This is a genomic window from Streptomyces sp. NPDC032745 (assembly GCF_055579465.1).
In genome coordinates this window covers 323,332-379,876 of sequence record NZ_JBVING010000001.1, presented here as the reverse complement: position 1 = coordinate 379,876, position 56,545 = coordinate 323,332, and the positions used below count along the sequence as shown (strand labels likewise).

The window sequence follows — 56,545 nt, the reverse complement described above, 5'->3', positions numbered from 1 at the left end:
GGTCGCCGTCACGCTTGACGTGATGAGCGACGAGCAGCGCAAGGAGCTGGCGGCCACGCTGCGCGGCGGCACCGCCGAGCGCGAGGTCCCGTTCGCCAAGCCGGGCTCGCTGACCCGCGTCTACGCGGTCGCGTCCGGCAAGGGCGGCGTCGGCAAGTCGTCCGTGACCGTGAACCTGGCCGCGGCGATGGCCGCGGACGGCCTGAAGGTCGGCGTCGTGGACGCGGACATCTACGGCCACAGCGTGCCGCGCATGCTGGGCGTGGAGGGCCGTCCGACCCAGGTCGAGAACATGATCATGCCGCCGTCCGCGAACGGCGTGAAGGTCATCTCCATCGGTATGTTCACCCCGGGCAACGCGCCGGTGGTGTGGCGCGGTCCGATGCTGCACCGGGCCCTCCAGCAGTTCCTGGCGGACGTGTTCTGGGGCGACCTGGACGTACTGCTGCTGGACCTGCCGCCGGGTACGGGCGACATCGCGATCTCCGTGGCGCAGCTGGTGCCGAACGCGGAGATCCTGGTCGTGACCACCCCGCAGCAGGCCGCGGCCGAGGTCGCGGAGCGGGCCGGCTCGATCGCCGTGCAGACGCATCAGAAGATCGTCGGCGTGGTCGAGAACATGTCCGGGCTGCCGTGCCCGCACTGCGACGAGATGGTCGACGTGTTCGGCTCGGGCGGTGGCCAGAAGGTCGCCGACGGCCTCACCAAGACGGTCGGCGCGACCGTCCCGGTGCTCGGCTCCATCCCGATCGACGTACGGCTCCGCGAGGGCGGCGACGAGGGCAAGCCGGTCGTCCTGTCCGACCCGGACTCCCCGGCCGGTGCGGCGCTGCGCTCGATCGCGGGCAAGCTGGGCGGCCGGGCCCGCGGCCTGGCCGGCATGTCCCTGGGCATCACGCCGCGCAACAAGTTCTGACCTGCACGACGTGAAGGGCACCGCCGGTCGGCGGTGCCCTTTCCCGTATCCGGGCTACTCGTACGACGCGATGTCGCCGATCACCGAGAAGCCGAGCCCGTACGCGCTCATCCCCCGCCCGTACGCGCCGAGGTGCACGCCACCGCGGGTGGAACCGGCGAGCACCCAGCCGAACTCGGACTCGCGGTAGTGGAACGGCGTCGGCTCCCCGTCGACCGGGAGTGAAAGCGTCGACCAGTCCTCGCCGTCGAGGTCGTCGGCGAGCTCCCACGCGGCCTCGGTCTGCTGGTCGAGCCAGTCGTCGCGCAGGGTGTGGTCCATCTGGCCGGGCCAGCTGTACGCCAGCAGCCCGGAGCCGGCCAGCCAGGCCGCCGAGGAGACCGAGGTGGCCTCCAGGACGCCGGTGCCGTCGCTGCTGCGGCGCAGCGGGTTGCTCGCGACGGTGACGACCACCGCGAAGCGCTCCTTCTCGCCGGTGGCGAGCTCCCCGCGCGCGGAGGGCTCGTCGCCGTGGCCGGTGGAACCGTGCTCGACGGTGCCGTCGGCGCCGGTGCCCACCTGCATGAGCCAGCGGGGGCCGGTGAAGGCCCCGTCCAGCCCGTACCAGGGGAAATCGGCCCGCAGGTACCCGTCGGCCGTCCGGCGGGCCGTCGGGACGGGTGCGGCGGCCTCCTGGGGCTGCGCGGGGGCGGGCTGCGGGGCTGCGGCCGCCGGCTCAGCCGGTGCGGCTGGTTCTGCCGGTGCGGCAGCGGGAGCCTCGGCGGGCTGCACCCCTACCCGGCTACTGCTCGTCGTCTCCATCGATGCGGCCTCTCGTTCCGTGGGGTCCGGAACGCGCCCTCCCCCACGTCTCGTCGGGGGGACCCCCACCTGGGGCGTCCTGGGTCCGGACTCATGGAGGATAGCCACCGGACCCCGGATCACCGGGGAAGGCTCGAATCAGGGGGTGTCTTACCGGCCTCTAGGTGGCGTCGGCGTCGTACGGGGTGCGCTGGTCGGCGGCCGGGGCGGCGGGCTTCTTCAGCAGGTCCGGGCCGGTGGCGGCGGCCGGGGCGGGGGCCGTCTCCTTGCTGTTGACGGCGTCGGTGACGTCGTTCAGCTCTTTGCGGAGATCGAAGGTGCTGCGGATCTCCGCAAGGTCCTCGTTCTCGGTCAGCTGCTTGCGGATGAACGTCTTCGGGTTCAGGTCCTCGAACTCGAAGTCCTTGAACTCGGGACCGAGTTCCGACCGGATGTCCTGCTTCGCGCTGTCGGAGAACGCGCGGATCTTCCGGATGACCCCGGTGACGTCCTGGATCACCTTGGGCAGCTTGTCCGGGCCGAAGACGAGGATGGCCAGCACCACGATCGTGACCAGCTCGAGTGCGCCTATGTCGTTGAACACCTTGCCGCTCCTCGGCTCTCTTCACTTCGGGCCACGACACACGGTACCCGGCGTTGTCGGCGGGCCCATACATCGGTGCGCCATCAGCCTCGGATTCCCCGTATGGTCATGATCCGTTCGCCGAACCGAGGACCAGTTCCAGGGTGCGTTCCCGGCCGTCGCGCAGCACGGTCAGGGTGAGCGGGTCACCCGGGCGGTGGGCCCGGATCTTGATGACGAGCTCGTCGCCCCCGTGTACGCGGACGCCGTCCACCTTGGTGATCACGTCGCCGCCCTGGATCCCGGCGCGGGCGCCGGGGCCGTCGGCGGTGACGGCCGGCTTGCCGCCCCCGCCCTTGGCCGCGACGCGGGCCCCGTCGCCCGTGTACTCCATGTCGAGGGTGACGCCGATGACGGGGTGGGTGGCGTGGCCGGTGCGGATGAGCTCCTCGGCGACGCGCTTGCCCTGGTTGACCGGAATGGCGAAGCCGAGCCCGATGCTGCCGCTCTGCTTCGCGCGCTCGTCGCCGTCACCGCCGGCGTCGGCCCCCCGGATCGCGCTGTTGATGCCGATCACGCGGGCCTTGGCGTCGAGGAGGGGGCCGCCGGAGTTGCCGGGGTTGATGGGGGCGTCGGTCTGGAGGGCGTCGACGTAGCTGATGTCGCTGCCGTCACCCTTGTCGCCACCTGCGGTGATGGGCCGGCCGGTGGCGCTGATGATGCCGGCGGTGACGGTGTTGGAGAGGTCGAACGGCGCGCCGATGGCCACCACCGGGTCGCCGACCTTGACGTTCTCGGAGTTCCCGAGGGAGAGGGGCTGCAGGCCCCGTACGCCTTCGACCTTGACGACGGCCAGGTCGTAGCCGCTGTCCCGGCCGACCAGTTCGGCGTTGACGCTCTCGCCGGTGCTGAAGGTGACCGTTATGTCCTTGGCGTCGGAGACGACGTGGTTGTTGGTGAGGATGTGGCCCTGCTGGTCGAGTACGAACCCGGTTCCGGTGCCGCTGCCGCCGGTGCCGCGGACGTGCAGGGTCACGACGCCGGGCAGCGCGGTGGCGGCGATCCCGGCCACGCTGTCGGGGGCCCGGCCCTTGCTCTCCACGGCGGCCTGCGGGAGTTCGAGGCGGGTGCTGCTCTGCCGTTCGGCGAGGACGCCGAGCCAGCCGCCGATGCCGCCCGCGAGGAGGGCGGTGCCGAGGCCGAGGGCCACGGCGTGCCGCAGCCGGATGCCCCGCCCGCCCGGTACCTTCCCCTGATCGGCGACCTGGAGGGGCCGCTCGCCCCACGGGTCGTACCGCGGTCCCGGCACCGGCGCCTGTGGCGCGGGACCGGCCACCGGATCGGAGCCTGCGCCCGGTTCGGCCTCCGGCCCGGGCTCCGCCCCGGCCGCTGCCTCCGGGCCGGCGGGGCGGCTCCACCACGACGGAGCCGTGTCGGACTGCTGCTGGTCGGCCATGGGCGCTCCCCCTGGGGGTCCCCCCGGCGGAGCCTGGGGGAGGTACCTGTAGCACCGCCGGGCGGCGCATCTGCCGCAGATTCAACCAGGTCCCCCACCCCGCCGGGGGCCACACCCCCGGTTCCCGGGCCCCCGCCGCCCCTGGTGTCAGCGGGTCAGGGAGACCGGGCGGGGCGAGGCGGAGATCGAGGGGTGGACCGGTGGCAGCGGGCCCGTGGGGCGCGGGCCGGCCACGAACCCGGGGCTCGGCGCCCGGTCCCGGACCACCGCATCGGCCACCGACACCGCGGGACCGGGCCGCGTCGCCGGGGCCTCGCCCCGCACGTTCGGCTCGAGGGTGTCGACCGGCAGCGAACCGCCCAGCGCGATCGCGGCCAGCGAGACCGCCCCCGCCGCCACGAACGCGAAGCGGCGGCGCGGACGCCCCACCTCGTGGATGCGGAAGCCCTGCTGCGGTGCGGTCGGTGGCACGTACCCGAAGAGCTCCGCCCCCGGCGGACTCTGCGGACCCTGCGGACCGGACGGCCCGTCGAGGCCGTCGCCCGGCAGCCCCTGCAACCGGGCCAGCAGTCCGGCCGACAGCGGCGGTGGCGCGCTCTCCACGAAAAGGCTCTTCACACGGCGCTGCGCATCGGCCTCGGCCTTGCACTTGGCACACGTGGCCAGATGCGCCAGGACCCGCTCGCGCGCGTCATGGTTCAGCTCCCCGTCGACCAGCGCGGCGAGACGGTCGCCCAGGTGCTGTTCGGCAGGAGACGGACTGACTCCGCTCACTCGGCTCCGCCCTCTCCCCCGGCGCCCGGCGCGCCCACTGCCACTCCCGCCAGCGCACGCTGCTCGGCACGGGCCTCGGGAGACCGGTGCTTGAGCGCCTTGCGCAGATGCGAACGGCCCCGGTGGATACGGCTGCGCACGGTGCCGAGCTTCACGCCCAGCGTCGCGGCGATCTCCTCGTACGAGAGGCCCTCGATGTCGCACAGCACCACGGCCGCACGGAACTCGGGCGCAAGGGTGTCCAGCGCCTGCTGCACGTCCGCGTCGAAGTGGGTGTCGTGGAGGACCTGCTGCGGGGACGGCTCACGGCTCGGCAGCCGCTCGGCCGCATCGTCGCCGAGCGCGTCGAACCGGATCCGCTGCTTGCGGCGGACCATGTCCAGGAACAGGTTGGTGGTGATGCGGTGCAGCCAGCCCTCGAACGTGCCCGGCGTGTACGTGGACAGCGAGCGGAAGACGCGGACGAAGACCTCCTGCGTCAGGTCTTCGGCGTCGTGCTGGTTACCCGTCAGACGGTAGGCAAGGCGGTAGACCCGCGCACTGTGCGTGCTGACGATCTCCTCCCATGAGGGAGGGGTCCACGCCTGGGTGCCCGCATCGGCGGCAAAGGTCGCGGTGGTTGCGGTGGCAGCGGTGTGGAAGCGGTCAGCAATGTTGGTCACGGATTTCGGCTCACCCGCCGACCAGAAGAGGCGTCTGAATACGCCCCCACGATCCACAGGCGCAGCCGCACCTCCCCTATCGGCTCTGGTGGTGTCCAGTGGAGTCCCTACCATAGCCACCCCTCCCGTCAGCTCCGGATAAGCATTTTTGCAGTAACTTTGCACGTGCCTTCGACACGCCGGGCCGTCGATCTGCCCGGTGCCGTCCCCATCTATCCCGGCTGCGCCCCGCCCTTACGCCCCTTTTGCCTCGCTGGGTCTTTCCGCCGCTGCTTTCTTCAACGCCCGGTCCCATCTGCGGGTTCCCGACGTCAACGGATACAGTCACCGTTGCGCCAACTATGGGGACAGGAGAGGGTCATTACCGGCAACCGGCAGACGAGCTGGGCGTTCGCCGACGCGTTTGTCGCCGAGGACGACGCTCTGCGGTGGGCCCGCGACCGGGCCAGGGAAGCGGGCCTGCGCTCCGTCTCCCCGGGCACCGGGGCCGCGCTGCGCCTGCTCGCCGCCACCGCGGACGCCAAGGCGGTCGCCGAGATCGGCACCGGCACCGGCGTCTCCGGCATCCACCTCCTCCACGGCATGCGCCCCGACGGAGTGCTGACCACCGTGGATCCCGAGGCCGACCGGCAGGCCTTCGCCCGCCAGGCCTTCCGGGCCGCAGGCTTCGCGGGCAACCGCGCCCGGTTCATCCCCGGCCGCGCACTCGACGTGCTCCCCCGGCTCGCCGACGGCGGGTACGACCTCGTCTTCTGCGACGGGGACCCGTCCGAGTCCCTCGACTACCTCGCCGAATCGTTGCGCCTGCTGCGCCCCGGCGGGCTGGTGTGCTTCGAGGGGGTCTTCTCCGACGGCCGCACCGTCGACTCGGCGGCGCAGCAGACCGAGGTGATGCGGGTACGGGAGCTGCTGCGCAGCGTCCGGGAGAGCCCGGCACTGGAGGCGGCCCTGCTCCCGGTGGGCGACGGCCTGCTGTGCGCGGTCCGGCGCTGAGGGCCCGTACGGCTCGGCGGGACCCCGCTCAGCTCAGGAGCAGGAAGGTGAGGGCCGACGTACCGCCCAGCGCCGTGCCGGCGAGGAGTTGCGCCGGGGTGTGCGCCCGCAGGACCAGCCGGGACCAGGCGACGGCGGCGGCGATCAGGGCCGCCGGGAGCACCCGCGGTCCGAAGACGAGCAGCAGGATCATCACGGCGCCGCCCGCCACCGACATGTGAATCGATATCTGCCAGCCGGCCGTCACCAGCAAGGACGACACGAGACCCACGAGCATCGCGACGACGAGCGCGAACACCTCGCCGGGCGCGCCGAGGACGCGCAGCAGGGTGAGCCCGGCGACCACGGAGACCAGGCTCAGGGCCATCGGGACGAGCCGCTGCCTCCGCACCCGGATGTGCTGGTCGGTCAGCGTCCCCCGCCGGACGCCGAAGGCGATGATCCCGACCGGGACCACACCGCAGAACAGGGCGGCGAGCAGGCCCCAGCCGAGACCGGTCCACGACGCGCTGCCGTGCCATCCGATGAGCAGCAGCAGGGCGACGACCATGTGCGCCGGCGCCAGTCCGTCGGAGACCGCACGGGCGGCCTTCTGGCGGGGAGTGCAGTCGGCGAAGGCCGGCGGCGCGGGCGGGGAGAAGGTCACGGCTGGCTCCGCGAGGCGCAGGGGATCAGTCCGGGGGCGATGTCCCGGGACACGACACAACGCTGCCCCGGCCGCGGGGAGCGGACGGGGCAGCGCAGAGAATACGAGAATGCAGATGGTGCGCGGTGCTGCCGACTGGTTAGCCGACGACCTTCTTCAGGGCGTCACCCAGGGCGTCCGCCTCGTCCGGAGTCAGCTCGACGACAAGCCGACCGCCGCCCTCGAGCGGTACGCGCATGACGATGCCCCGCCCCTCCTTGGTGACCTCGAGCGGGCCGTCGCCCGTCCGCGGCTTCATGGCCGCCATGCTCGTTCCCCTTCCTGAAACCAGCTCATCGTCAGCCGACGGCCCCATTCAGGCGCCTGGAACCCGGCATCGAACACATTGCTTCTTGGCCATTATCCCGCATGTCAGGACCCGATGACCAACATCGGCAGGGAACGCTTGCGCAACGCGCTCGGCCAAAACCACTCATTTCGGGGACGTGCCTGCGATACTTCGCCGCCGCACCCGGCGTTCGCCCTCCGCTTTCTTTGACGCACATCACATGCCCCGGGACGGTCCGGTCCGCCATGCTGGCCCTTGCACCGGCCGGTACCGGCCGGTAGCCAAGCCCGCGACGAAGGGGGACCCCCTGCCATGGCCGACAGCGTGCTCTACGAAGTGACCGACGGACTCGCAAAAATCACGATCAACCGTCCCGACGCCATGAACGCGATGAACACCGAGGCCAAGGTGGCGCTGCGGGACGCGGTCCGGGCGGCGGCCGCGGACACGGCCGTCCGGGCGGTGCTGCTGACCGCGGCCGGAAACCGGGCGTTCTGCGTCGGCCAGGACCTCAAGGAGCACATCGGGAACCTGGCGGCGGACCGCAAGAACGGGTCCTCGCTGACCATGAGCACGGTCGCGGACCACTACAACCCGATCGTGCGCGCCCTGACCGAGATGCCGAAGCCGGTGGTGGCGGGCGTCAACGGCGTCGCGGCCGGAGCGGGCTTCGGCTTCGCGCTCGCGGCGGACTTCCGGGTCGTCGCCGACACGGCCTCCTTCAACACCTCCTTCGCGGGGGTGGCGCTCACCGCGGACTCGGGCGTCTCCTGGACCCTCCCCCGCCTGATCGGCGCCTCCCGGGCTTCCGACCTGCTGCTCTTCCCCCGCTCCGTGAAGGCGCAGGAGGCGTACGAGCTCGGCATCGTGAACCGCCTGGTCCCCTCGGACTCCCTGCACGCCGAGGCCGAGGCGGTGGCCCGCACCCTGGCGGCCGGCCCGACGGTCGCCTACGCGGCCCTGAAGGAGTCCCTGGCCTACGGAGCCGACCACTCGCTGGCGGAGGCCCTGTCCCACGAGGACACCCTGCAGGCCCGCGCCGGGGCCTCCGAGGACCACTCCATCGCCGTCGAGGCCTTCCTCGCCAAGCAGCCGCCGAAGTACCTGGGCCGCTGAGCCCGGCACCCCCGTTGCCGCCTGCCCCCGCCGCAGCTCAGCTCAGGCGGGGGTACGGGCGGTGCAGGCGGCCAAGTGGTCGTTGACCAGCCCGCAGGCCTGCATCAGGGCGTAGGCCGTCGTGGGGCCGACGAAGCGGATCCCGGCCTTCTTCAGGGCCTTCGACAGGGCCGTGGACTCGGGCGTCACCGCCGGGACCTCGGAGATCGTCGCGGGGGCCGGGCGGCCCGGCTCCGGCGCGTGCGACCAGATCAGGGCGTCCAGCTCGCCCGGCTCCCACCCCGCGAGGACCTTCGCGTTGGCGAGCGTGGCCTCGATCTTGGCCCGGTTGCGGATGATCCCCTCGTCGGCGAGCAGCCGCTCCGCGTCGGCCGGCCCGAATTCCGCGACCTCGGCGATCACGAACCCCGAGAAGGCCGTACGGAAGCCCTCCCGCCGCCGCAGGATCGTCAGCCAGGACAGCCCGGACTGGAAGGCCTCCAGGCACAGCCGCTCGTACAGGGCGTCGTCCCCGTGCACCGCGCGGCCCCACTCCGTGTCGTGGTACGCGATGTAGTCCTCGGTGGCCAGCGCCCAGGGGCAGCGCAGGCCCCCGTCCGGACCCACGACCGCCGTCACTGCTCCTCCTTGTGCAGGTCGACCGCGCCGCCCTGCGCCTGCGCACGGCTGTGCGCGGCCGCAGCCGTCAGCTCCGCGATCCGCGCGTCCCGCTCGGCGAGCTCCGCCGCGAGCCGCTCCAGTACGTCGTCCACCTCGGCCATCCGGTACCCGCGCGGCGCGACCGGAAGCCGCAGCGCGTCGATGTCGGCACGTACGACCGGGCGGCTCTCCGGCAGCGCGTCGGCCACGCGGTCCGGCTCCGCGTCGGGCAGCACGGCCTCGGAACCACCGCCCACCACGGCCAGGGTGACCGCCGCGACGACCACGACCAGCGCGATCAGCAAGAACCAGAACACGAGCAACTCCCTGAGAGACATCGGGCCACCGGCCACCAGGTTAAGGTCGCAGCGAGGCGCGAGGGCCGCCGGAGGAGGAAAGAACGGGATGCTGCGACTGGGCAGGCGCGAGTTCGACACCCACGAGCCGGTGATCATGGCCATCGTGAACCGGACTCCGGACTCCTTCTACGACCAGGGCGCGACGTTCCGCGACGAGCCCGCGCTGGACCGGGTCGAGCAGGCGGTCGCCGAGGGCGCCGCGATCATCGACATCGGCGGGGTCAAGGCGGGCCCGGGCGAGCACGTGGATGCGGCCGAGGAGGCCCGGCGCACGGTCGGCTTCGTGGCGGAGGTACGGCGGCGCCACCCGGACGTGGTGATCAGCGTCGACACCTGGCGGCACGAGGTCGGCGAGGCGGTCTGCGAAGCCGGGGCCGACCTCCTGAACGACGCCTGGGGCGGCGTGGACCCGAAGCTGGCGGAGGTCGCCGCCCGGCACGACGTCGGCCTGGTCTGCACCCACGCGGGCGGGGTCGAGCCGCGCACCCGGCCGCACCGCACGACGTACGACGACGTGGTGGCGGACATCCTGCGCGTCACGGTCGGCCTCGCCGAACGCGCCGCCGCACTCGGCGTCCGCCGGGACGCGATCATGATCGACCCGGGCCACGACTTCGGGAAGAACACCCGCCACTCGCTGGAGGCCACCCGCCGCCTGGGCGAGATGACGGACACCGGCTGGCCGGTGCTGGTCTCGCTGTCCAACAAGGACTTCGTCGGCGAGACCCTCGACAAGCCGGTCAAGGAACGCCTGTTGGGCACCCTGGCCACGACGGCCGTCTCGGCCTGGCTGGGCGCCCAGGTCTACCGCGTCCACGAGGTCGCGGAGACCAGGCAGATCCTGGACATGGTCCGCTCGATCCAGGGCCACCGGCCGCCCGCAGTAGCCCGCCGCGGACTGGCCTGAGCCGAACGGCCCGACGGCCGGAGGCCGGCGCAGCCGCTCGAAGCCGGTGAGGCGCCCCGGCGCCGAACCACGCGAGAGCTGCGTGAAAAAGCGGCGCGGCGTGAAAAAACGGCTCCTGGACATGGTCCGCTCGATCCAGGGCCACCGGCCCCCGGCGGTCGCCCGCCGGGGGCTCGCGTAGTGGCAGGGGCTACTTGCTGACTTCCTTGGTCACGAGCGCGATCGCCTCGTCCACGTCGTCCGTGACGTGGAAGAGGTAGAGGTCGCGCTCCGAGGCCTTGCCCTGCGCGATCACCGTGTTCTTGAGCCAGTCGACCAGGCCGGACCAGTACTCCGACCCGAACAGCACGATCGGGAACCGGGTGATCTTCTGGGTCTGGACCAGGGTCAGGGCCTCGAACAGCTCGTCCAGCGTGCCGAGTCCGCCCGGCAGCACCACGAAACCCTGGCTGTACTTCACGAACATCGTCTTGCGGACGAAGAAGTACCGGAAGTTCAGCCCGAGGTCCACGTGCTGGTTGAGCCCCTGCTCGAAGGGCAGCTCGATGCCCAGGCCCACGGAGACGCCGTTGGCCTCCCGGGCGCCCTTGTTGGCCGCCTCCATCGCGCCCGGGCCGCCGCCCGTGATCACCGCGAAGCCCGCCTCGACGAGCGCGCTGCCGATCTGCACGCCGGCCTCGTACTCCGGCGAGCCGGCGGGCGTACGGGCCGAGCCGAACACGCTGATCGCCGGCGGCAGCTCCGCCAGCGTGCCGAAGCCCTCGATGAACTCCGACTGGATGCGCAGGACCCGCCAGGGATCGGTGTGCACCCACTCGGAAGGCCCGGCCGAATCCAGCAGCCGCTGGTCCGTCGTACTGCCCGCCTGCACCTGGCTCCGCCTGCGCAGCACCGGCCCGAGCTGCTGCTCCTCGGGCCGACGACGAGCGTTGCCTTCGGGGTTGCCCATGATGTGCTCCCTCCTGCTGATCGTTGGATCAGGGTAGGCGCACAAAGGTGACGAGAAGCGGAATTCAGGTGGTCAGCCAGGCGCGGAGTCGTTCTTCGCAGTGGAGGATCGCCTTCGTCTCCACGCGCTCGTCCACCTTGTGGGCCAGCAGGGCGTCGCCCGGGCCGTAGTTCACCGCCGGGACGCCGAGCGCGCTGAAGCGGGACACGTCCGTCCAGCCGAACTTCGGCATGGCGCGGCCGCCGACCGCCTCCATGAAGGCCGCCGCCGCGGGGTGGGAGAGGCCCGGGAGGGCGCCGCCCGAGAAGTCGTCGATCACGAACTCGTCGACGCCGCAGTCCGCGAAGACCTCCCGGACGTGGGCGATCGCGTCGTCCATGCTGCGGTCGGGGGCGAAGCGGAAGTTCACGGTCACCGTGCACGCGTCGGGGATGACGTTGTTGGCGACGCCGCCCTCGATGCGGACCGCGTTGAGGCCCTCGTGGTACTCGAGGCCGTCGATGACGGGCTTGCGGGGCTCGTACGCCGCGAGTTTGGCGAGAATCGGGCTCGCCGCGTGGATGGCGTTGGAACCCATCCAGCTGCGCGCGGAATGGGCGCGCTCGCCGGAGGTGCGGAGCAGGACGCGCAGGGTGCCCTGGCAGCCGCCCTCGACCTCGGCGTTCGACGGCTCCAGCAGGACCGCGAAGTCGCCGGTCAGCCAGTCGGGGTGGGCCTCGGCGACCTTGCCCAGGCCGTTGAGGTCGGCGGCGACCTCCTCCTGGTCGTAGAACACGAAGGTGAGGTCGCGGTTGGGCTCGGGCACGGTCGCGGCGATGCGCAGCTGTACGGCGACGCCGGACTTCATGTCGGTCGTTCCGCAACCCCACAGGACGTCGTTCTCGTCCAGGCGGGACGGGACGTTGTCGGCGATCGGCACCGTGTCGAGGTGGCCGGCGAGCACGACGCGCTCGGCCCTGCCGAGGTTCGTACGGGCCACGACGTTGTTGCCGTACCGGTCGACCGTGAGGTGCGGCAGGGCACGCAGGGCGTGTTCCACCAGGTCGGCGAGGACCTTTTCGTCGCCGCTCACGGACGGGATGTCGACGAGCCGGGCGGTCAGCTCGGCGGCGTCCAGGGTGAGGTCGAGCTCGGATTCGGACATGGCTCTGACCCTAACGCCCCAGGCTGCGACGAACGTCCCACGTCCGGCCGGTGGACGCGTCACATGGCTCAAGTACGGTGGGCGGCGTGTCCAAGAGCGATCACCCCCGCCCTCGCCGCCGCCGGCCGCTGCTCAAAGTCGCCGGTGCGTTCGTGCTGCTCGCGCTGATCGGCTACTTCGCCGTGCAGTACGACTCGACGAACGGCGGTGGCGGCGCCCCGCACTGCACGGCCGGCATGCGGACGAATCCGACCGTCGTCGACATGACCCCCGAGCAGGCGGGCAACGCGGCGACGATAGCCGCGGTCGGCGTGGCCAGGGGTCTGCCCGACCGGGCCGTGACCATCGCGCTGGCGACCGCGATGCAGGAGTCCGGGCTGCGCAACCTGCCCCACGGCGACCGGGATTCGCTGGGCCTGTTCCAGCAGCGGCCCTCGATGGGCTGGGGCACCGAGCAGCAGATCATGGACCCGGTGTACTCGGCCGGGATCTTCTACGAGCGCCTCGTCGCGGTCAAGGGGTACTCGCGGCTCCCGCTGACGGAGGCCGCGCAGCAGGTGCAGCTCAGCGGCTTCCCCCAGGCGTACGCGAAGCACGAGCCGGACGCGACCGTCCTGACGGCCGCCTTCGCCGGTGACGGCGAGCTGACGTGCGGCGGGCCCGCGCCCACCGCACCGGGCGACCCGGAGAAGGTGCGGACGGAGCTCACCCGGATCTTCGCCAAGGACAAGCTGCACTCCGCTCCCGCGGAGCCGCGCCGGACGCCGGACGCGGGCCGGGAGGTCAAGGAGGCCGAGGTGACCTTCGTCGAGAAGCAGGACGGCGGCGCCTCCGCGGCGCGCGGCAGCAAGGCGATGGCCGGCTGGGCGGTGGCCAACTCGAAGGTCATGGGGATCGCGCGGGTCTCGTACGGCCGGGACGGCTGGGTGGCGGGCGAGGCCAAGGGCAAGTGGCAGCAGAAGGGCAGCCAGGGCGGGAAGTCGGGCGCCGGTGATCCCTATGGCGCCGAGCACGACGAGGTACGGATCTTCGTCGCCCGCTGAGCCGGTGCCGGCGCGCGGCCGCGGCCCGCTGACACGCCGGGCGCGCGGCGCGGTCGCGCGTACGAGACGTCCCCCGTACGGGGGTGACCCGGCGGGCGGTCCGATCCACCCCCGGGAGGACGGAAGCCCTGGTCGGCCCGCATTCGACGGACTTTTCACGGAACCCGATTAAACGATGCGTTACTGATCCTTTACCCGGTGGCTCCGCAACTCCACCCGCCCCCTGAGCGGTTGTACACGGCGTACTCAGCCGCTACCGCTTAGGAGCATCATGTCCCTCCCCCTGACCCGCCGGATCGCCCGTACCGCGCTGCTGCTCGCAGCCGGGGCAGCTCCCGTGGTCGGTGCGGCCGGCGCGGCCAGCGCCGCGGGCCTGGAGTCCGTGCCGCAGCTGGGCGCCCTCACCAGCCCGGACACCGCGGACGCCGCCGGTACCGCGGGCGACGTGGTCGGCACCGGTGAGGCCGCTGCCACCACCGCGACGGACACCGCCGCCAAGGCCGTACCCGGCGCCCCCGCCGAGGTCACCGAGACAGCGGGCGCCCTGCTCGGCGGGCTGCCCGCCAAGGGTCTGCCGACCGGGAACCTGCCGACCGGCGCCGTGCCGGCCGGCGAGCTCACCAGCGCGGTTCCCACCCAGGCGCTTCCCACCCAGGGGCTTCCGCTGGGCGGGCTCCCGCTGGGCGGCTGATCCGCCGCAAGCTGGAACGCCGAGGGGCCGGGAGCACGAACTCCCGGCCCCTCGGCCTGTGTGCAGAACCGGCCTGCGGGTTCGCTTCCCGGGGCTCCGCCCCGGACCCGCGCCTCAGACGCCGGCGGGGCCGGCTTCTGCGAGGCGCTTGACCGCCGCCTCGACGCGCTCGTCCGTGGCCGTGAAGGCGACGCGGACGAACTGCGCGCCCGCCGCGCCGTAGAAGTCGCCCGGCGCGACCAGGATGCCCAGCTCGGCGAGGTGGGCGACCGTCTCCCAGCAGGCCTCGTCCCGGGTCACCCACAGGTACAGGCTGGCCTCGCTGTGTTCGACCCGGAAGCCGTGGGCCTCCAGGGCCGCGCGCAACGCCTCGCGCCGCGCGGCGTAGCGCACGCGCTGCTCCTCGACGTGTGCGTCGTCGCCGAGCGCGGCGACCGTGGCCGCCTGCACCGGCGCCGGGGTCATCATGCCGCCGTGCTTGCGGATCTCCAGCAGTTCGCCGAGCACCTCGGAGTCACCGGCGATGAACGCGGCCCGGTAGCCCGCCAGGTTGGAGCGCTTGGAGAGGGAGTGGACGGCGACGATGCCCTCGTACGAGCCGCCGCAGACGTCGTCGTGCAGGACGGAGACGGGCTCGGCCTCCCAGCCGAGCTCCAGGTAGCACTCGTCGCTGAAGAGCAGGATCCCGTGTTCGCGCGCCCAGGCCACGATCCGGATCAGGTCTTCCTTCGGGATGACCTTCCCGGTGGGGTTGGACGGGGAGTTGAGCCAGAGCAGCTTCACGCCCGCCGGGTCGAGGTCCGTCGGGTCGTCGTAGACGACCGCCTCCGCGCCGCACAGCCGCGCGCCGACCTCGTACGTCGGGTAGGCGAGCCGGGGGTAGGCGACCTTGTCGCCGGCGCCCAGGCCCAGCTGGGTCGGCAGCCAGGCCACGAGCTCCTTGGAGCCGACGACCGGCAGGACGTTGCGGTGTCCGGCGGCGCTCGCGCCGAGGCGGCCCTGCAGCCAGCCGGTGATCGCGTCGCGCAGCGCGACGGTGCCCCACACCGTGGGGTAGCCCGGCGAGTCGGCGGCCGCGACGAGGGCGTCCTGGATCAGCTGCGGGACCGGGTCCACGGGCGTGCCGACGGACAGGTCGACGATGCCGTCCGGGTGGGCGGCCGCCGTCTTCTTGTACGGCTCCAGCTTGTCCCAGGGGAAGGCGGGAAGACGTGCGGATACTGCGGCCACGGTGTTCTCTGCTCTCTACTGGTGCTGGACGTACCGGACGTACGGGCAAACGACTCGGTCCCGCGCGGCACGGGGGCCGTACGGGACCGAAGCACGCGTTCTGCCGTGTGGGGCAGTGGCCGTCAGTGGCCTTCGCCCATGGGCGGCAGCGCGGCGATGAAGGGGTGATCGCGCTCGATCAGGCCCAGCTTGGAGGCACCACCGGGCGAACCGAGCTCGTCGAAGAACTCGACGTTCGCCTTGTAGTAGTCCTTCCACTCTTCCGGAGTGTCGTCCTCGTAGAAGATGGCCTCGACCGGGCAGACCGGCTCACACGCACCACAGTCGACGCACTCGTCCGGGTGGATGTACAAGGACCGCTGGCCCTCGTAGATGCAGTCGACGGGGCACTCTTCGATGCATGCCTTGTCCTTGACGTCGACACAAGGCTCCGCGATGACGTAGGTCACGCTCTCGTTCCTCCTCGGTAGGGCTTTCCATATCGCGCGGGAGCGCGGCGTCGTCGATGCCCACGCCTAGTATCTCCGTTCCCGGGCACGATCCGAACAGGAGGGGCGGACAGAGCTGTGGAAATCACTGCCGGTGGGCTGCTGGAGATTCGTATTACCCCGGCTGACGTGGGTAAACGTGTCTCTGTACGACGGGTGGAGAGTGGCTCGAGGGGGTCACCGTCGTTCACCGACACGGTCGGAGTTCTCACATCCTGGAACCAGGGTGTGCTGACGATCACACGAAAGAGCGGCGAGTCCGTCCACATCGCGGAATCGATGCTGGTGGCGGGCAAGATCGTGCCCCCGGCCCCGGCCCGGCGGCGAGGTCCCGCGGCCTCTTTCGAGGAGCTGGCGCGGACCGGGGCGCGGGCCTGGCAGCCGCTGGAGAGCGAGCCGCTGGGCGAGTGGACGCTGCGGGCGGCCGGCGGATTCACCCGGCGGGCCAACTCCGTGCTGCCGCTCGGCGACCCGGGGGTCCCGCTGGACGAAGCACTCGCGCGAGTGACGTCCTGGTACGCGGAACGTGAGCTTCCGGCGTATGTGCAGACGGCGACGGGGGCTGTGGGCACCCAGGAGCTGCTGGGCGCGGAGCTGGAGCGCCGGGGCTGGGTGAACGAGGTGTCGGCGGAGGTCCGGATCGCGGCGCTGGCGCCGATCGCGGACGTGGACACCACCGCCACCGGCTCGGAGGTACGGCTGACCCGTACCCCGGACGAGGAGTGGCTCGGGCGGTACGGGCGGGTCAAGGACCCGGAAGTGGCCCGGCGGGTGCTCACCGCGGGGCCGTCGGTGTGGTTCGCGACGCTGCCCGGACGGGCGATCGGGCGGCTGGTGGTGGACGGCCGGTGGGCCGGCTTCGCGGCGGTCGAGGTCGACCCGGCGCACCGGCGCGCGGGCCTGGGCACGGCGGTGATGGCGGTACTGGCCCGGCGGGCGCTGGAGGAGGGCGCGTCGGCGGCCTGGCTGCAGGTGGAGGCCGACAACGCGGGGGCACGGGCGCTGTACGACGGCCTGGGCTTCGCGACGCACCACGCGTACCACCACTTCCGGGCGGCGGGGTGAGCGCGGAATCCCGGGAGCGGTTCGCGCAGGAGGCCCGCTCGGAGCGTCCCGACCTGGCGCTGCTGTGCCTGCTGCTCGCCGCGGAGGCGGACCCGGAGCTGGACGAACGGGCCATGGACTGGGCGCAGATCGAGCTGGACCGGCTGGCGGGGATGCTGCCGTACGGACTGCGCGGCGGGAAGGCGTGGGCCTCGGCCGTGACGGAGCTGCTGGGCGGCCGGATGGGCTTCCACGGCACTCCCGCGGACTACGACCGGCTGTCGTCCTCGCTGCTGCACGAGGTGCTGCGGCGGCGCCGGGGCCTGCCGATCCTCCTGTCCGTCGTCTGGCTGGAGGTCGCGCGGCGGGCGGGTGCGCCGGTGTACGGGCTGGGGCTGCCGGGGCACTTCGTGGTGGGGTTCGGGGACCCGGACGAGGGTCTGGTGGTGGACCCGTTCGCCGGGGGCGCCTCACTGGGCGCCGGTCCGGCGGAGCTGGCCGCGGAGCCGCGTACGCCGGCCCGGACGCTGGACATCGTCCTGCGGATCCTGAACAACATCAGGGCGTGGGCCTCGGCCCGGCCCGAGCAGTCGGGGGTGGCGCTGTGGGCGCTGGACCTGTCGCTGCTGTTGCCGTCGCATCCGGCGTCGTTGCGGTACGAGCGGGCGAAGCTGCTGGTCGAGCGGGGGGAGTTCGCCTCCGGCGCGGCGGAGCTGGAGGCGTACGCGGTGGTCGTCGACGCGATCGATTCGGGGGCGGCGGGGCGCATTCGCGCCGAGGCGCTGTCCGCGCGGGCCCTGCTGAACTGACCCGGCGCTCCGCCCTGGACCCGGCGCCCCACGGGCCGGCGGGGCCGGGAAGGGCTACAGCCAGCCCTTTTCGCGGGCTGTGCGGACTGCTTCCGTCCGGTTACGGGAGGCGAGTTTCTGGATCGCCGTCGAGAGATAGTTGCGGACCGTGCCCTGGGACAGGTGGAGCCGGGCCGCCAGTTCGGCGTTCGTCGCGCCGTCCTCGGCGGCCCGCAGGACCTCCCGCTCCCGGTCGGTCAGCGGGTTCGCGCCCTCGGCCAGGGCCGCCGCCGCCAGGGTGGGGTCGATGACGCGCTCGCCCGCCAGGACCTTGCGCACCGCCTCCGCAAGCTGCGCGGCCGGGGCGTCCTTGACCAGGAACGCCGAGGCCCCCGCCTCCATCGCGCCGCGCAGGTAGCCGGGGCGGCCGAAGGTCGTCAGGACGACGATCTTGAGGTCCGGGACCGCGGTCCGCAGGGCCGCCGCCGCCTCGATGCCCGTCATGCCCGGCATCTCTATGTCGAGCAGCGCGACGTTCACGTCGTGCGCCCGGGCCGCCGTCACCACCTCGTCGCCGCGGGCGACCTGGGCCAGCACCTCGATGTCCGGCTCCAGTCCGAGGAGGGCCGCGAGGGCTTCCCGGACCATGGACTGGTCCTCCGCCAGGAGGATCCGGATGGGGCGTTCGCTCATGATCCCGATCCTAGGTCGTGTCGTCCCAGCGGGATGCGGGCCAGCAGGCGGAAGCCCTTCTTGCCGGTCTGGCCGGCCGACAGCGTGCCGCCCACCGCCTCGAGGCGTTCCGTCAGGCCCGTCAGGCCGTTGCCGGCGACCGACGGGCCGCCCGCGCCGTCGTCCGCGACCGACAGCTCGGCCACCGGTCCGGCCAGGGTCTGGAGGGTCTCCAGCCGGACCGTGCACCGCTGCGCCCCGCTGTGCCGGACCACGTTGGTCACGGCTTCCCGCAGCGACCAGGCCAGTGCCGACTCCACCTCCTCGGGGAGGTCCTCCACCGGCTCCGCCGGGAGGTCCGCCCGTACGCCCGCGGCGGTCAGCGCGGTCCGCGCGCCGGCCAGTTCGCCCGGCAGGGTCGGCCGCCGGTAGCCGCTCACGGCCTCCCGTACGTCGGCCAGCGCCTGTCGGCTGACCTGCTCGATGTCGGCCACCTGCTGGGCCGCCTGCTCGGGACTGCCGGGCAGCATCCGCCCCGCCAGCTCGCTCTTGAGCGTGATCAGGGACAACGAGTGGCCGAGGAGGTCGTGCAGGTCCCGGGCCATCCGCAGGCGTTCCTCGTTCGCCGCGAGCTGCGCCACCGTGGCCCGCGCCTCGCGCAGTTCCACCGTCGTGCGGATCATGGCGCGGATGCCGACCATCGCGAACCCGCCCATCAGGGCGGGGATCAGCAGCCCGGCCAGGTACTCGTCGCCGCCGGGCACCGCGAAGGCCGTCAGCGCGAGCAGGGCGGTGGCGCCGGGCACCGTGAACCGGGAGATCTCCCCCGGCAGCGCGGCGCCGGAGGCGATCGCCACGTACACGAAGAGGACGAGCCATTCGCGGCCCAGGGACAGCGACAGGATGGTGGCCTGCGCGGAGAGGACCGCCACCGAGAGCAGTACGCGCCGCACCTCGGTCTGCCGGGCGGTGCGGAAGACCAGGACCAGGTACCAGGCGACGAAGGCCACGAGGCCCAGGCCGCCGAGCAGCCGGGCCCCGAGGCTGTGTCCGCCGCTGACCAGGTCGGTGACGGGGGCGCTGAGGTAGAACAGCCAGATGCTGATCCACAGCGACTTCACGATCCTCTGCCGGCGGTTCTCGGGGCGCGCCCCGATCCGGGGCCCGCCCTTCGTTCCCAGCAGACCGGTCTCGGTCATCGGCTCCGCCGCGCCGGTTCCACCGGTCGTCCCCGTCGCACCCATCACGCTCGTCACACCCGTCATGCCTTCAGCGAGTCCTTGCGGTACAGCCAGGCGGCGGCACCGGTGAAGAGTACGAAGTACGCCGCGAGGATCGCCACGTCCTTCAGGTGAGGTGGGCCTCCGAGCTCGATGGCCTGGCCGAGGCCCGCGTACGCCCGGGTCGGCAGCCACTCGCAGATGTTCTGCAGCCACTGCGGGAAGTTGCCCGTCGGCATCCACAGGCCGCCGAGGATCGAGAGGCCGAAGTAGAACAGCATCGTGATCGGGCGGACGGTGTCCCCGCTCGCGAGGTAGCCGATCGCCACGCCGAGCGCGGCGAAGACCAGGCTGCCGGCCCAGATGGAACCGGTGAGGGCGAGCCACTGCCAGGCGTCGAACCGGACGCCCTTGACGCCCGCGGCGACCGCGAACACGACGAGGATGGCGGGCAGGGAGAGCACGCCGGCGCTGGCGGTCTTGCCCAGGACGTAGCCGCGGCCGGGCAGGGCGGTCAGCCGGAGCTGGCGGACCCAGCCCTTCTCGCGCTCCTTGGCGATGCGCTCGCTGTTGCCCATCAGGACGGCGGTCAGGGCGCCGAAGGACGCCATGGCGACCATGTAGAAGGCGGGCATGGTCAGTTCGGTGCCCATGACCTTCGTCGTGCCGTTCAGGGTGCCGCCGAGCATCAGGAACAGTGCGGCAGGGTAGAGGACGGTGAAGAACAGGTACTTCTTGTTGCGCAGGGCCCGGCTGATCTCGAGCTTTATGAGCTTGATCGTTCCAGTGGTCTGCATTACTCGGCCTCCTCGGCCTCGGTGAGGGCGATGAAGGCCTGTTCCAGGCCCAGCCCGGCGACTTCCAGGTTCCGGGGGTAGAGCCCCAGGGCGTAGACGGCGTGGACGGTGGCGTCGGCGTCGCGGGACTGGAGCCTGACCGTCTCACCGTGGCGCTCGTAGGCCGTCAGGTGGGGCAGGGCGCGCAGCGCCGCCTCGTCCACCGGGGCGTCCCCGGCGAGATCGAAGGCGATCCTGCGGGCGCCCGCCTTGGCCTTGATCTCGGCGGCGGTGCCGTCGGCGAGCAGCCGGCCCTTGTTGAGGACCAGGACGCGGTCGGCGATCGCGTCGGCCTCTTCCAGGTAGTGGGTGGCGAAGAGGACGGTGCGGCCCTGGGCGGCCTGCTCGCGCATCGTGGCCCAGAAGGCCTGGCGGGAGGTGACGTCCATGCCGGTGGTCGGCTCGTCGAGGACGATCAGGTCGTTGTGTCCCGCGGTGGCGAGGGCGAAGCGGACGCGTTGCTCCTGGCCGCCGGAGAGCTTGTTGACCATGCGGTCGGCGATCTCGGTGATCCCCGCGCGGCCGAGCACCTCCTCGACCGGGTGGCGGCGGGGGTGCAGGGCGCAGCCGAGGGCGACGATCTCCCGTACGGTCACGTCCTCCATCAGGCCGCCGCTCTGGAGCATCGCGCCGACCCGGCCGGCCGCGATGGCCTCGCGGGGGGTGGTGCCGAAGAGCCGGACGGTGCCGGAGTCGGCGGGGCGCAGGCCCAGCAGCAGGTCCAGGGTGGAGGACTTGCCGGCGCCGTTGGGGCCGAGCAGGGCGACGGTCTCACCGGGGTGGAGTTCCAGGGAGAGGCCGTCGACCGCGCGGACCGCGCCGTAGTTCTTGGTCACGTCGTGGAAGGCCACCACGGGGCCGGCGCCGGGTCCGGTGTCCTGTGCGGCGGCGGTGTGCGCCGGGGTCGTCATCGTCATGACTGAAGATTCCCCCGTACGGGGGTGCCCGCGGCAGTGTCTGCGGTCGTGACCGGTGGATGACAGATGTCATGCGACCGGCATGACGGCCCGGTCACCGGGCGCCCGGCCGCACCCGGTGACCGGGCCGGCGGCGGGCACGGCGGAGCCCCCGCCCGGGGCCGGACGGGGGCTCGTGTGCGGCCGGGATCTAGTTGGGGTTGGTGTTGATGGTGGCGGTCCGCTCGGCCGTGGTCTTGCCGCGCAGGGCCGTGCCGAGGGCGCCGGCGACGTCCTGCGGGGTGACCGCGGTCTTCTCGCCCGTACCGCGCGTGATCAGGACGCCGTCGAAGGTGTTCCCGTACGTCGCCTTGAGCGCTTCCAGGTCGTACTTCTCGACCAGGTGCCCGTCCACGACCTGCATGCTGAGGATCTTGGGCAGGGACTTGGCCCCGAAGGGGATGGACTTGGTGCCCGCCTTGACCGTGGCGGGGGCGGACATCGCGGGCTCCGCGAACTCCTTCATGACCCGGTCCAGTTCGGCCTGGTCGATGACGGGGTTCTTGGTAGCGACGGGGAGTTCGACGAGAGCCGGCTTCCCGGTGGCGACCATGTCGCGGAAGGCCTTCTTGACCAGCTCGGCGGAGGCGTCCGCGTCCAGGGTGGAGCCGGGCTTGCCGGGGACGGCGACGGCCTTGCCCGTGTCGAACTTGATGGTGCCCTCGGTGGCGGTGCCGGCGGTTCCGGCCAGCTCCTGGAGCGCGACCTGGAGCTTCTCCTCGTCGATCGGCATCACGGGCTCGGCGATGCGCTCGTTGCCGAGGAGCGAGCCGATGACCGTGACGGGGTTGTAGTCGCTGCCCGCCGCGTTGCGGACGGTGGTCTGGGCGTCCAGGCTCAGGCCGGCCTTCTCGGGCTTGAGCTCGACCGGCTTGCCGCCGACGGTGAGCGTGAGCGGGGCCGCGGCCCGGTTCCCGAAGGCCGTCTGGAGCTTGCCGACGGCCTCGTCGCGGCTGCCGCTGATGTCGACGCCGAGGACGGTGGTGCCCTTGGGGACGTCGGAGTGGTTGAGGAGCAGCCCGGCGCCGTAGGCCACGCCGAGCAGGGCGATGAGGCCGCTGCCGACGAGGACCAGCTTGGAGCGGCCCTTCTTGATCTTGGTCGGCGTCGCGCTGGCCGGCTTCGGGCGCGCCGGGGCGGCCGCTGCCGGAGCGGGAACCGGGGTCGGGGCCGGGACCGGCGGGAACGGCTCGTCCAGCTCCGGTCCGGGCCAGCGGGGGGCCTCTTCGCCGAGCGGGACGGTGCCGAGCGCGGGCCCGCCGGTGGGGCCCGCGGGGGCGCCGGGGCCCGCGGGGCCTGACGGGCCGCCGTACGCGGGGAACGGCTCGGTGGCGGGGCCGCCGTCGCCGTAGCCGGGGAGGCCCAGGGGCGTGCCGACGCCGGGGCCGCCGGGCCGCCGCGGCGCGAGGGGCGCGCCGGGGGCGGGACCGCCGGGTCCGTAGCCGGGGCCGGCCGGAGCGGGCGCCGGGGCGAAGCCGTGGGCGGGCGTGTCGAAGCCGGGGCCGGCCGGGCCGGACGTACGCGGGCCCGCGGGGCCGGGGGCGCCCGGGGCGAAGCCGGACACCGGGGCGCCCCCGGCGGACGGCCCCGGGGTACGGGTCGGCAGCACCGGGGCGGGGCCGGCCTGCGTGCGGTGGGGCAGCGAGGGCGCGGGGCCCGCCGCGGCCGGGGTACGGGTCGGCAGCGCCGGGGCTGCCGGAGCGGGCGCGGGCGCCGCAGGGGCCGACTTGCGGGGGGCGAACCAGTTGCTGGTCGGCTCCTCCGGCTCGGCGGCCGGCGCGGGCTCCGCCGCGGCCTGCTCGGCGGCGGGCTCGACCTCGGGCTCCGGCTCGGCGGCGGCGGCAGCCGCCACCGGCTTGCGTACGACCACCGGCGGGATCGGCCGCGAACCCGGGATGTTGATCCGGATCCGGGTCGTCAGGGTGGTCTCGGTCTTCGGCCCGTCGGTGTCGGGCGTGGACGGGTTCGAGGTCACAGGGTTCTCCTCCGAGGCAGTCGCCGCGCCGGGCCCGGACGGCACGGGCATGGACGGGTACTGGCCGGTTCCGTACGGCGGTGTACCCGAGGGGTAAGCGGCTCCACCGCGCCCCTGGGGCCCGGAGGACGAACTGTCGGTTTCACGACTCAAGGCAGGTTCTCCCGGTTGGCTCCGCCGCCCGTCATACCGTGCGCGGGCAGCTCGGCGGCCCGACCACCATACTGGCCGTCGCCCTCGCGCAACTGTCCTAGGGGAATCAGGGGTTCCCCTTCAGCCCCTCCAGGGCCCTTCCGAACAGCCCGGGAGCGCCGGCCCAACCCCCGTGAACGCGCACCTCGACGGAGTTCAACGGCACGTCACTTGCCGGACTGCGCGGCCGAAACCGGCCCCTCGAACGGACCGCGGAGCGTGGCACACATCACAGCCAGCACCGTCCCGCCCAAAAGGTAGGCGTACATGCCGATTCCGGACGAACTGAGCAGGAAGTCCCCCTCGGGGCGCGGGGCGCCGAGCAGTACGTACGCGAGGAACCAGCCGATCACGCCGGCGCCCACCCCGAGCCCGGTCCCGACGGCGATCCGGCCGCCGAGGAACAGCCCGAACAGCGCCAGCAGTCCCAGCAGCAGCCCGCCGGGGAACCACAGGTCCACGACGAGCCAGCCGGCGATGCCGGTCAGCACTCCCGCCGCCAACAGGCCGAGCAGGACGGCGATCCGCGCGGGCGTCAGGGTCCCGGTCATGCCTGCACCCCCGCGAACAGGTCGTGCTCGCGCTCGCCCGCCGGGGCGCCCGGCCGGCCCGCGACCAGTTCGTAGTACTCGCGGTCGAACAGCGGCTGCGCGAGGTCGTTGGAGAGGGCGAAGAAGGGTCCCTCCACGGCGACCTGGGTGGCGTGGGCGCGCATCGCGGCCGCCTTGGCCGCCACGAACGCCTCGTCGGCCCCGATCTCGGCGGTGATCCGCTCGTCGGCGACGACACCGGGCACGTCGTCCGGCGAAGCCACCCCCGGGAAGGGCGCCTTGGCTCCGGCAGCCTCCAGCCGGGCGAAGCCCTCCTCGACCACCGAGCGCGGGACCCGGTTCCAGTAGATCTTCCCGATCTCCCACGGGTCGCCGAGGTCCCGGCGGTACGTGGTCTCCGCGGCCAGCTCGGCGCCGCGCATGGCGACCCGGTGGGCCTGGATGTGGTCGGGGTGCCCGTAGCCGCCGTCGGGGTCGTAGGTGACGAGCACCTGCGGCCGGACCTCGCGGATGACCTCGACCAGGTGGGCGGCGGCCTCGTCCACGTCGGTGGACCAGAAGGAGCCGGGCCGGCGGTTCTGCTCGGCGCCCATCATCCCGGAGTCCCGGAAGCGGCCGGGACCGCCGAGGAACCGGTGGTCGGTGACGCCGAGTTCCGCCATCGCCGCGGCGAGCTCGCCGATGCGGTGGGCGCCCAGGGTGTCGTCGCGGTCGGGCGCCAGGTGGGCGAGCTCGGGCGGGATGACCTCGCCCTCCTCGCCGAGGGTGCAGGTCACGAGTGCGACGTGGGCACCCTCGGCCGCGTACTTGGCCATGGTGACGCCGTTGTTGATCGACTCGTCGTCCGGGTGCGCGTGCACGAGGAGAAGCCGACGGGCGGGAAGACCGTTCATGGGGCCAAGACTACGAGGACCTGCCTACAACTTGAGTCCACTGATCATGCTGGCCACGTTCGTGGTCAGCTGGCTGAGGGTCGGCGCGATGGTCGAACTCGCCAGATAGAACCCGAGGAGCACACAGACAACGGCGTGTCCCGCCTTCAGGCCCGACCGGCGGACCAGTAGGAAGACGACGATCGCCAGCAGCACCACGGCCGAGATCGAGAGTGCCACGGCGTTTCACCTCCACGTCGAGCGGACATCGGTACGCGTACTCGTACTCAGTGCTCGGCGGAGTCATACCCACCGTGCGCTACGGATCATAACTATCCGTACCAGCGCATCGATCGAATTCCGGCAGCACGAGGGGCGCACGCCGCGCATGCGCAGGGTCACGGGGGAGGCCGGCCGGGGAGCCTGTACGCCTCCCCGGCCGGCTGTCGGCACCCGCACGGCCGCACGGGACCCAGGCTGCACGCCTCAGATCTCGGGACAGAAACGGGCAAGTTGCCTACGTGTAAACCGCGTTGGCGGAAAAGCGGCCCTGACGGAGCGAATCCGCGCGGGGTGGCCGGTTTTCGCCTCTCGGGGCTGCGCCGGTCATTCCTTCGCCGGCGGGGCCGGCGCGGCGGGAGGCGGGGGAAGCTCGCCCATCGCCGGGACTACCTGTTTCTCCGCCGCGAAGTGGCAGGCCGACGGGTGGGCCGCCGGGCCGGACGGGAAGGCCTCCGGGACGGCCAGCAGCGGGACCTCGTCCGTGCAGCGCTGCTGCGCCTTCCAGCAGCGGGTACGGAACGGGCAGCCCGAGGGAGGGTTGGCCGGGGAGGGCACGTCGCCGGTCAGGATGATCCGCTCGCGGTGGGCGCGCGCCTGCGGGTCCGGGACGGGCACGGCCGACAGCAGGGCCTGGGTGTAGGGGTGGGTGGGGTGGTCGTAGATCTGGGTGTCGGTGCCGATCTCCACCACCCGGCCCAGGTACATCACCCCGACCCGGTCGGAGATGTGCCGCACGATCGAGAGGTCGTGCGCGATGAAGACGTACGACAGGTCGAACTCGTTCTGGAGGCGTGCGAGCAGGTTGATCACCTGGGCCTGGACCGAGACGTCGAGCGCCGAGACCGGCTCGTCCGCCACGATGACCTCCGGCTGCAGCGCGAGGCCGCGGGCGATGCCGATGCGCTGGCGCTGGCCGCCGGAGAACTGGTGCGGGTAGCGGTTGATGTACTCGGGGTTGAGCCCGACCACGTCGAGGAGCTCCTGGACCTTGCGGCGCCGGTCGCCCTTCGGAGCCACCTCGGGGTGGATGTCGTACGGCTCCCCGATGATGTCACCGACCGTCATGCGCGGGTTCAGCGAGGTGTACGGGTCCTGGAACACCATCTGGATGTTGCGGCGGACGGCCTTGAGGGCCTTGCCGGACAGCTTGGTGATGTCCTCGCCCTTGTACGAGATCGCACCGGCCGTCGGACGTTCCAGGTTGACCAGCATCTTGGCGACCGTGGACTTGCCGCAGCCGGACTCTCCGACGATGCCGAGGGTTTCGCCCCGGGCGAGGCCGAAGGAGACCCCGTCGACCGCTTTGACGGCGCCGACCTGCTTCTTGAAGAGGATGCCCCGGGTCAGCGGGTAGTGCTTGACGAGGTCCCTGACCTCCAGGATGGACTCAGCCACCGAGGCACTCCTTCCAGAAGAAGCACGCGCTCGCGCGGTCCGGACCGGCCTGTGCGAGCGGCGGGACGTCCGTGCGGCAGACCGCCTGCGCCATCGGGCAGCGCGGGTTGAAGGCGCAGCCGGGCGGAATGTTCAGCAGGTTCGGCGGCAGGCCCTTGATCGCGTACAGCTCCTGGCCCTTCTGGTCCAGGCGCGGGATCGAGTCGAGCAGACCGCGGGTGTACGGGTGCGCGGGCGCGGCGTAGATCTCGTGGACGGGGGCCGCCTCGACGATCCGGCCCGCGTACATGACGGCGATCTTGTCGGCCACGTCGGCGACCACACCGAGGTCGTGGGTGATGAGGATGAGGCCCATGTTGAGCTCGCGCTGGAGCTCGGCGAGCAGGTCCATCACCTGGGCCTGGACGGTGACGTCCAGTGCCGTCGTCGGCTCGTCCGCGATGATCAGCGAGGGCTCCAGGGCCAGCGCCATCGCGATCATGATGCGCTGGCGCATGCCGCCCGAGAACTGGTGCGGGTAGTCCCCCACCCGGTCCTTCGCCGCCGGGATCTTCACCCGGTCCATCAGCTCCACGGCCTTGGCCCTGGCGTTCTTGCGGGACATCCCGCGGTGGACCTCGTACATCTCGCCCAGCTGGGCGCCCACGCTGAGGACCGGGTTCAGGGAGGACAGGGCGTCCTGGAAGATCATCGCCATGTCGGCGCCGCGGATCTTCCGCCGCTCCTCCTCCTTCATCTTCAGCAGGTTCCTGCCCTTGAAGAGGATCTCGCCGCCCGCGATCCGGCCCGGCGGCACGTCCAGGATGCCCATCACGGCCTGCGCGGTCACCGACTTGCCCGAACCGGACTCGCCGAGCACGGCGAGCGTCTCGCCCTCGTCCACCGAGTAGTTGACGCCGTTGACGGCCTTGGCGACTCCGTCCCGCGTACGGAACTCCACGTGGAGGTCGCGGACTTCGAGCAGCATGGTGCCCACTCCTCAGCGCAGCTTGGGGTCGAGGGCGTCGCGGACCGCGTCGCCGAGCATGATGAACGCGAGCACGGTCAGGCTCAGCGCGCCCGCCGGCCAGAGGAGCATGTGCGGGGCGTTGCGGATCTGCGGGGCCGCGTTGGAGATGTCGATGCCCCAGGAGACGGTGGGCGGGCGCAGGCCGACGCCGAGGAAGGACAGGGTGGCCTCCAGGGCGATGTACGTGCCCAGGGCGATGGTGGCGACGACGATGACGGGGGCGATGGCGTTGGGCGCCACGTGCCGCAGCAGCATCCGGCCGTTGCCGGCGCCGAGGGCGCGGGCGGCCTGGACGTAGTCGTTCTGTTTGGCGGTGATGACGGAGCCGCGGCCGATGCGGGCGATCTGCGGCCAGCCGAGGAGCACGATGAAGCCGACGACCGGCCAGACGGTGGTGCTGGTGACCACGGACAGGAAGACCAGGCCGCCGAGGACGACGGGGATGCCGAAGAAGATGTCGGCGACCCGGGAGAGCAGCGAGTCGCCCCAGCCGCCGAAGAACCCGGCGAGCCCGCCGAGCACCGAGCCGAGCAGGGCGGCGCCGAGGGTGGCGCAGACCCCGACGGTGATGGAGGCGCGGGCCCCGTAGACGGTGCGGGTGTAGACGTCGCAGCCCTGGGTGTCGTAGCCGAAGGGGTGGCCGGGCGAGGAACCCTGCTGGGACTTGGACAGGTCGCACTGGAGCGGGTCGCCACTGGCGATGAGCTGCGGCCAGATCGCGATGATCACGAGGAACAGGATCATCAGCGAGGAGATGACGAAGACGGGGTTGCGGACCAGCTGGTGCCAGGCGTCGGACCACAGGGAGCGGGCCTTCTCGCCCGGACCGCTGGGCGCGTCGCCGAGCGCCTTCTCCAGGCTCTCGGCCTCGTCGAGCGCGAGATCCATGGGGCCGCCCTGGCCGGTGGGGGCGATGGCCTCCCCCTTTGCGGGTTCCAGTGGGTCGTAGGCGGGCTCGTTGCGCTCAGGCATAACGGATCCTCGGGTCCAGGACCGCGTAGAGCAGGTCGACGAGCAGGTTCGCCAGCAGGAAGACGATGACGAGGATGGTCACGAAGCCGACCACCGTCGGGGAGTTGTTGCGCAGGATGCCCTGGTAGAGCTGGTATCCGACGCCGTGGATGTTGAAGATCCGCTCGGTGACGATGGCGCCGCCCATCAGGGCGCCGATGTCGGTGCCGATGAAGGTGACGACGGGGATGAGCGAGTTGCGCAGCAGGTGGCGGGTGACGACCCGGCGGCGCGGCAGGCCCTTGGCGACGGCGGTGCGCACGTAGTCGGCCTTGACGTTCTCGGCGATGGAGGTGCGCGAGAGCCGGGTGACGTACGCGAGGGAGACCAGCGCGAGCACGATGCCGGGCAGGATCAGCTCGTTGAAGGGGGCGTCCGGGGAGACGGTGGGCCGGACCCAGCCCCATTTGACGCCGAAGAGGTACTGGAGCACATAGCCCGTCACGAACGTCGGCACGGAGATGACGACGAGGGTGAGCACCAGCACGGAGGTGTCGACGGACTTGCCGCGGCGCAGCCCGCTGATCACGCCGAGGGTGATGCCGATGACGATCTCGAAGAAGATCGCGACCATGGTCAGGCGCAGGGTGACGGGGAAGGCCGAGGCCATCAGCTCGGTGACCGGCTGGCCGTTGAAGGCCGTGCCGAAGTCTCCCTGGAAGATCTGGCCCATGTAGTGGAGGTACTGCTCCCACAGGGGGCGGTCGAGGTAGAGGTCCTTGCGGATGCGCGCGGCGGTGGCGGGGTCGGGCGCCTTGTCGCCGAAGAGGGCCGCGACCGGGTCACCGAGCGCGTACACCATGAAGAAGATCAGGAACGTGCTGCCGATGAACACCGGGATCATCTGGAGCAGCCGCCGGATCACATAACGTCCCATGGACTGCTCCAGGATCGATCCGACGGAGGGTCAGCTGACCTTGATCTCGTTGTAGACGGGGACGCTGAACTGGTTGAGCGCCACGTCCGTGAGCCGCTCGGCGTAGCCGGCGCTGCCGTTCTGGTACCAGAGCGGGATGGACGGCATCTGCGCGGCGAGGATCTTCTCGGAGTCCTGGAACTTCGCGATGGCCTTGGCCGCGTCGCTCTCCTGGTTGGCCTCGTCGACGAGCTTGTCGAAGTCCGGGTTGCTGAACTTCCCGTAGTTGGAGGAGGCGCCGGTGTAGTAGAGCGGCTGGAGGAAGTTCTGGATCAGCGGGTAGTCGGCCTGCCAGCCGGACCGGAAGGGGCCGGTCAGTTTGAAGGAGCTCTGCTGGTTGCGGAAGTCGGCGAAGGTGCCGATGGGGTTGACCGTGCAGACCGGGCCCTCGCCGATCGCGTTGTTGATGCTGTTGCAGACGGCGTCCATCCATTCGCGGTGCGAGCCGGTGTCCACGTTGGACGTCAGCGTGACCTTGCCGCCGGGGAGCCCGCCGGCGTCCTGGATGAGCTTCTTGGCGGCGGCCGGGTCGTACTTGCAGGCGTCGCCGCAGAGCGTGGCGTTGAAGCCGCCCTTCTCGCCGAGGGCCGGGGAGGTCCAGTCCTTGGCCGGGGTGCGGGTCTCGCGGAAGATCTGCTTGGTGATCTCGTCGCGGTTGATCGCCATGGAGATGCCGCGGCGGACGTTCTCCATGCCCTCCTTGCTCCACTGGGGGTCGTACAGCGGGAAGGTGAGGGTCTGGATGATGAGGGCGGGCTGGTTGATGTACCGGTCGCCGAGGTCGTTCTTGACGTTCTTCAGCTGCTGCGCGGGGACGTCGTCGACGAGGTCGAGGTTGCCGGAGATCAGGTCCGTGTAGGCGGTGTTGTTGTCGGTGTAGACCTTGAGGTCGACTCCGCCGTTCAGCGCCTTGTCCTCGCCCGGGTAGCCGGCCCAGGTGCGCAGTTTCATGCCGGTGCCCTTGGTGTACGAGTCCACCGTGTACGGGCCGTTGCCGATCGGCTTGTTCAGCCAGCCGGCGTGGTCGGTGAAGAAGGCCTTGGGCAGCGGGGAGAAGGCCTGGTAGCCGAGGGTCTCGGGCCACGTGGAGAACTTGTTCTTCAGGGCGACCGTGAAGGTCTTGGGGTCCTTGACCACCAGCCCCGACATGGTCTTGGCCTTGGGGTCGCCGGACGCCGGGTGGACGTCCTCGTAGCCGACGATGTCGGAGAAGAACGGCGAGTTGTTCTGCTTGTTGCGCACGTCCGCGCCGTAGTTCCAGGCGTCCACGAAGGACTGCGCGGTGACCGGCTCGTCGTTGCTGAACTTCCAGCCGTCCTTCAGCGTGATGGTGAAGTGCTGGCTGTCGGTGGTCTCGATCTTCTCGGCGAGCATGTTGATGGCCTCGCCGGTCTTCGGGTCGTACCGCTTGAGGCCCCGGAAGAGCATGTCGAGGACCTTGCCGCCCTGCACCTCGTTGGTGTTGGCCGGCTCCAACGGGTTCTGCGGGTCACCCCACGAGGAGCTGACGATCCCGGTGTCGCCGCCACCGCCACCGCCGCCGCCGCTTTCGTCGCCGCAGGCCGTCGCCGTGAGGGCGACGGCCACCGCACATGCGGCCCACTTGGCGTGGGTGGCTCCGCGCATCGAGTGCCTCCTATGGCTCCCAAGACTCACTTGGGGCCCATGTCACCCTATGTGGGGGCTCGAGCACTCTCGGTTCGGCCGATTGCACCCTCGCGTCTCCCGCCTGTCACCCCTGCGGGTGCAAAGGCAGCTCCCAGGTGTCGACGGCGTAGTGCAGGCCCATGCCGTGCGCCTCGTAGAGCGTGAGTGCACCGGTCTCGTTGTGGACGTCCACGCCGAGGCCGAGGGTGTCGCGGCCGCGGGCCGCGTAGGCGGCGAAGGCGTGGCGCAGCAGGAAGCCGCCGATGCCGCGGCCGCGCAGGTCCGCGCGTACGCCGATGTGGCTGAGCCAGCCCATGCCTGTGCGGTCGTCGCGGCTCAGCAGGACGCCCACGTCGCCCTCGCCGGGCAGGCTCGCGATCCAGACCAGCGACCAGTCGAGCCGGCGGGCGTCGAGGTGGTCCAGCCACGCCTCGTACGGGCGGTCCACATGACCGAAGTGGGCCGCGAAGGTCTCCTCCACCAGGGCGTGGGCCCGGCGGCGGTCGGCCTCGTCGGCGGCGCAGTCGCGCAGGGCGAGCCCCTCGGGCGGGGCGGGTGGCAGGTCGGCGGCCGGCGCGAGGGCGCGGGTCATCACCTGGTAGCGGCGCACGGTGCGGTAGCCGCGGCCGGGCAGCAGGTCGGCGTCGAGGGTGGGCTTCACGTTGACCTGGAGCCGCAGGACGGCCTCCCCGGCGCCGGCGGTGAGCTCGCGGGCCCGGATCTCCATCAGCTCCAGCAGCCGGACGGCGGCCTCGCGGTGGCCGGGCAGGACGTAGTGGTCGGAGTCGACCCTGCCGGGTCCGGAGTCGGTCCACACCAGGGCGTACGCGACGAGCCGGCCGCCCTCGAAGGCCAGCCAGGAGTCCTTCGCCAGGTCGACGTCGGGGTGGTGGAGATCGGCCTCGACGGCCTCGATGTCGGTCTCCGGTCTGCCGATCTCGAAGACGTCGACGGCGTTGAGCAGGGCGCAGATGTCGGACGCGTCCCCGGGCCCTGCGGGCCGGACGGTCAGCATGCGGCCCCCTCGGGGCGGGCGGGGCGCCGGACGCGGCGGTCGTGCGGGGTGTCGGTCATCCGGACACTGTCCGCCCGGCCGCGACCGAGCCGCAACTCCCTTTCGGTGCGCCGCCGTACGCAGCGGCGCACACGCAAGGGCGCCCGGGCCGGAGGAATCCGGTCCGGGCGCCCTGGACTGCGTACGGCGGTGCGGGATCAGACGGCCAGGATGGCCTTCTCCTCCGCGAAGTGGCACGCCGACTCGTGCGCGGCCGGGGTGTTCACACCCTGGAAGCGCGTCGGGATCGCCAGCAGCGGCTCCTCCGTGGCGCACCGGTCCTCGGCCTTCCAGCAGCGGGTGCGGAAGCGGCAGCCCGAGGGCGGGTTGGCCGGGGAGGGGACGTCACCGGTGAGGATGATCCGCTCGCGGCCCTCGCGGGCCTGCGGGTCGGGAACCGGGACGGCCGACAGCAGCGCCTGGGTGTAGGGGTGCGTCGGGTGGTCGTAGATCTGGGTGTCGGTGCCGATCTCGGCCATCTTGCCCAGGTACATGACGCCGACGCGGTCCGAGATGTGCCGGACGATCGACAGGTCGTGCGCGATGAAGACGTAGGACAGGTTGAACTCGTCCTGCAGCTTCTCCATCAGGTTGATGACCTGCGCCTGCACCGACACGTCGAGCGCGGAGACCGGCTCGTCGCAGATGATGATCTCCGGGTTGAGCGCGAGGCCGCGGGCGATGCCGATGCGCTGGCGCTGGCCGCCGGAGAACTGGTGCGGGTACCGGTTGATGTACTCGGGGTTGAGGCCCACGACGTCCAGGAGCTCCTGGACCTTGCGGCGCCGGTCGCCCTTCGGAGCCACCTCGGGGTGGATGTCGAAGGGCTCCCCGATGATGTCGCCGACCGTCATGCGCGGGTTCAGCGAGGTGTACGGGTCCTGGAACACCATCTGGATGTTGCGGCGGACGGCCTTGAGGGCCTTGCCGGACAGCCTGGTGATGTCCTGGCCCTTGTAGAAGACCTCGCCGGCGGTGGCCTTCTCGAGGCTCATCAGCAGCTTGGCGACGGTGGACTTGCCACAGCCGGACTCGCCGACGATGCCCAGGGTCTCGCCCTGGTACAGGTCGAAGGAGACCCCGTCGACCGCCTTGACCGCGCCGACCTGCTTCTTGAACAGGATGCCCTGGGTCAGCGGGAAGTGCTTGACCAGGTTGCGGACCTGGAGGATCGGCTCTCGCTCGGTGGCGTTCTTGGTGAGCTCAGCCATGGATCTGCTCCTTCCAGAAGTGGCACGCGCTGCCGCGGCCGGGCAGCTCGGTGCCGTCCTGCTCGGTCACCGGGTGCAGGACCGGCACGTCGGTGCGGCAGATGTCCTGCGCCTTGGGGCAGCGCGGGTTGAAGGCGCAGCCCGACGGGATGTTCAGCAGGTTGGGCGGCAGGCCCTTGATCGCGTAGAGCTCCTGGCCCTTCTGGTCCAGGCGCGGGATCGAGTCGAGCAGACCGCGGGTGTACGGGTGCGCCGGGCGGCTGTAGATCTCGTGGACCGGGGCGGTCTCGACGATCCGGCCGCCGTACATGACGGCGATCTTGTCCGCGACGTCGGCGACGACGCCGAGGTCGTGGGTGATCAGGATCAGGCCCATGTTCATCTCGCGCTGGAGCTCCGCGAGCAGGTCCATGACCTGGGCCTGGACCGTCACGTCGAGAGCCGTGGTCGGCTCGTCGGCGATGATCAGGTCCGGCTCGAGGGCCATCGCCATGGCGATCATGATGCGCTGGCGCATACCGCCGGAGAACTGGTGCGGGTAGTCGCCCACGCGCTCCTTGGCGGCGGGGATCTTCACGCGGTCCATGAGCTCGACGGCCTTGGCCGTGGCGTCCTTCTTGGACATCCCGCGGTGGACGCGGAACATCTCGCCGAGCTGGGCGCCGACGGTGTGCACCGGGTTCAGCGAGGACAGCGCGTCCTGGAAGATCATGGCGATCTTCGAACCGCGGATCTTGCGGTACTCCTCGGACGGGAGCTTGAGCAGGTCCGTGCCCTGGAAGAGGATCTCACCGCCCGCGATCTTGCCGGGCGGCATGTCGAGGATGCCCATGATGGCCTGCGCCGTCACGGACTTGCCCGAGCCGGACTCGCCGAGGACCGCGAGGGTCTCGCCGGCGTTCACGGAGTACGAGACACCGTTGACGGCCTTGGCGACACCGTCGCGGGTGTGGAACTCGACGTGCAGGTCGCGCACTTCGAGCAGGGGGGTCCCCTCCGGCGCGGAGCGCGGCGCGGGGACGTTCGAGGTCTTGTCGATGATGGTCAACGTACGCCCTTCCTCAGCGCAGCTTCGGGTCGAGGGCGTCGCGCACCGCGTCGCCGACCATGATGAACGCGAGCACGGTGACGCTCAGCGCAGCGGCCGGGAAGAGGAGCACGTGCGGGGCCTGCAGCCAGCGGACGGAAGCGTCGCTGACCATGAGGCCCCAGGAGATCTCCGGGGGCTGGACGCCGATACCGAGGTACGACAGGGCCGCCTCGGCGGAGATGTACACACCCAGGCTGATCGCACCGACCACGATGACGGGGGCGATGGCGTTCGGCAGGATGTGCCGCACCGTGATGCGCAGGGTGCCGGCGCCGAGGGCGCGGGCGGCGACCACGTAGTCGTTGTTCTTGTTCTGCAGCACCGAGGACCGCATGATGCGGAAGATCTGCGGCCAGCCGAGGATCGCGAGCACCAGGGAGACCGTCCAGGCGTTGCCCGGCAGGGCCGACATGATCAGCATGCCGCCGAGCAGGAGCGGGATCGCGAAGAAGATCTCGGTGAAGCGCGACAGGAAGCTGTCCAGGATGCCGCCGGCCCAGCCGGCCAGCAGGCCGAGGGCACCGCCGACGACGACCACCAGCGTGGTGGTGACGATGCCGACGATCACCGAGTTGCGGGCCGCCCACACCGTACGGGTGTAGACGTCGCAGCCCTGGATGTCGTAGCCGAACCAGTGGTCCCCGCTCGGCTTCTTGAGCGAGTTCTGCAGGGTGCAGGCGGTGGAGTCGAAGGGACTGCCGTCGGTGAACCACTGCGGGAACGCGGAGATGATCAGCATGCAGACGACGAGGAACGCACCGATCAGGAAGACCGGGTTGCGGCGCAGGTCGCTCAGGGCGTCGGACCAGAGGCTGGCCTCGCGGTCCTTCTTCCTCTTTCCGCCGGCCTTGACCGCGGCGCCGGCGGAGGGAGCTCCGGCGAGCTGGGTGTCGGTCATCGAGTCCTCCACCGTAGTTGTGTCACGCATAGCGGATCCTCGGGTCGAGCACGGCGTAGAGCAGGTCCACGAGCAGGTTGCCGATCAGGTAGACGAAGACGAGGATCGTCACACCGCCGACCACGACCGCACCCTGCTTGAGGTACACGGACTGGGCGAGCAGGCCGCCGACTCCGTGGATGTTGAAGATCCGCTCGGTGATGACCGCACCACCCATGAGGGAGCCGAGGTCGGCGCCCAGGAAGGTGATGATCGGGATGAGGGCGTTGCGCAGCGCGTGGTTCACGACGACGCGGCGGCGAGGCAGGCCCTTCGCCGTCGCGGTGCGGACGTAGTCGGCGCGCATCGTCTCCATCAGGCTGGTGCGCGTCAGGCGGGCCACGTACGCGAGGGACGTGGAGGCCAGGACGAACGCCGGCAGGAGGTAGGCGCGGATCCCGTCGTTCTCGTTGAAGGAGACGGGGAAGAAGTCGATGCCCCAGTTGTTCTTCATCTGCACGCCGAGCGTCAGCTGCAGCACGAAGCCGGTGACGAAGACGGGGATGGAGATGACCATCAGCGTGGAGATGAGCACCAGCTGGTCGAGGAACTTGCCGCGGCGCAGGGCGGCCATGACACCGGCCAGCACGCCGACGACGGCCTCGATGGCGAAGGCCACGAGGGCCAGGTTCACCGTGTAGGGGAACGCCTCGGAGAACAGGTCGAGCACCTTGCGCCCGGTGAGGGTCTCACCGAGGTCGCCCTGGAACACACCGGTGATGTAGTTCCAGTACTGGAGCAGGAACGGGTCGTCGAGGTGGTACTTGGCGCGCAGCATCGCCGTGACGAGCGGGTCTGCCTTCTTCTCGCCGGCGAGCAGCTGGATCGGGTCAGCGCCCGGCATGGCGAACGTCAGCGCGTAGATCAGGAACGTGGCACCGATCAGTACAGGGATCGCCTGTATGAGTCGGCGGATGAGGTAGCGGCCCATCAGACCTCCAACAGAGAACAGGGGGAAAGGGCGGGCAGGACGGAAACCTGATTCCGTCTTGCCCGCCCCCGGGATCCCCTTAGTGAAGAGGGGTGTTAGTTGAGCTCGACGTTCGCCAGGTCCATGCGGCCCTGTGCGTCGACCTCGACGTTCTTCACGGTCTTGGAGTAGGCCGAAGAAGACATGTACGTGAAGACCGGGATGTACGGCAGGTCCTTGATGATGATGTCATCGGCTTCCTGGTACAGCTTCAGCCCCTGCGCAGCGTCCGTGGCCTTGTCGGCCTCGGCGAGCTTCGCCTCGAACGCGTCGTTCTGGTAGTGGCCGTAGTTGGAGCCGTTCTCGATCGCGACCTTCGAGAAGATCGGACGGAGGTAGTTCTCCGCCGCCGGGTAGTCCATCGACCAGGCCATGCGGAAGGCGCCCTTGTACTTCGAGGCACCCAGGTCGTCCAGCATGTCGCCGAACTTGGCGTACGGCTTGGCGGTGACCTCGATGCCGAGGTTCGCCTTCAGCTGGTTGCCGACGGCCTCGATCCACTCCTTGTGGCCGCCGTCGGCGTTGTAGCCGAGCTCGATCTTGTTGCCCGGGATGCCGCCGGCCTGCTGGAAGAGCTCCTTGGCCTTGGTCGGGTTGTACGTGCCCGCCTCGCCGAGGGCGCCCTTGCGGTAGCCGGGGATGATCGGGCTGATGAAGTCGTCGGCCGGCTTGCGGGTGCCGTTGAAGATGGTCTTGCCGATGGCGTCCCGGTCGATGGCCATGGAGATGGCCTTGCGGATCTCCACCTTGCCGAACGCCTCGGGGTTCTGCTCCAGCGGGAGACCGATGTAGCCGACGCCGGACTCGGGCTTGTAGATGTAGCGGTCGCCGAACTCCTGGGAGACGGTGGCCATCGCCGAGATCGGGAGCTTGTCGACGATCTGGATGGTGTCGGCGCGCAGGTCGTTGTACGCCGTGTCCAGGTTGTCGTAGATCTTGAAGGTGACGCCCGCGAGCTTGGCGCGACCCTCGGCCGGGTACTTGTCGTACTTCTTGATCTTGATCTGCTTGTTGTGCTCCCAGGCGCCGTCCATCTGGAACGGGCCGTTGCCGATCGGAGCCTCGCCGAACTTCTTCGGGTCGGCCTCGAACGCCTTGGGCAGCGGGTAGAAGGCGTTGTAACCCAGCATCGTCTTGAACTGGGAGAACGGGTCCTTCAGGGTGACGGTGAAGGTCTTCTCGTCGACGACCTTCAGGCCCTTGAGCTCCTTGGCCGTGGGCTTCTTGTCCTTGCCCGGCGCGAGCTCGTCGGAGCCCTCGATCTTCGAGAAGAACGGCAGGCCCTCGGCCGCGTTGTCCTGGTTGGCGCCCCAGTTCCAGGCACGGACGAAGGACGCAGCGTCGACCTTCTCACCGTTGTGGAAGGTGAAGCCGTCCTTGATCTTGATCGTCCAGGTCTTCGAGTCCGTGGTGTCGATGGACTCGGCGACCGCGAGCTTCGGCTCGTTGGTCTTGTTGTCGTACTTGACCAGGCCGGTGAAGAGCGAGTTGAGAACCTCGGCACCTTCGGACTCGGCGGTGTTCTGACCCACCAGGCCGTGCTGCGGCTCGCCGAGCACCACGGTGATGTTTCCGCCGGACTTGCCCCCGGCGTTCGAGTCCTTGCTGGTGCTGCATGCGGTGGCGGCCATCGCCACGATGACGGCACCCGCGACCCACTTGGCGCTCGTTGCTCCGCGCATGGGTAATTGCCTCCTCAGGAGTCACGATAGATACGTGAAGGACCCGGCCTCGCTGACACCCCTGACAGCGAAATCCGGCCCCATCGTGTGTGCTCGTGAGTCGACGCTCCCCACAGCGTGTGACCCATTGACCCGAGCTCAATGGAGCCATCCTCAGGGACCGCCAGACCGTAAACCACACTTAAGTGGTCTCGTTTTCACAACATCACCCCATGGCGAAAACCCGAAATCCGGACAAACGGATAGGAGACAGACACGTGCGAAACGGACGGTTGGCGCACCTTCCGGAGTGCGGTGCACGGTATCCGGACGCAAGAACGAGACAATCCGATTGACAAACGCGAACAGGCCCCTGGCCGGTCAGCGACCCATCAGGGCCCGGACCTCGTGCCGGCGGCCCGCGCCGAGGGACTCGTACACCTCCAGGGCCTGCGCCCAGGCCCGGAGGGTCCCCTCCTCGTCGCCCGCCTGCCGCAGGGCATGACCGAGGACCAGGAGGGCCTCGGCCCGCCCGATCGGGTGCCCGGCCTCCGTCTGGATGCCGAGCGCCCGGTGCGCACGGCGCGCGGCCCTCTCGAACCCGCCCCGCGCCAGGTCCAGTTCCGCCAGCAGCGCGAGGGACCGCGCCTCGAAGAGGCGGTACCCGCTCGCGGTGGCCAGGGCCCGGGCGGTCTCCGCGTGCTCCGCGGCCTCGTCGTGCCGGCCCAGCCGCAGGCTGCTCTCGGCCAGTCCGGTCTGGGCCCGCAGCTCCGGCGTGCGGGCATCGCACCGGCGGGCCAGCTCGGCCGCCTGCCGGAAATGCCGCAGGGCGACGTCGTGATTGCCCACGCTTTGCGAGAGCAGGGCCCGGCCCGTGTGCAGGTACGACTCGGCGCGCAGCTCTCCCGTCGCCAGTTCGAACCCCTGCTCGATGTAGTCCAGAGCGGCCGACCGATCGCCGGCCTGGACCGATGCCATCGCCAGCCAGAAAAAGGAGAACGCCAGATCGGGGTGCAGAGCCAGCTCCCGCTGCGTACTCGCCGCCGCTTCGAAGTGCTCGACCGCCCGTTGCGGCTGCCCCCTTTCGAGCAGTACGGCTCCCAGGTTGCGCATGGTGATGGAGGTGGCCGTGGGGAGGGAGAGCCCCTGGTAGAGCTCATGGGCCTCCACGAGCCGGTCCTCGGCCTCGGCGAGGCGGCCCAGCTCGTGCAGGATCGCGCCCAGGTTGCCCATGGTGATCGCCTCGCCCAGCCGGAAACCGGTCGCGCGGCACAGGTCCGCTCCGCGCCGGCCGTGGGCCAGCGCCTCCTCCAGCCGGCCCCCGTACCAGAGCGCGAGGCTCAGGCTGTTGTGGGTCGCCGCCTGTCCCTCCGCCGAGCCCGTCCTGCGGTACAGCTCCAGCGCCCGCTCGTCATGGAAGGTGCTCTTCTCGTAGTCGCTCCGGTTCAGGTAGGCACTCGACAGACTCCGGTGGGCCGCGGCCTGCCCGGCCGGATTCCCGTCCGCCTCCGCGGCGGCCAGTCCGGCCGAGGCCACGGCGAGCCAGTCGGCGGCGTAGGCGCGCCGCATCATGTACGGGCGGAGCGCGTCGGCGAGACTCCAGGCGAACCGCCACGACCCCAGGTCCGTGGCCCGCTGCACGAGGGCCACGGTGTTCGCCCGCTCGGCGTCCAGCCATGCGATCGCCTCGAGGGTGTCCGGGAAGGCGAGGCCCCGGCCGCCGTGCTCCACCGGCAGCCGGACGGCCTCCGGCTGGAACATCCGGACCGCGGTGTCGACGCTCCCCAGATACCAGTCGTGGAGCCGTTCCAGCGCGGCCGCCCGCTCCTGGGGCCCGTCCTCTTCCTCGCCCCGTTCCCGTGCGTACGCGCGCAGCAGGTCGTGGAAGGCGTACCGGTCCGGCGCGTGCTCCTCGAGGAGATGGGTACGGGTCAGCCGGGCCAGGAGCCGCGAGGCCTCCGGAAGCCCGACACCGGCGAGCGCTGCCGCCGCCGGCAGGGGGACGTCCGGTCCCGGGACGAGACCGAGCAGCCGGAACATCCTGGCGGCGGCCTGCGCGAGTGTGACGTAGGACATGTCCAGGATCGACCGGACCGCACTCTCCTCGTCCCCGGGTACCTGCAGTGCGGACAGCCTGTCGCCGGCCAGCCGGGCCACCTGGTCCGCGATGGAGCGGTCCGGGTGGACTGCGAGGTCGGCCGCCGTGATCCCGATCGCGAGGGGCAGATAGGCGCAGGCGGCCGTGAGGCCGGCGACCGCCTCCCGTTCCGCGCGTCCGCGCGCTTCTCCGATCACGTGGAAGAGGAGCTTTTCCGCCTCGGCGGGCTCCAGGACGCGCAGCGGCATCGGGACGGCGGCGTCCCGGGCCACGAGCCCGGCCAGGGAGTCCCGGCTGGTCACCAGGACCAGGCACTCGGAGTTGCCGGGAAACAGCGGGCGTACGTGCTCGGCGGAGCGTGCATTGTCAAGGACGACGAGGATCCGCTTGCCCGTGCACAGCGAGCGGTAGAGCGCGGCCGCCCGGGACTCCTCGGCGGGGATGTGCTGCGCGGGCACACCGAACGCCTGGAGGAATCCGCTGAGCGCGTCGACGGGCCGGAGCGGCCGGCCGGCCGCGTGGCCGCGGAGGTTCACGTACAGCTGTCCGTCCGGGAACCGGTCACGTCTGCGGTGGCCCCAGTGAACGGCCAGGGAGGTCTTCCCCGCGCCGGCCTGCCCGGTGACCAGACCGATCCGCACCGCGCCCGGCGTTTCATCCCCACCGACCGGCAGCAGCATGTCCAGGCGCCGGAGCGCATCGGCCCGGCCGGTGAACACCGGGGTGGAAGCGGGCAGCTGGGCGGGGAGGGCGTGCTGGCGCGAGGGGACCGCCGTCCCGTCGGCCGGCCCCGCCGACGCCGTCCGGCGGGGCCGGGGGTCGAGGAGCGCGGGGTCGTCGGCCAGTACCCGGCGGTGGAGCGCGAGCAGTTCCGGGCCGGGCTCCAGGCCGAGTTCACGGACCAGCTGCGCCCGCGCGCGCTGGTACGCGGTGAGTGCCTCGCCCCGCCGTCCGCAGCGGTACAGAGCGAGCATCAGCTGTCCGTACAGCCGCTCGCGCAACGGGTTCCGGGCGATGGCCGACTCGATGTCCACGAGGACGGCCGCATGCCGGCCGAGGCGGAGTTCCGCCTCGATCCGCTGCTCGAAGGCGGCCCTGCGGGAGTCGTCGAGCCGTGGCGCCTCGACCTGGGTCAGCTGCTCCGCACGGCTGCCCGCCAGAGCGTCTCCCCGCCACAGGGCCAGCGCGGCGCCCAGCCGGGCGGAGGCCGCGGCGTCGTCCCCCCGCTCCGCCGCCTCGGCCGCAGCGGCGGTCAGCCGGTCGAACTCGCGCAGGTCCAGCACGGCGTGTTCCAGCAGCAGGACGTAGCCCCCGGGCCGGGTCGCCAGTACGTCCCCGTCACGGCCCGCGCTGTGCAGGACGTGGCGGAGCCGCTTGATGTAGTTCTGCAGCGTGGTACGGGCCGTGGTGGGAGGCGTGTCCCCCCAGAGGCCGTCGATCAGTTCCTCGGCCGGAACGACCTGGTCCGCTCGCAGCAGCAGGAGCACGAGCAGATCACGCTCCTTGGGGGCGGTCACCGGGACGGGCTCGCCCCCGCACACGACCTCCAACGGCCCCAGAATCCGGTAGTCGAACAGCCCGCCCCGCTCACGCTCCATGATCCTGGAGCGTACGGGAGCCCGTGCGGGAACCGGTCACTAGTTTGCCGCTAGCACCCCGTCCGCATGCTCCGCGTACGTACCGACGTCACAACGGAGTTGCATTCATGACCAAGTCTGCGCCCGGCCCCGTACCCCTTCGTGTCGCACTCGTGGAGCGCCATCCGCTCCTGCGGGCCGGCATCCGTCTCGCGCTCGACGGCGCGGCGGGCATCCAGGTCGTCGCCGAGACGGGAGAGGCCGGCCAGGTCCTGTCCCTCGTCAGGTCCTCGGCGCCCGACGTGCTCCTCATGGACCTGGACCTGCCGGGTTCCTCCTCCCTCGAGACCTGCCGGACCCTGCTCACGGAGTCGGACCGCACCCGGCTCCTGGGGATGACCGGCCGCGGGGACGACGAGCAGCTGCTGAAGTCGGCGCTGCGGGCAGGCGTACGGGGGTACGTGGCCAAGGACGCCGGATCGCATGACGTACGCGACGCCGTGCACATGGTGGCCAACGGGTTCATGGTCGCGAGCGCGGCCGCCGCCCGCCTGTTCGCCGGGCTGCTCGACTCCCCCGCCCGCGACGCGGGCCGGGATCCGCTGCCCGCGCTCACCCGGCGGGAGCGCGAGATCCTCGACCTGGTGGCGCGGGGCTACGACAACCCCCGGATCGCCAGGGCCCTGACCGTGGCCGACAAGACGGTTCGCAACCACGTCTCGGCCATCTTCGCGAAGATCGGCGCGAACGGCCGCTCCCAGGCCATCGTCTTCGCACGGGACGCCGGGTTCGGCCAGACCCGCTGAGCGGCTGCCCCGAGGCCGCTCAGGCGGCCTCGGGGCAGCGGCCGCGCCACGGGCCTCACTGGTAGCCGGCCGCCTGCAGGTCGAAGAGGGAGCAGTACAGGCCGCCGGATTCCATGAGGTCCTCGTGCGAGCCCTGTTCCAGCACGCGGCCCTCGTCGATGACGACGATGTGGTCCGCGGTCCTGACGGCGGAGAACCGGTGGGCCACGAGCAGCGAGGTGGCCCGGTCGTGCACCCGGCGCAGGACGTCGAAGACCTCCGCCTCCGAGGCGGCGTCGACGGCGGCCGTGGGCTCGTCGAGGATCATGATCGGAGCCTTGCGGACGACGGCTCGGGCCAGGGCCACCTTCTGCCACTGTCCGCCGGAGAGCTGGCGCCCGCCGGGGAACCAGCGGCCGAGGGTCGTGTCGAGCCCGCGGGGGAGCTCGTCCAGGAATTCCAGCGCCCCGGCGGTGCTGGCGGCTTCCCGGATGCGGCGGTCGTCGGCCAGTGCGGACAGCTCGCCGAAGCCGATGTTCTCCCGGGCCGGGGCCTCGTACTGCTGGTAGTCCTGGAAGATCATCCCGATGCCGTCCCTGAGCTCGCCGAGCGCGTAGTCGGCGATCGGGCGGCCGTCGATGAGGATGGCCCCGCCCGTCGGCTCGTAGAACCGGGTCAGGAGCTTGAGCAGGGTGGACTTGCCCGCCCCGTTCCTGCCGACCAGTGCCACGCAGGAGCCCGCGGGCACGGTGAAGGACACGCCGTCGAGGACCGCCCTGCTCGCTCCGGGGTAGCGGAACGAGACGTTGCGGAACTCGATGCCCCGTCGCAGCACGGGCGGCAGGGCCGGTCCGCCCGCCTCGGCCGGAGCCTCCTCCATTTCCAGGAAGGAGAACAGGTTGCCGAGGAAGAGGTGGTTCTCGTAGAGCTGCACACCGCTCGCGAACAGGCCCTTCACCGAGGCCTGGATCAGGGCGATGCCGGCGATGTACCCGGCGAGCACCCCCACCTGCCCGGTGTGCAGGGCGCTGCGCACCGCCAGCACGAGCGCCACGGCGGTGGCGGCCGCACTGAGCAGGCCGAACAGCCCGGTGGAGAGCGCCTGCCGCCGCTCGATGTCCCGGTCGGTCGCGTAGAACTCCTCGACCAGCGCCCTCGAGCGCCCGAGGAACAGCGGCACCAGGCCGAAGAGCCGCGTCTCCTTGTACGTCTGGTCGTTGGTGAGCAGGTGCTCCAGGTAGACCAGGCGCCGGCGGCCCTCCGCCCGCGCGTGCTGCACGGCGTGGGTCCGGCGGCTGAAATGGAGGCCGACCAGGGCGGAGGGAAGCGGCGCGAGGCAGATGGCGAGGGCGACGGGGACGCTCGCGCGCAGCAGCACCGCCCCGACCGATACGAAGGACACCGCGGCCGCCCCGAACGCCAGCAGCTGGAAGAACACCTGGAGCGGCCGGAACAGCGCCTCGCGCGTGGCGCGTTGCAGGCTGTCGTACGTGTCGGCGTCCTCGAACTGCGGGAGGGACAGGCGCGTCGCCTTCTCCATGATCGTCAGCCCGACGGCGTCGGGGAGCCTGCTGCGGAGCAGCGCCTCGTGGTACGCCTCGAAGACGGACAGGACGTGGCCGGCGACCGCGAGCCCGGCCAGGCACGCGGCCCCCGTGAGTGCCGGGCCGGCGGGCCCGCCCACCGGGCCCGCCGGCCCGCCGCCGGACGACGCGTCCACGACGGCTTGGACCGTGAGCGCGGTGACGTACACCTGGACCGCCGGAAGCACCGCGGCGGCCACGGAAGCGGCGCCGAGGGCCAGCACCTGGCGCGGGCTGATGTCCCACAGCAGCCCCAGGACCCGCCGCCACGGCCCCGTCACGGCCGGCCCCGGACGGCGCGCAGCGCGAGCGCCCTGAAGTCGTGGCACCGCTGCTCCCGGTCCCGGTCGATCCCGAGAACCCGGTTGGTCTGCATGTGCGCGAGGCTCTCGCGGATCTCCGGCTCCGTGCCGATCAGCCGGCCGGAGTCGGCCAGCGCGCGGACGAGCCGGCCCGCCCCGGACACCGCGCGGGCCTGGACGGCCAGGGCCGCTGCCAGGTCGGCAGCCCACTGCCGGGCGAGCGGGTCGGGGCGCACGTCCCACGGGCTGATCAGGTCGCAGAGGGTGGCCCGCACCGTACGGAACCGCTCCCGGGTGTCGGCGGCGATGCCGTGCCGTACGCGCTCCGGATCCGGACCGGTCCCCCACTGGCCGTAGAACGCGTCCAGGGCGAACGCGTTGGCCACCTCGGGGTCCAGGCCGGGCCGGGCGCGGAGCAGGCCCACCAGGGCGGTCGCCGTGTCACTGCCCGCTTCGAAGGCGGCCTCCACGGCCTCCATGGCCGCCGCGCCCCCGTAGCGTTCCAGCTCGCGGTCGTAGGAGACCACGGCGAGATCCCTGGCCGGCCCCTCGTCGACCAGTGCCTTCGCCCAGCCGACGAGCCGCACCAGGGCGGCGGCGGGATCCGCCCCGGGGGCGCGCCGCACCCGCACGCGCAGGTGGGGGTGCGGATCGGCGTACCGGATGTAGAACCAGCGGTCGATCAGCCCGTCCGCGCGCAGCTCCCGGACGAGGTCCGGCAGCCGGCCCGTGAGGATGTCCTCGTGCCGTGCGGTGGCGGCGTAGAGCTTCACATGGCTCCAGTCGCCCCCCGCGCTCTGCTGCCTGGCGTGTGCGGGCGCGGCGGCGAGCTCCCGGTCGGCAGCGGCCGCGTCGGCGGGGGCCACCGGGAGGGACCGCGCCACCGCGGTCTTGCGGGCCAGCAGCGGCACGACGATCTCGTTCGCGTACGAGCGGCCGTCGGCGTCGCGCAGCCAGGACGCGGAACCCTGCACCTCCTCCTCCAGCACGAGCCCGCCCCGTGGACCCGTGCCGCCGTCGGCGCGCAGCTCCCGCCGGATCTCGTCCACGCACACGGGGTTCTCCAGGTCGAGGAAGAGCCTGCGGTCGTACAGCGAGAGGTGGACCCGGCGGGGCACCTGCCAGGTGGTCCGCCAGGCCTGGAAGGCGTCGAAGAACCGCGCCCCGTCCCCGGTCGGCTCGGCGCAGTCCCCGGGGAAGCCGTGGGTGCCGGGGCCGAAGCGCCACCGTGCGGGCTTGAGCACGAGGCGCCCCCGGGTCACCCGGGGCAGGTACGGCACGTGGTCCAGGGCGCCCCAGGTGAACTCGGCGTGCGGCGCCCAGCCGTCCTCGGACACCTCCACGAGGAAGCGGCACGCATTGGGTGCGGCACTCACGTTGACGAGGTGGCTCTGGGTGACCTTGAGCTCGCGGTCGAGCCGTGCGGACCTGAGGTAGAAGCGCTCCTCGGTGGCGCCCACCAGCACGTCGGAGAGGGCGATCCGGCGCACTCCGCCTCCCGTGGGCCGGGTGTTGACGCAGATCTCATGGCTCCGGAGCGTGGGGTGGATGGCGATGTTGCCCCTCCGCGCCTCCAGGTGGGTGTAGTCCAGCTCGGCGAAGACGGTGTCGGGGCAGAGTGCCTCCTCGGCGGCGGCCAGTTCGTGGAGGCGCTTGCGGAACCCCTCGCCGAGGAGGTCGAAGAACCGTCCCCCGAATCCTCCGCCGTCGCGCATGGCAGCCGGCTGGAGCACGAACCTCCAGTTCCCCCGGTCGAGTTGCTCCACCGACTCCGCCGCGATCTGGCCCATGACGTCCAGCGAGGGCTTGAGGCCCGGGCCGGAGCCGCCCTCGTCCACCGGCTTCCACGCGTCCAGGAACTCGTCCGTGATCTCCACCTCGCGACGCCCCTGGTGCAGGGCCTCGGTCACGAGCGCCGCGAGTGCCTGCTCCCGGTGTACGGGCTGCCGGGCGGGGAACGGCTCGAAGGGCAGCTCGCGGGCGGGGAACTCGTACGTCTCGGGTGCGTCGAGGCCGGTCTCCGGACTGAGCAGGTCCAGTACGGGCACCTCCGCTCCGACGCCGTAGCGCCGGAGGAACTCCCGGTGGTAGACGGCCAGGTGGTGCGGCCGGCCCGGGGCGTGCCCCAGTCGCAACAGCACCTCGGCGGCTTCGGCCGCCGCGGCGGCGACCTGGGAGCCGAGGGTGGCACCGGCCAGGTCGAGCCGGGCGTCCACGTGGTACGGGCTCGCCGTGTGCGCGGGCACCACCGACCGCTGGTGCTCCCCCAGTTCCGCCGAGCGGCGGTCGGCCTGTTCCGGTGGCGCGAGGTCGGCCGCCGCGGCGAGCTCGCGGGTCCGCCGGAGGGCACTGCGGTAGCGGCCGGCGCCGGGCAGTCCGTCCAGACGGTCGAGGACGGCCTGCTCCGGACAGGGGTCCGTCATGGCCGGCCTCAGATCGCTGGTCAGCATGCCCAGCTCCCACAGCCGTTCCAGCAGCGCGGTGATCTTCTGCGGAGGCACACCGGGGAACTCCCGGCCGGCCCGGGCGGAGAGCTCCGTCCAGCGGGGGCCTGCGGCGGCGAGGGCGAGGACGGTGTCCACGGCGGGCGTGGCACGGACACTGGCCGACTGCCGTTCCGGCTTCCCGTCACCGCGGTTCGGGGGCAGGGTCAGGCGGTCGGCGCCTCGCCGGAGCAGCGGGTTCACCACCACGGTCAGTTCGCCCCGCAGCGCCGGGTCGCCCTCCATCTCCTTGATCAGCTCGAGGAGCCAGCCCGTGTCCGCGCGCGTCCTCGTGGCGGCCGGCCGTTCCCCGGTCCGCGCGAGGGTGGTGTCCTCACCGAACTCCCCCGCCGCCACCTGTGCGAACAGGCCGTACGGGGTGGACCGGGTGCTCATCCTGGAGACGTAGCGCAGGAGCGAGCCGTGCACCCGGTCGGCGGCCCTGCCCGTCGCGCCCGGGGCGAGCCGGTCGAGGTCGTCCGCCAGCGTGTGGCTCGCCGCCCGCAGCGCCCGACGCACCAGGGGGCGGTCCGCCAGCTCCCGCAGCAGCTCCCGGGCACCGCGGCCCGTACCGTCGAGCGCGCGGAGGTACGGGTCCACCGGCAGGGTCGGCGTACGGACGAGGAAGAACCCCGCCGGCGTGTACAGGGCATCGTGGTCTTTCGGCGAACTGCCGCTCGGCCGTGTCATTCGGTCACTACTTTCCGCAGGTCGGTCAGGCGATGAGCAGAGCCCGCTGCCAGCGCCGGGAGACGGGCGCTGAGACGGTCCACAGCGCGGCGGCGACTCCGGCCGCGCCGCACAGGAAGTCCGGGTTGTCGATCCGCAGGCCTGGTCGTTCGTGGTTCTGCACGCCGAACGGCAGGTCGTCCCGGCAGTGCGCGAGCAGGCGCTCCGTGAGTACGGGGAGGAAGGCCCGGGCCACGGCGCTGTCCGTCGTGCGGGCGAACACCTCGCAGAGGGCGAGCAGGCCCGCCAGCCCGTGGCAGAGCGTGGGCGACAGGGCGTCCAGTTCGGCTTCGGCCCTTCGCAGGGCTCCTTCGAACGCGCCGACGGCTACGGCCCGCAGGCCTCCGTCGGCGAGCGAGTCCGCCGTGGCGAGAAGGGCGGCGGCGATGCCCGGGGCTCCGTAGCACCAGGCCGTCCGCGACGGATGGGCGGCCGTGAGGCGGCTGCCGTCCGCAGCCAGCGGGACACCGTTGGGCCAGTTCGTGCCGAAGCCGTCCGGCACGGCCGCCGACTCGAACAGGCCCACCGCCCGGTCGACGGCCTCCCGCATGCCGGGGCGGCGGTGGCCGGACCGCCAGGCGAGGGCCAGCGCGGCGAGCGGTCCGGGAACACCGTGCGCGAGGCCCAGATTGACGTATCCGTCCGGGTACTCGGCCTCGTACTCGGGCAGCGGATAGTGCTCCGGCGGGATGGTCCAGCGGGACTCCGCCCCGTCCCGGGCCGGGGTGCAGAACCGCACGAGCGCGTCGATGAGCTCCCCGACGCATTCGCGCACCGCGGCGTCCGGCCGGGGCACCGTCAGCAGGAAGCCCAGGACGCCGGACGCGCCCTCCAGGGCGTCGTAGTCGTCGAAGCGCGCCCGTCCGTCGACCACCTTCCCGCCCCGCACCTGCATCTGGTGTGCGAGCAGGCCGAGCAGTCCTGCGAGCGGGCGCCGGTAGCGGTGGTCGTCGGCCGCGAACTCGGAGAGCGCCAGCGCGAGACCGGCCGATCCGGCGGCGATGCCCGGCCTCGTCAGGGGCTTGGCGTGGGTGCTCCGCACCGCCCGGGTCAGCGCCTGGTGGGCGGCATTCCGCCACCGGACGGCCGTATCGGGGTGGGCCTGCGCGGCCATGCGCAGGAGCAGGGCGATTCCCGCGTCGCCCACGAGCAGCGAGCTCGCATCACGTGGACCGGGCGTATTGGGATCCGGGACCGACGCGGCCACCCGGTCGGCGACGTATCCGGGGTCGGCGAGGCGGGAGGAGATCATCGCCGCCGTGTGCCGCACCTCGGCCGCCAGGCTGCGGTCCAGCAGCTCCGCCGCCGGGGCCGAAGTGCTCATCGCTCGTATCCGAACGTGTCGAGCAGGTGGCCGAACCGGGCGTCGAACCGCTCTACGTGACCGGGGGTGAACTTCTCCCGCCAGCGCCCGGCACGTCCCTTGTTCAGGGTGAAGGACTTCGGGTTGAAGATCGAGTCCGCCACGGATTCGGCGTCGACGTCCTGGCCCACCCATGCGGCCACGCGCCGGACGGCGTCGAGCTGCGCGGCGCGGCTGCCGCCGCCCTGCGGGCCGACGAGCTCCTCGAAGGAGACGCAGCAGACGTTCGGATGACGGAGGAAGCTGATGGCCGACTCGAAGTCCGACAGCAGGGGCATCTGCGGGTCGGACAGCGCGTAGTCCAGTTTGTCGCCGTAGTCCTGGATCGACTCCATGATCGGTCCGAAGATCGCCGACTCCGGGTACCGCTGGAACGTGAGCCCGTTCTTCTTGGACAGGAAGTCGACGAGCGAGACCAGGACGTCCCGGGGGTCGCGGTAGTTCAGGATGACCTTGGGCGAACCGGAGTTGGTCCATTCGGCGAGGAACGTGTTGTCCATCCGCCATACGTCCGCCGAGTGGAAGATCCAGCTCACACCGGGCGGCGTGGAGGAGAACGGGGCGGTCCAGATCTCCGGCCGCATCTTCACACCGAAGTGCGCCTCGGGCGCGATCGCCTCCACGTGGGACAGCGGCGCCACGGCCAGCCGCGTCTGCCAGGCCCACGCCAGCTGGAGCCAGACCTGGTCGGTCGTGCGGATGAACCCGTCCCGGTCCCGCCGGTGGTCGAGCGCATCGAACTCGGCGGGATCCAGGAATCGCGCCGCCATGTCGAGCCGCTCATTGATGCTGAACGCGGGGCGGCCGGCGGCCGGCGGCACCGGTTCGCCGTAGACGCGATAGCCGAGCCGCACGAGCAGCTCCTGCACCAGATGAGTTCCGCTTTTCCGCGGAGAGATGACGAATACGCGTTCGCCGGACATTCAGACCACCTTGTACGTGAGCCAAGGCGGCCCGCCCTTTCGGGCGGGCCGCAGCTGATCGGCTGATTGCTACTTGCACTTCCCGATCGAGGAGCTGACGCACGACAGGACGCACGTGCCCTTGCAGGTGTTCCAGTTGCTGAAGCTTCCCTCGATGGTCTCGATTTCGGCGCTCACGTCGATGCGCACATCGAGGTCGAAGTCGTCGGCGACGAATTCACGGGAAACCGCCGGAGCCGTGGAAACAGACATGTTCTTCTCCTTGTTTTCTTCGATCAGGAACAGGTGAATCATCACCCGGCAGCTGTCCCGGATTCCTGATTCGAATGTCCTTGAGTTGTCCCGGGTTTTCTCACAGGACGAGGCCGGACGCCGTCAATTCGGAAAGGGAGGCGTCCACATGGACCTGCGCGGTGGCGGCGTCGACACCGGACCTGCGGCGGTATTCGTCCCGTACGGAGCCCACCTCGCGGCCGTCGCACAGCGAATAGATCAGCCAGGAGTGCGCGTTGAGCCAGTGCAGCGCGCCGGTCCGGGTGTTCGCCAGCAGCAGTTCGCCCCACTCCGGCAGCGGCCGGGCCAGGGCCGTGGCGGTGCGGCGCACCACGGCGTGCGGCGGGCGGGGCCAGGGTGCGGCCGGGGCATCGGCGGGGGGTGCGGGCGCCGGCGGCGGCGCGGGCAGGGCGAAGTCCTCGCCCAGCAGGGCGAGCGCATCGAGGAGCCACCGCATGAACTGCCGGCCGGCCGCGGTCAGCCGGTCCTCCGGGAGGCCGAGCACGTACCCGGCCAGGTAGCGGGCGCGCTCCAGGCTGGTGCCGAAGGTGCCCTCGCGGGCCGCCTCGGTAGCGGGGCTCACCTCGTCGATGACCTCCCCCGCGGGCGGCTCGCCGAATTCCGCCCGCAGGTCCGGGCCGGCGTTGCGGGCGGCCTCCTGGAACACCAGCAGGTGCACGTAGAAGTGGAGCGCCACCAGGACCCGTACGAGCCGCCAGGGCGTCTGCCGCCACGGGATCGGCGCGAAGTGGTCGGGGTCGGTCAGCAGGGCATCCGAGCGCAGGGCGTCGAACAGCTTGAGGTGCACGCTCTCGTGCAGCAGGGTCTCCGCGACCGTCCACGGGTCGGCCAGGCGCTCCGGGGCCATCAGGATCGCCGACGGCAGCGGATCGCCGCCCGAGAGGGACTGCAGGGGCCCGTCCGCGGACTCTCCGCGGGTGAAGCCGACCACGGAGACGTGCCGCAGCACGCTGGACCCGACCCGGGGCAGCAGCCGCGTCAGCAGGTCGGCGCCCTGCGCGAGCCGGCGGCACATGTCGGGGTTCGGGACGACGGGGTCCGCGGCCGGGCCGCCCTCGATGCTGCCGTCGTACAGCGTGCGCAGCCGCGCCGCGAGCTTGCCCGGGACGCGGTCGGCGGGGCTCATCTCCGTCCACAGCCAGGCGGACCCGTACGCCGGCCACGGGCGGACGTGCGGGGTGGCCATCCGCTCGCAGGGCCCCATGTGCGCGGGGTCCGGCGGGATCCTCGCCGCCAGCGCGCCCAGGCCGAAGCCGTCCTGGAGGCCGTTCTCCAGCTTGACCATGTCGTCCTCGAAGGCATTGCGCAGCACGGGGTCGCCGAGCAGCGGGAGGAGCTGCTCACGGGGCGAGCGGGACATGCGCCGCAAGGTCTCCGCGTGCCGCTCGTCCTTGAGCGCCAGCAGTTCGAGCCCGAGGACGAAACGGGCCGCATTGCGCTCCTCGATCGCCCGGGAGTCGCCGAACCGGCGGTCGCCCACCAGCATCTCGTCGGCATGGCCGACCCGGTCCATTTCATTGATTGATGCAGTAAGCGACATCGAGACACCGTCCGGTACGGGAATTCTGAAAGGGGTCGGGAAAAAGGACCGGGGAGGGCCCGTACGGACCCTCCCCGGTGTTTGGTTCACGCGGCTGCGGGCGTGGCCCAGTAGGCGGGAACCCAGGCGCGCTCCTCGGCCGAATCGCGGCCGATCCGCGGCACGTTCTCCATCGCCAGCCAGTTCTCGGCCAGTACCGGGAACTCGATCTCCACCTGCGGCATGACAACTCCTATTCGTTTCCCTGCATGAGCGGACTCCGCCAGGATGGTCGAATTCGGTCCCGCATTCATGAGGCGGCTGTCCCGGGTTTTGTCCTGGCCGCCGCGGGCACGAAAAAGCCCGGCCCCGCACGGAGATCCGTGCGGGGCCGGGCTGTGAGCCGTACTGCGCAGGTGTTACTTGCCGGACTTGGCGCGCGACGCGGTGCGCGAGCGCTCCTTCTGGTCCAGGACGACCTTGCGGATGCGGACGGCCTCCGGGGTCACCTCGACGCACTCGTCGTCGCGGCAGAACTCCAGGGACTGCTCCAGGGAGAGCTTGCGCGGCGGAACCACGTTCTCCGTGTTGTCCGCGGAAGCCGCACGCATGTTGGTGAGCTTCTTCTCCTTGGTGATGTTCACGTCCATGTCGTCGGAGCGCGAGTTCTCGCCGACGATCATGCCCTCGTACACCTCGGTGCCGGGGTCGGTGAACAGGACGCCGCGCTCCTGCAGGTTGATCATCGCGAACGGCGTGACCGCACCGGCGCGGTCCGCGACCAGCGAACCGTTGTTGCGGGTGACCAGCTGGCCGAACCACGGCTCGTGGCCCTCGTGGATCGAGTGGGCGATGCCCGTACCGCGGGTGTTGGTCAGGAACTCCGTACGGAAGCCGATGAGGCCGCGCGACGGGACGACGAACTCCATGCGTACCCAGCCGGAGCCGTGGTTCGACATGTTGTCCATGCGGCCCTTGCGGATGCCCATGAGCTGCGTGACCGCACCCATGTGCTCCTCGGGCACGTCGATCGTCATGCGCTCGACCGGCTCGTGGACCTTGCCGTCGATCTCCTGCGTGACGACCTGCGGCTTGCCGATGGTCAGCTCGAAGCCCTCGCGGCGCATCTGCTCGACCAGGATGGCGAGCGCGAGCTCACCACGGCCCTGGACCTCCCAGGCGTCGGGACGCTCGGTGTCGAGGACGCGCAGCGAGACGTTACCGACCAGCTCGCGGTCGAGGCGGTCCTTGACCTGGCGGGCGGTGACCTTGCGGTCCTTGACCGCGGACTTCGCGTCCGCGCCCTTGCCCGTGCCGCCGCGGCCGACCAGCGGCGAGGTGTTCGTACCGATGGTCATGGAGATCGCCGGCTCGTCGACCGAGATCAGCGGCAGCGCGACCGGGTTCTCCGGGTCGGCCAGGGTCTCGCCGATCATGATGTCGGGGATACCGGCGACCGCGCAGATGTCACCCGGGCCCGCCACCTCGGCCGGCTTGCGGGTGAGCGCCTCGGTCATCATCAGCTCGGTGATGCGGACGTTCGACATGCTGCCGTCACGCTTGATCCACGCGACGGTCTGGCCCTTGCGCAGCTCGCCCTGCTCGACGCGGAGCAGCGCGATGCGGCCGAGGAAGTTGTCGGCGTCCAGGTTGGTGACGTGGGCCTGGAGGGGGGCCTCCTCGTCGTACACCGGGGCGGGGACGTGCTCCAGGATGGTGGAGAAGAACGGCTCCAGGCTGTCGCTGTCCGCGGGGACGGTGCCGTCCTCGGGCTTGGTCAGCGAGGCGATGCCGTCACGGCCGCAGGCGTAGACGATCGGGAACTCGATCTGCTCCTCGGTCGCGTCCAGGTCCAGGAAGAGGTCGTACGTCTCGTTGACGACGTCGTCGATCCGGGAGTCCGGGCGGTCCGTCTTGTTGATGCAGAGGATGACCGGCATCTTCGCCTGCAGGGCCTTGCGCAGGACGAAGCGGGTCTGGGGCAGCGGACCCTCGGAGGCGTCCACCAGCAGAACGACGGCGTCCACCATCGACAGACCGCGCTCGACCTCACCACCGAAGTCGGCGTGGCCGGGGGTGTCGATGATGTTGATCGTGATCGGGGCCCCGCCGTCCTTGGGGTGATACTTCACCGCCGTGTTCTTGGCGAGGATCGTGATGCCCTTCTCACGCTCCAGGTCGTTCGAGTCCATCATGCGGTCGTCGAGGTGCTGGTGGGCGGCGAAGGCACCGGCCTGCTTGAGCATGGCATCGACGATGGTCGTCTTGCCATGGTCGACGTGGGCGACGATGGCGACGTTACGGATGTCGTGGCGCGTGGGCACTTCGGCGCTTCTCCCGGGATCGTGGATGGCGTCGCGTACGGTCCGGCACGCGCGCCTCGACCGGGCGGAAAACCTGCCACGGCCTTACCCCATCGTACGTCGCGTGGCGGGAACCGCTCGCCGGGGGGTCTGTCAAGAGGCCGGACGACTGAGAAGGGCCGGGTGTGGGGTGGGGTGTCCCGGCCTCGGGTCCTGCGGGATTGCTGCGGGTCAACAGGCGTGGTCAATGGGTATGACACGACCTTGCCCGCCGGAGATCCGGCGGGCAAGCGACTTGAGTCACATCTGAGCTTGTGAGCCGAAGCTCAATCTGTCTGGCCCCGTTTTGTCACTTCTTCTTCTCCTGCTTTTCCTTGGCGGCTTGAGCCTTCTTCCAGCCGATGTCCTGGAAACGGGGGGTTCCGAGGCCGAAGGCGCCGGCATTGGCCAGGTTCGGCTTGGCGGCCACCAGCTCGGGGCGCTGGTACAGCGGGATGGAGCCGGCGGCGGCCCAGATCCGGGCGTCGGCCTTGCGCATCAGCTCGCGCGAGGCCTCCTCGTCGAGCTCGCCGAGCGCCTGGTCGAAGAGCTGGTCGATGTGGTCGGTGCCGACCCGTGTGTAGTTCTGTTCGACGAGGAGCGAGCCGTCGGCGGCCGGCTCCGGCTTGGCGAAGATGGGGCGGGCGTCGGTGGCCGGGTAGGCCGTCGCCGGCCAGGAGTAGAGCGCCAGGTCGTACTGGCCCGAGGCGATGTGGTCCTTGAAGAAGCTCTCGTCGGCCACCTTCGTCAGCTCGGTGTGCACGCCGAGCTTCTGGAGCATCTGGGCGATCCGCTCGCCGACCGTGCGCAGGGCCTCGGAGCCGGGGCCGGCCGGGAGGACGAAGCGCAGGGAGAGCGCCTTGCCGTCCTTGGCCAGCATGTTTCCGGAGTTGCGGCTCTGCTTGGCCGGGGCCGGCGCCGGGCTGGGGCTGCTCGCGGTCCTGCCGGGCTCGGGGGCGGCCCCGTCGCGGGCCGGGCCGCTCTTGGCGTCGTCGGCGGTGTCCGCGGCGTCCGCCGGGGCCGCCGCGCCGGGGGCGTCGGCGCCGAGGGCTTCGGCCTGGGCGAGGAGGGCGGCCCGCTGCTCGTCCGCGAGGGGGGCCGCGGCCAGTACCGGGGAGAGGCGCCCGCCCTGGGCGAGGGGGTCGTTCCCGGCGCCCTGGTCGCCCTGGTCGCCCTGCCCGGGCGTTTCCGCGCCCGTCTTGATCGCGGACCTGACCGCCGGGAGCCGCCGGTCCAGGCTGTCGCCGTTGCGCTCGTCGGTCTCGCCCACGATGTAGAGGCCGTCGTTGCCGGTGCCCGGACCCGACGGGGTCTTCGAGTCGTCCTGGCCGTCCTCCGCGTTCTCGGAGCCGGCCTTCGCGCCCACCGGCTCGGTGAGCTTGCCGCCCCGGCGCCAGCCCGCGTCCGCGAGCAGGGCCTCGGCCGCGTGGACGTCCTTGCCGCCGAGCGCTTCGCTGTTGTCCGCGTAGGCCCGCTGCCCGGCCAGCGCCACGTGGCTGCCGACCGGCTTCGCCGGCAGGCCCAGGGGCTTCAGTACGATCTCGGCCAATTCCTTGCGGTCCAGGGCCCGGGCCACCGCCCGCCGGACCCGCTCGTCGGCCAGCGGGCCGGCGGACCCGTTCAGGGCGAGCTGGGTGTACGCCGGCTCCAGGGACTTGCGGACCGTGAAGGCGCGCAGGGCCGACTGCTCGTCGGCGTACTTCTTCGCCGCCTCGCCGTTCTGCGCCCGGTTCTCCCGCTCCGTCGTCGCCTTGCCCTCGTCGGCGCCGTACGCGATGGCCCACGACAGCGTGGCCTCGGCCGGGGTGACCGAGGCGCCCGGTCCGTGCGCCGGGGGCCCGCCCGAGCCCGGGGTATGCGCCGCGTCCCGGCCGGCCAGCGCGATCCGGTCGGCGCCGGCACGGTCGATCTCCGCCAGGTCGACCTTTCCTGCGGCCAGCGCGGCCGGGCGCTCGGCCCGCGGCACTGCGGTCAGGACCAGCGTGTCCAGCTTGGCCGGCCGGCCCCACCAGCGGGCGTTGCGGGTCAGCGCCGCGGTGCCGGTCTTCTTGTCGATCGCTCCGAGGTTGAAGGGTCCGGCGGTGACCTTGAGGGTGCCGCGGGCGCCCTCGTTGAAGGCGTCCGGGGTGCCGGTGACCTGCTTGGGGTAGAGCGGGGAGAACAGGGAGCGCCAGTCGGTGTACGGCTTGGCGAAGGTGACCTTGACCTCGAGGTCGGTCTTGCCGCGCTCGATCTTCTCGATCCGGTCGTATCCGGCGTTGCGGGCCGTCCAGTAGGCGGAGTCCTTGCCGCTCAGGGCCCGCCACTGCGCCACGAAGTCGGCGGCGCCGATCTCGCGCCCGTCGCTCCACACCGCCTGCTGGTTCAGCTTGTACAGGACGACCTGCTTGGGCTCGCGCTCGACGACCGCGGCCTTCTCCAGGTAGTCCGGATTGGCCACCGGCCGGCCCTTGTCGTCCAGCGTGAACAGCTGGGGCAGCACCGCCCCGGCGATCCGGTTGGTGGTGGCGTCCGCATCGGCCTGGAAGGTGTTCAGGGTGTCCGGGAGGCTGTC

Annotated in this window: 51 protein-coding genes (2 of these 51 running past the window's edge); 9 read left to right on the top strand and 42 right to left on the bottom strand. The window is 71.5% G+C overall.

Features of this window, described 5'->3' with window-relative positions; genetic code table 11:
* Positions 1–916, top strand: partial view of an Mrp/NBP35 family ATP-binding protein gene (locus tag ACZ5WG_RS01675; protein ID WP_030153441.1) — the 3' portion only. Its footprint begins 200 nt before the window's first position; only the last 916 of its 1,116 coding nucleotides appear in the window; its start codon lies off the left edge, out of view; the stop codon is at positions 914–916.
* 54 nt (positions 917–970) lie between these two features.
* On the opposite strand, the gene ACZ5WG_RS01670 is transcribed toward ACZ5WG_RS01675, so the two are convergent.
* The 5 genes from ACZ5WG_RS01670 to sigE all read right to left on the bottom strand — a co-directional run bounded on the left by ACZ5WG_RS01670 (position 971) and on the right by sigE (position 5,285).
* Positions 971–1,717 carry a hypothetical protein gene (locus ACZ5WG_RS01670; RefSeq protein ID WP_468719867.1) on the bottom strand — a complete coding sequence of 249 codons (747 nt, stop codon included), beginning with the start codon at positions 1,715–1,717 and terminating at the stop codon, positions 971–973.
* Between the two features lie 160 nt (positions 1,718–1,877).
* Complete coding sequence (locus ACZ5WG_RS01665; protein ID WP_468719865.1) at positions 1,878–2,300, bottom strand: sec-independent translocase; 423 nt, start codon at positions 2,298–2,300, stop codon at positions 1,878–1,880.
* 106 nt (positions 2,301–2,406) lie between these two features.
* Positions 2,407–3,735 (bottom strand): S1C family serine protease, encoded by a 1,329-nt coding sequence (locus ACZ5WG_RS01660; RefSeq protein WP_468719864.1) that lies wholly within the window; start codon positions 3,733–3,735, stop codon positions 2,407–2,409.
* Positions 3,736–3,882: 147 nt separating this feature from the next.
* Positions 3,883–4,509 (bottom strand): zf-HC2 domain-containing protein, encoded by a 627-nt coding sequence (locus ACZ5WG_RS01655; RefSeq protein WP_468719862.1) that lies wholly within the window; start codon positions 4,507–4,509, stop codon positions 3,883–3,885.
* Positions 4,506–5,285, bottom strand: coding sequence for an RNA polymerase sigma factor SigE (sigE, locus tag ACZ5WG_RS01650; RefSeq protein WP_468719861.1), 780 nt, complete (start codon positions 5,283–5,285; stop codon positions 4,506–4,508). The genes ACZ5WG_RS01655 and sigE overlap by 4 nt, the downstream gene beginning before the upstream one ends.
* Before the next feature lie 216 nt (positions 5,286–5,501).
* On the opposite strand from sigE, the gene ACZ5WG_RS01645 reads away from it, so the two are divergent.
* Entirely contained in the window at positions 5,502–6,164 is a 663-nt protein-coding gene (locus ACZ5WG_RS01645; RefSeq protein WP_468719860.1) for an O-methyltransferase, read from the top strand.
* 28 nt (positions 6,165–6,192) lie between these two features.
* On the opposite strand, the gene ACZ5WG_RS01640 is transcribed toward ACZ5WG_RS01645, so the two are convergent.
* Positions 6,193–6,810 carry a hypothetical protein gene (locus ACZ5WG_RS01640; RefSeq protein ID WP_468719859.1) on the bottom strand — a complete coding sequence of 206 codons (618 nt, stop codon included), beginning with the start codon at positions 6,808–6,810 and terminating at the stop codon, positions 6,193–6,195.
* A gap of 139 nt (positions 6,811–6,949) precedes the next feature.
* Complete coding sequence (locus tag ACZ5WG_RS01635) at positions 6,950–7,117, bottom strand: DUF3117 domain-containing protein (RefSeq protein ID WP_003966491.1); 168 nt, start codon at positions 7,115–7,117, stop codon at positions 6,950–6,952.
* 333 nt (positions 7,118–7,450) lie between these two features.
* On the opposite strand from ACZ5WG_RS01635, the gene chcB reads away from it, so the two are divergent.
* Entirely contained in the window at positions 7,451–8,254 is an 804-nt protein-coding gene (gene chcB / locus ACZ5WG_RS01630) for a 2-cyclohexenylcarbonyl CoA isomerase (protein WP_468719858.1), read from the top strand.
* Positions 8,255–8,296: 42 nt separating this feature from the next.
* Here chcB and ACZ5WG_RS01625 read toward each other — a convergent pair whose 3' ends face one another.
* A complete protein-coding gene (locus tag ACZ5WG_RS01625) occupies positions 8,297–8,872 on the bottom strand; it encodes a DNA-3-methyladenine glycosylase I (protein ID WP_468719857.1) in 576 nt (191 codons plus the stop codon).
* Positions 8,869–9,216, bottom strand: coding sequence for a DivIVA domain-containing protein (locus ACZ5WG_RS01620; protein WP_383505761.1), 348 nt, complete (start codon positions 9,214–9,216; stop codon positions 8,869–8,871). The genes ACZ5WG_RS01625 and ACZ5WG_RS01620 overlap by 4 nt, the downstream gene beginning before the upstream one ends.
* 82 nt (positions 9,217–9,298) lie before the next feature.
* Here ACZ5WG_RS01620 and folP point away from each other — a divergent pair, with 82 nt between their 5' ends.
* Positions 9,299–10,159, top strand: a complete 861-nt coding sequence (gene folP, locus ACZ5WG_RS01615; RefSeq protein ID WP_266996894.1) for a dihydropteroate synthase — start codon at positions 9,299–9,301, stop codon at positions 10,157–10,159.
* A 190-nt stretch (positions 10,160–10,349) separates the two neighbouring features.
* Here folP and ACZ5WG_RS01610 read toward each other — a convergent pair whose 3' ends face one another.
* On the bottom strand, positions 10,350–11,108 hold the full coding sequence (locus ACZ5WG_RS01610; protein ID WP_468719855.1) for an LOG family protein: 759 nt from the start codon (positions 11,106–11,108) through the stop codon (positions 10,350–10,352).
* Between the two features lie 64 nt (positions 11,109–11,172).
* Positions 11,173–12,252 (bottom strand): succinyl-diaminopimelate desuccinylase, encoded by a 1,080-nt coding sequence (gene dapE, locus ACZ5WG_RS01605; protein WP_468719853.1) that lies wholly within the window; start codon positions 12,250–12,252, stop codon positions 11,173–11,175.
* A gap of 86 nt (positions 12,253–12,338) precedes the next feature.
* Here dapE and ACZ5WG_RS01600 point away from each other — a divergent pair, with 86 nt between their 5' ends.
* Positions 12,339–13,295 carry a hypothetical protein gene (locus ACZ5WG_RS01600; protein WP_468719852.1) on the top strand — a complete coding sequence of 319 codons (957 nt, stop codon included), beginning with the start codon at positions 12,339–12,341 and terminating at the stop codon, positions 13,293–13,295.
* Between the two features lie 271 nt (positions 13,296–13,566).
* Positions 13,567–13,986, top strand: coding sequence for an ATP-binding protein (locus tag ACZ5WG_RS01595; RefSeq protein WP_468719851.1), 420 nt, complete (start codon positions 13,567–13,569; stop codon positions 13,984–13,986).
* 114 nt (positions 13,987–14,100) lie between these two features.
* Here ACZ5WG_RS01595 and dapC read toward each other — a convergent pair whose 3' ends face one another.
* Positions 14,101–15,216, bottom strand: coding sequence for a succinyldiaminopimelate transaminase (gene dapC, locus ACZ5WG_RS01590; RefSeq protein ID WP_468719849.1), 1,116 nt, complete (start codon positions 15,214–15,216; stop codon positions 14,101–14,103).
* 122 nt (positions 15,217–15,338) lie between these two features.
* Entirely contained in the window at positions 15,339–15,665 is a 327-nt protein-coding gene (fdxA, locus tag ACZ5WG_RS01585) for a ferredoxin (protein ID WP_030291119.1), read from the bottom strand.
* 117 nt (positions 15,666–15,782) lie between these two features.
* On the opposite strand from fdxA, the gene ACZ5WG_RS01580 reads away from it, so the two are divergent.
* Both ACZ5WG_RS01580 and ACZ5WG_RS01575 read left to right on the top strand, forming a co-directional pair.
* Entirely contained in the window at positions 15,783–16,769 is a 987-nt protein-coding gene (locus ACZ5WG_RS01580) for a GNAT family N-acetyltransferase (RefSeq protein ID WP_468719847.1), read from the top strand.
* Positions 16,766–17,557, top strand: a complete 792-nt coding sequence (locus ACZ5WG_RS01575) for a transglutaminase-like domain-containing protein (RefSeq protein ID WP_468719846.1) — start codon at positions 16,766–16,768, stop codon at positions 17,555–17,557. The genes ACZ5WG_RS01580 and ACZ5WG_RS01575 overlap by 4 nt, the downstream gene beginning before the upstream one ends.
* 54 nt (positions 17,558–17,611) lie before the next feature.
* Here ACZ5WG_RS01575 and ACZ5WG_RS01570 read toward each other — a convergent pair whose 3' ends face one another.
* From ACZ5WG_RS01570 to ACZ5WG_RS01475, 20 genes are all read right to left on the bottom strand, one after another.
* Complete coding sequence (locus ACZ5WG_RS01570; RefSeq protein WP_468719845.1) at positions 17,612–18,229, bottom strand: response regulator; 618 nt, start codon at positions 18,227–18,229, stop codon at positions 17,612–17,614.
* On the bottom strand, positions 18,226–19,407 hold the full coding sequence (locus ACZ5WG_RS01565) for a sensor histidine kinase (RefSeq protein ID WP_468720487.1): 1,182 nt from the start codon (positions 19,405–19,407) through the stop codon (positions 18,226–18,228). The genes ACZ5WG_RS01570 and ACZ5WG_RS01565 overlap by 4 nt, the downstream gene beginning before the upstream one ends.
* Before the next feature lie 62 nt (positions 19,408–19,469).
* Positions 19,470–20,225 (bottom strand): ABC transporter permease, encoded by a 756-nt coding sequence (locus ACZ5WG_RS01560; protein WP_468719844.1) that lies wholly within the window; start codon positions 20,223–20,225, stop codon positions 19,470–19,472.
* Positions 20,225–21,175 (bottom strand): ABC transporter ATP-binding protein, encoded by a 951-nt coding sequence (locus ACZ5WG_RS01555; RefSeq protein ID WP_468720486.1) that lies wholly within the window; start codon positions 21,173–21,175, stop codon positions 20,225–20,227. The genes ACZ5WG_RS01560 and ACZ5WG_RS01555 overlap by 1 nt, the downstream gene beginning before the upstream one ends.
* A gap of 196 nt (positions 21,176–21,371) precedes the next feature.
* Complete coding sequence (locus ACZ5WG_RS01550; RefSeq protein ID WP_468719843.1) at positions 21,372–23,348, bottom strand: peptidoglycan binding domain-containing protein; 1,977 nt, start codon at positions 23,346–23,348, stop codon at positions 21,372–21,374.
* A 206-nt stretch (positions 23,349–23,554) separates the two neighbouring features.
* Positions 23,555–23,938: a DUF6113 family protein gene (locus tag ACZ5WG_RS01545; RefSeq protein ID WP_468719841.1), complete on the bottom strand. Its 384-nt coding sequence runs from the start codon at positions 23,936–23,938 to the stop codon at positions 23,555–23,557.
* Positions 23,935–24,831 carry an N-acetyl-1-D-myo-inositol-2-amino-2-deoxy-alpha-D-glucopyranoside deacetylase gene (mshB, locus tag ACZ5WG_RS01540; protein ID WP_468719840.1) on the bottom strand — a complete coding sequence of 299 codons (897 nt, stop codon included), beginning with the start codon at positions 24,829–24,831 and terminating at the stop codon, positions 23,935–23,937. Before mshB ends, ACZ5WG_RS01545 begins: the two co-directional genes overlap by 4 nt.
* Before the next feature lie 24 nt (positions 24,832–24,855).
* A complete protein-coding gene (locus ACZ5WG_RS01535) occupies positions 24,856–25,050 on the bottom strand; it encodes a hypothetical protein (protein ID WP_030291103.1) in 195 nt (64 codons plus the stop codon).
* 366 nt (positions 25,051–25,416) lie between these two features.
* Entirely contained in the window at positions 25,417–26,487 is a 1,071-nt protein-coding gene (locus ACZ5WG_RS01530) for an ABC transporter ATP-binding protein (RefSeq protein ID WP_468719839.1), read from the bottom strand.
* On the bottom strand, positions 26,480–27,454 hold the full coding sequence (locus ACZ5WG_RS01525) for an ABC transporter ATP-binding protein (protein ID WP_468719837.1): 975 nt from the start codon (positions 27,452–27,454) through the stop codon (positions 26,480–26,482). The genes ACZ5WG_RS01530 and ACZ5WG_RS01525 overlap by 8 nt, the downstream gene beginning before the upstream one ends.
* A 12-nt stretch (positions 27,455–27,466) precedes the next feature.
* Complete coding sequence (locus ACZ5WG_RS01520) at positions 27,467–28,468, bottom strand: ABC transporter permease (RefSeq protein ID WP_468719836.1); 1,002 nt, start codon at positions 28,466–28,468, stop codon at positions 27,467–27,469.
* Entirely contained in the window at positions 28,461–29,384 is a 924-nt protein-coding gene (locus tag ACZ5WG_RS01515) for an ABC transporter permease (protein ID WP_468719834.1), read from the bottom strand. The genes ACZ5WG_RS01520 and ACZ5WG_RS01515 overlap by 8 nt, the downstream gene beginning before the upstream one ends.
* Before the next feature lie 30 nt (positions 29,385–29,414).
* Positions 29,415–31,049 carry a peptide ABC transporter substrate-binding protein gene (locus ACZ5WG_RS01510; RefSeq protein ID WP_468719832.1) on the bottom strand — a complete coding sequence of 545 codons (1,635 nt, stop codon included), beginning with the start codon at positions 31,047–31,049 and terminating at the stop codon, positions 29,415–29,417.
* Between the two features lie 106 nt (positions 31,050–31,155).
* Complete coding sequence (locus ACZ5WG_RS01505; protein ID WP_468719831.1) at positions 31,156–32,085, bottom strand: GNAT family N-acetyltransferase; 930 nt, start codon at positions 32,083–32,085, stop codon at positions 31,156–31,158.
* Positions 32,086–32,282: 197 nt separating this feature from the next.
* Positions 32,283–33,335 (bottom strand): ABC transporter ATP-binding protein, encoded by a 1,053-nt coding sequence (locus ACZ5WG_RS01500; RefSeq protein ID WP_468719830.1) that lies wholly within the window; start codon positions 33,333–33,335, stop codon positions 32,283–32,285.
* Positions 33,328–34,383, bottom strand: coding sequence for an ABC transporter ATP-binding protein (locus tag ACZ5WG_RS01495; protein WP_468719829.1), 1,056 nt, complete (start codon positions 34,381–34,383; stop codon positions 33,328–33,330). Before ACZ5WG_RS01495 ends, ACZ5WG_RS01500 begins: the two co-directional genes overlap by 8 nt.
* A 13-nt stretch (positions 34,384–34,396) precedes the next feature.
* Positions 34,397–35,353, bottom strand: coding sequence for an ABC transporter permease (locus tag ACZ5WG_RS01490; protein ID WP_468719828.1), 957 nt, complete (start codon positions 35,351–35,353; stop codon positions 34,397–34,399).
* Positions 35,346–36,293, bottom strand: coding sequence for an ABC transporter permease (locus ACZ5WG_RS01485; protein WP_468719827.1), 948 nt, complete (start codon positions 36,291–36,293; stop codon positions 35,346–35,348). Before ACZ5WG_RS01485 ends, ACZ5WG_RS01490 begins: the two co-directional genes overlap by 8 nt.
* A 95-nt stretch (positions 36,294–36,388) precedes the next feature.
* The gene (locus ACZ5WG_RS01480; RefSeq protein ID WP_468719825.1) at positions 36,389–38,014 is read right to left on the bottom strand and encodes a peptide ABC transporter substrate-binding protein; all 1,626 of its coding nucleotides are present in this window, start codon (positions 38,012–38,014) and stop codon (positions 36,389–36,391) included.
* A gap of 360 nt (positions 38,015–38,374) precedes the next feature.
* The gene (locus ACZ5WG_RS01475) at positions 38,375–41,689 is read right to left on the bottom strand and encodes an AfsR/SARP family transcriptional regulator (protein WP_468719824.1); all 3,315 of its coding nucleotides are present in this window, start codon (positions 41,687–41,689) and stop codon (positions 38,375–38,377) included.
* A gap of 107 nt (positions 41,690–41,796) precedes the next feature.
* Here ACZ5WG_RS01475 and ACZ5WG_RS01470 point away from each other — a divergent pair, with 107 nt between their 5' ends.
* A complete protein-coding gene (locus tag ACZ5WG_RS01470) occupies positions 41,797–42,474 on the top strand; it encodes a LuxR C-terminal-related transcriptional regulator (RefSeq protein ID WP_468719823.1) in 678 nt (225 codons plus the stop codon).
* Between the two features lie 55 nt (positions 42,475–42,529).
* On the opposite strand, the gene ACZ5WG_RS01465 is transcribed toward ACZ5WG_RS01470, so the two are convergent.
* From ACZ5WG_RS01465 to ACZ5WG_RS01425, 9 genes are all read right to left on the bottom strand, one after another.
* Positions 42,530–44,317: an ABC transporter ATP-binding protein gene (locus ACZ5WG_RS01465; RefSeq protein ID WP_468719822.1), complete on the bottom strand. Its 1,788-nt coding sequence runs from the start codon at positions 44,315–44,317 to the stop codon at positions 42,530–42,532.
* Positions 44,314–47,511 carry a lantibiotic dehydratase gene (locus ACZ5WG_RS01460; protein WP_468719820.1) on the bottom strand — a complete coding sequence of 1,066 codons (3,198 nt, stop codon included), beginning with the start codon at positions 47,509–47,511 and terminating at the stop codon, positions 44,314–44,316. Before ACZ5WG_RS01460 ends, ACZ5WG_RS01465 begins: the two co-directional genes overlap by 4 nt.
* 25 nt (positions 47,512–47,536) lie before the next feature.
* Positions 47,537–48,874, bottom strand: a complete 1,338-nt coding sequence (locus tag ACZ5WG_RS01455) for a lanthionine synthetase C family protein (RefSeq protein WP_468719818.1) — start codon at positions 48,872–48,874, stop codon at positions 47,537–47,539.
* Positions 48,871–49,782 (bottom strand): sulfotransferase family protein, encoded by a 912-nt coding sequence (locus ACZ5WG_RS01450; protein WP_468719817.1) that lies wholly within the window; start codon positions 49,780–49,782, stop codon positions 48,871–48,873. Before ACZ5WG_RS01450 ends, ACZ5WG_RS01455 begins: the two co-directional genes overlap by 4 nt.
* Before the next feature lie 123 nt (positions 49,783–49,905).
* On the bottom strand, positions 49,906–50,088 hold the full coding sequence (locus ACZ5WG_RS01445; protein WP_468719815.1) for a hypothetical protein: 183 nt from the start codon (positions 50,086–50,088) through the stop codon (positions 49,906–49,908).
* A 100-nt stretch (positions 50,089–50,188) separates the two neighbouring features.
* A complete protein-coding gene (locus ACZ5WG_RS01440) occupies positions 50,189–51,670 on the bottom strand; it encodes a PqqD family protein (protein WP_468719813.1) in 1,482 nt (493 codons plus the stop codon).
* Between the two features lie 86 nt (positions 51,671–51,756).
* On the bottom strand, positions 51,757–51,894 hold the full coding sequence (locus ACZ5WG_RS01435; protein WP_468719812.1) for a hypothetical protein: 138 nt from the start codon (positions 51,892–51,894) through the stop codon (positions 51,757–51,759).
* 174 nt (positions 51,895–52,068) lie between these two features.
* The gene (gene typA / locus ACZ5WG_RS01430; RefSeq protein WP_468719810.1) at positions 52,069–53,973 is read right to left on the bottom strand and encodes a translational GTPase TypA; all 1,905 of its coding nucleotides are present in this window, start codon (positions 53,971–53,973) and stop codon (positions 52,069–52,071) included.
* Positions 53,974–54,301: 328 nt separating this feature from the next.
* Positions 54,302–56,545, bottom strand: partial view of an ABC transporter family substrate-binding protein gene (locus tag ACZ5WG_RS01425; protein ID WP_468719808.1) — the 3' portion only. It continues 177 nt past the right edge of the window; 2,244 of the gene's 2,421 nt are visible here — the last part of the coding sequence; the start codon falls outside the window, past its right edge; its stop codon occupies positions 54,302–54,304.

What these genes read in the sequence shown, in the direction of transcription:
- mshB (WP_468719840.1), bottom strand. Translation starts at nt 24,831, where the DNA reads ATGAACGGTCTTCCCGCCCGTCGGCTTCTCCTCGTGCACGCGCACCCG.
- ACZ5WG_RS01435 (WP_468719812.1), bottom strand. Translation starts at nt 51,894, where the DNA reads ATGCCGCAGGTGGAGATCGAGTTCCCGGTACTGGCCGAGAACTGGCTG.
- chcB (WP_468719858.1), top strand. Translation starts at nt 7,451, where the DNA reads ATGGCCGACAGCGTGCTCTACGAAGTGACCGACGGACTCGCAAAAATC.
- ACZ5WG_RS01490 (WP_468719828.1), bottom strand. Translation starts at nt 35,353, where the DNA reads ATGCGTGACACAACTACGGTGGAGGACTCGATGACCGACACCCAGCTC.
- ACZ5WG_RS01635 (WP_003966491.1), bottom strand. Translation starts at nt 7,117, where the DNA reads ATGGCGGCCATGAAGCCGCGGACGGGCGACGGCCCGCTCGAGGTCACC.
- sigE (WP_468719861.1), bottom strand. Translation starts at nt 5,285, where the DNA reads ATGGTAGGGACTCCACTGGACACCACCAGAGCCGATAGGGGAGGTGCG.
- ACZ5WG_RS01525 (WP_468719837.1), bottom strand. Translation starts at nt 27,454, where the DNA reads ATGCTGCTCGAAGTCCGCGACCTCCACGTGGAGTTCCGTACGCGGGAC.
- ACZ5WG_RS01515 (WP_468719834.1), bottom strand. Translation starts at nt 29,384, where the DNA reads ATGGGACGTTATGTGATCCGGCGGCTGCTCCAGATGATCCCGGTGTTC.
- ACZ5WG_RS01660 (WP_468719864.1), bottom strand. Translation starts at nt 3,735, where the DNA reads ATGGCCGACCAGCAGCAGTCCGACACGGCTCCGTCGTGGTGGAGCCGC.
- ACZ5WG_RS01670 (WP_468719867.1), bottom strand. Translation starts at nt 1,717, where the DNA reads ATGGAGACGACGAGCAGTAGCCGGGTAGGGGTGCAGCCCGCCGAGGCT.
- ACZ5WG_RS01440 (WP_468719813.1), bottom strand. Translation starts at nt 51,670, where the DNA reads ATGTCGCTTACTGCATCAATCAATGAAATGGACCGGGTCGGCCATGCC.
- ACZ5WG_RS01500 (WP_468719830.1), bottom strand. Translation starts at nt 33,335, where the DNA reads ATGGCTGAGCTCACCAAGAACGCCACCGAGCGAGAGCCGATCCTCCAG.
- ACZ5WG_RS01570 (WP_468719845.1), bottom strand. Translation starts at nt 18,229, where the DNA reads ATGAGCGAACGCCCCATCCGGATCCTCCTGGCGGAGGACCAGTCCATG.
- ACZ5WG_RS01470 (WP_468719823.1), top strand. Translation starts at nt 41,797, where the DNA reads ATGACCAAGTCTGCGCCCGGCCCCGTACCCCTTCGTGTCGCACTCGTG.
- ACZ5WG_RS01555 (WP_468720486.1), bottom strand. Translation starts at nt 21,175, where the DNA reads ATGACGACCCCGGCGCACACCGCCGCCGCACAGGACACCGGACCCGGC.
- ACZ5WG_RS01460 (WP_468719820.1), bottom strand. Translation starts at nt 47,511, where the DNA reads ATGACACGGCCGAGCGGCAGTTCGCCGAAAGACCACGATGCCCTGTAC.
- ACZ5WG_RS01475 (WP_468719824.1), bottom strand. Translation starts at nt 41,689, where the DNA reads ATGGAGCGTGAGCGGGGCGGGCTGTTCGACTACCGGATTCTGGGGCCG.
- ACZ5WG_RS01560 (WP_468719844.1), bottom strand. Translation starts at nt 20,225, where the DNA reads ATGCAGACCACTGGAACGATCAAGCTCATAAAGCTCGAGATCAGCCGG.
- ACZ5WG_RS01520 (WP_468719836.1), bottom strand. Translation starts at nt 28,468, where the DNA reads ATGCCTGAGCGCAACGAGCCCGCCTACGACCCACTGGAACCCGCAAAG.
- ACZ5WG_RS01505 (WP_468719831.1), bottom strand. Translation starts at nt 32,085, where the DNA reads ATGCTGACCGTCCGGCCCGCAGGGCCCGGGGACGCGTCCGACATCTGC.
- ACZ5WG_RS01565 (WP_468720487.1), bottom strand. Translation starts at nt 19,407, where the DNA reads ATGACCGAGACCGGTCTGCTGGGAACGAAGGGCGGGCCCCGGATCGGG.
- dapE (WP_468719853.1), bottom strand. Translation starts at nt 12,252, where the DNA reads ATGTCCGAATCCGAGCTCGACCTCACCCTGGACGCCGCCGAGCTGACC.
- ACZ5WG_RS01595 (WP_468719851.1), top strand. Translation starts at nt 13,567, where the DNA reads ATGTCCCTCCCCCTGACCCGCCGGATCGCCCGTACCGCGCTGCTGCTC.
- folP (WP_266996894.1), top strand. Translation starts at nt 9,299, where the DNA reads ATGCTGCGACTGGGCAGGCGCGAGTTCGACACCCACGAGCCGGTGATC.
- ACZ5WG_RS01480 (WP_468719825.1), bottom strand. Translation starts at nt 38,014, where the DNA reads ATGCGCGGAGCAACGAGCGCCAAGTGGGTCGCGGGTGCCGTCATCGTG.
- ACZ5WG_RS01455 (WP_468719818.1), bottom strand. Translation starts at nt 48,874, where the DNA reads ATGAGCACTTCGGCCCCGGCGGCGGAGCTGCTGGACCGCAGCCTGGCG.
- ACZ5WG_RS01545 (WP_468719841.1), bottom strand. Translation starts at nt 23,938, where the DNA reads ATGACCGGGACCCTGACGCCCGCGCGGATCGCCGTCCTGCTCGGCCTG.
- ACZ5WG_RS01485 (WP_468719827.1), bottom strand. Translation starts at nt 36,293, where the DNA reads ATGGGCCGCTACCTCATCCGCCGACTCATACAGGCGATCCCTGTACTG.
- ACZ5WG_RS01610 (WP_468719855.1), bottom strand. Translation starts at nt 11,108, where the DNA reads ATGGGCAACCCCGAAGGCAACGCTCGTCGTCGGCCCGAGGAGCAGCAG.
- ACZ5WG_RS01445 (WP_468719815.1), bottom strand. Translation starts at nt 50,088, where the DNA reads ATGTCTGTTTCCACGGCTCCGGCGGTTTCCCGTGAATTCGTCGCCGAC.
- ACZ5WG_RS01510 (WP_468719832.1), bottom strand. Translation starts at nt 31,049, where the DNA reads ATGCGCGGAGCCACCCACGCCAAGTGGGCCGCATGTGCGGTGGCCGTC.